Here is a 45846-nt window from a genome sequence, read left to right as displayed (position 1 = left end):
TTTTTTGTTTCTCGGAAGTCTATTGTTTCTAGCAACGGACGTCAAACTTAGGTAAACTATAAAAGAGAGCAAATGGCAAATGGCCTTGTATAAAAAACAAAATGCATAGGCGGCGTATAAAGTGTTGCAAATCTTATAAGGAAGTGGCAATGTGGCAAAGAAACAAATTTGGTATGAAGTCGAAGAATCGGAAACAATAGAAGAGTGCTTGGAGAGAATGAAAAAGGATGGCTATATGCCGATCGGCAGAAAAGAGGAGCCTCTTTTTCAAATTATCAATGGAGAGCCTGTACCGATTCGCCAAATCATAAAATTTAAGGGAATGCCCTCTGATCAAGAATAGACTGACTGTTCAAAATCGAACTTTATTTTCTTTTAGTTAAAGTAACGTTCGGATATTGCGTTGACTTACTACTTTTGCATTGATAAAATGAAATTGAAAAAGTCTTCGTTAGGAAAGTAAAAATTGCGTCGGTTACAGCGTAAAAATCAATGATAATGAGGAGGGAACCGTAGAGTCAAATATGTGACATCTAAAAAGCCTAGAGTGAATAAGCTGTGGCTTTACGGATTTTGACAGCGGGAAAACGATGATCGAACGTTATACTCGTCCGGAAATGGGCGCCATTTGGACAGATGAAAATAAGTACAATAATTGGTTGGAAGTTGAGATATTAGCTGCAGAAGCATGGGCAGAGCTTGGTGATATTCCAAAGGAAGATGTAGCAAAGATTCGTGAGCATGCTTCATTTGATATCAATCGAATTTTAGAAATTGAAAAAGAAACTCGTCATGATGTTGTGGCTTTTACTCGAGCTGTATCTGAAACACTTGGCGATGAACGCAAATGGGTGCATTATGGCCTTACTTCAACAGACGTCGTAGATACTGCATTGTCTTACCAATTAAAACAGGCAAATGCGATATTACGTGAAGATATTAAACGTTTCATCGATATTTTGGCAGTAAAAGCAAAAGAACATAAATATACGGTCATGATGGGACGTACACATGGCGTACATGCAGAACCCACGACATTTGGTCTAAAGCTTGCTTTGTGGTATGAAGAGATGAAACGTAATATGGAACGCTTTGAAGCAGCCGCTAAAACGATTGAAACAGGGAAAATTTCTGGAGCAGTAGGAACTTACGCAAATATCGATCCGTTCGTGGAAGAGTATGTTTGCAGCAAATTAGGTCTTCAAGCAGCACCTATTTCCACTCAAACATTACAACGAGATCGCCATGCTGAATATATTGCAGCATTGGCATTGATTGCTACTTCTATTGATAAATTTGCTACAGAGATTCGTGGGTTGCAAAAATCTGAAATACGAGAAGTAGAAGAATTCTTTGCGAAGGGACAAAAAGGTTCTTCTGCTATGCCACATAAGAGAAATCCAATTGGATCAGAAAATATGGTCGGCCTAGCGAGAGTAATTCGTGGCCATATGGTGACTGCTTATGAAAATGTATCACTTTGGCATGAACGTGATATTTCTCATTCGTCTGCTGAACGCATCATTTTGCCTGATACAACTATTGGTTTAAATTATATGTTGAACCGCTTCGGCAACATCGTGAAAAACTTAACGGTTTTAGAAGACAATATGAAACGCAATATGGATAGCACATTTGGACTAATCTACTCACAGCGTGTGCTTCTTGCATTGATTGACAAAGGACTATCTCGTGAAGAGGCATATGATACTGTACAACCTTTAACAGCTCAAGCATGGGACGAACAAATTCAGTTCCGCGAGCTTGTGGAAGGGAATTCAGTCATTAGCTCACATCTTTCTGAAGAAGAGATTGCTGATTGCTTCGATTACCATTATCACTTAAAAAATGTAGATTTGATTTTTGATCGTCTTGGCTTAAACTAAAAAAAACTGCCCAGTTTTGGGCAGTTTTTTTGCATCATACTGTTTCTGTCTTACTGTTTTTGTGAAGATTGATTTGAATTAGAGGACTGGTTATTTTTATTTTGTTGGTTTTTTGATGATTGATTCGATGAGTTCGATGACTGGCTCATGTTTGATTGTTGAGAATTGTTCGATTGCTGGCTATTATTCGATTGTTGGTTATTGCTTGATTGTCCACTATTATTCGATTGTTGGCCGTTTGCTTGCTTGCCTGTACCGGATAATGAAGAGAAATCTTGCATTAGTTGCTCAATATCAGGAATGACAGAAGAGTTGGATGAAGCATTGGCATTTGAGCTAGAACTGCTTGATCCACCTGAACCTCCGTTATTGCTGTTTGACTTGGATTTGCCACCTAGGCCCATAGCAGCTGAAGCTATACTGGCAAGAGATGATCCTGATCCAGAATTGCTTGAGCCACCTGAATTACCTGAGTATCCAGAGTTACTTGAGCTTCCTGATGTGCCGAAGCCTCCAGAGTTTCCTGAGCTTCCGGAATTGCCTGATTGCAATTCACTAACCATGGTGGACAGATAGTTGCTTAAGAAAGATTTAGTTGGACAGAATTTCGCGACCCCTTCACCCATCTTCATCGCACCAATCATAATCATAGCCTTCGCGCGCATACAATCAGGTTTATGGGCTAGTCTACCGACACCTAATGCAGTCATAGTAGCACCGCATGCAAAACGCATATAAGCACTTTTTACACTGATATTTCCACCTGTTGTCGTCATCAATTTAACCTCCAGTTATCATTCAAATTTTATTTCTTTGCTTTCCAGAAGCGCTATGATACGATTATTTTACCATCCAAAATATTCAAATTACTTTTGGGCGTATCCCAACCATAACATAAGCACAAACTTAGAAAGGAGATGGATGTAATGCTTGAGCCGAATTGGAAAATTACTGAACTTAGAAAGCAAGTGGCAGTAATTGATGGTAAAACAGCACCCACGATTGTTATTACAAATGCACGTTATCTACATAGCATGTACAAAAAATGGGTGGAGGGGAATATATGGATTTTAGGCGACCGAATTGTATATGCCGGCCCTAAAATGCCTGTAAATATAGAAGGAACAGAAATTGTAGATGCAAGTGGCAAGACGATTGTACCCGGCTATATTGAACCGCATGTACATCCATTTCAACTTTATAATCCCCAAACTTTAGCGGATTATGCGGCACAATTAGGGACAACTACGTTAATTTCGGACAACTTAACATTCTTTTTGCATACCGCAAATGAGAAAGCGTTTTCAATGTTAGACCAATTAAAAAAATTGCCATTTTCATTTTATTGGTGGGCTCGCTTTGATTCGCAAACCGAGTTACAAGATGAACACAAGTTCTTTACGCCAACAGCTATCCATGATTGGTTAGAAAGAAGCGATGTTCTTATGGGCGGCGAGCTAACTGGATGGCCCAAGCTAGTAGCAGGCGATGACCAAATGCTGTATTCATTGCAAGAAGCTCATATGTACGGCAAAAAAATAGAGGCACATTTACCAGGATCCTCTTCTCGGACCCTTGCAAGATTAAAATTATTTGGCGCGGACGGCGATCATGAGGCCATGACAGTAGAAGAAGTGGAAAACAGGATTCTTCACGGCTATGGTGTCACTTTACGCCATTCATCTATACGCCCGGATTTACCCGACTTATTGAAAGGTATTTTAGAAAAGGATTTGAACCTCTTTGATCATTTGATGATGACAACTGATGGAGCGACACCATCATTCTATGAAAAGGGCATCATGGATCAATGCATTCAAGTAGCGCTCGATGCAGGAGTAGATCCAATTGATGCGTATCAAATGGCCTCTTATAACATTGCTAGATATTATAATATGTCTGATGTGCATGGATTCATTGCAACGGGCCGTTTCGCTACACTTAATATATTAGAGGATGAATACCATCCTGTTCCAGAAAGCGTGTTATCAAAAGGCGTATGGTTAAAACGCGATGGGCAAAAAGTAAGAACGTTAGAAGGTGTCGACTTTTCAGCATTGCCGCCATTAAATCTGTCATTTGATTTAACAGAGGAAGATTGCCAGTTCTCCATGCCGTTTGGGATTGAGATGCTGAATGATGTAATTACCAAACCATATAAAGTATCTGTTCACCCAAATCATGGACATTTAAGCGAAGAACATGATGAATGTTTCTTAATGCTCGTAGACCGAAAAGGGCAGTGGCGCGTGAATACACTCATCAAAGGGTTTGCGAATAAGCTCCAAGGCTTCGCATCTTCTTATTCTTCTACTGGTGACATTATTTTAATTGGGAAAGATATAAAAGAAATGCTGCATGCGTTTAATGTAATGAAAGAAATGAACGGTGGCATCGTCCTAGTAGAAAATGGCGAGGTTATTGAAAGCATCCCATTGCTGCTTTGCGGTGGATTATCTGTAGAACCGGTTGAGCATTTAATCCAGCAGCAAAACGCTTTGGCTAATGCATTGGCTGAACGAGGCTATGCGCATGGCGATGCGATTTATACTCTATTATTCTTGCAATCTACACACTTGCCATATGTTCGAATTACACAGCAGGGAATTTATGAAGTCATGAAGAAAAAGGTACTATTCCCATCCCTTATGAGGTAGTAGTGCACTAAAGCGTGAAATTGATATATATCCTATAATGGTGGTAAAATAGAGTAGAAGAAAGTTGTCTTCTTGCTGTACTTTGCCCTTTAGGGTGTATGCCTTCTAAAGCCTAGTCACAAAGGCTAGTACACAAGCAAGGGAGGGGGAAAACGGTTATGCAAATTGATAAAATTAAAGGCCATCAAACAGAACAATTATTTAAAGCCGTTTTATCATTGAAAAATATAGAAGAATGCTATGAGTTTTTCGATGATTTATGTACAATCAGCGAGATTCAATCATTGGCACAGCGTTTTGAGGTCGCTCACCTTTTACGGTTGAAAAAGACATACGAAACAATCAAAAAAGAAACAGGCGCCTCTACTGCTACCATTTCAAGAGTACGCCGCTGCTTCGATTATGGCAATGACACGTACGATGAAATGCTAGGGCGTCTTTACCCAGACGAATCGCCTTATCAAGCGCCTAAATAGGGACCACAAAGAAAAGACTGGACCAAGTGTTCAGTTTTTTCTTTTTATAAAGATGTTGATCAACAAAAGAATGCATTTGTAGATTTAGCATGTGAAATAGTTTGTGTATACTAGGTATGATAGAAAGTGAATAGGGGGCTTTTGAAAAAATGATGGATTGGCGGCATGTATTTAAGCTGGACCCAGCAAAGGAGATTTCAGATGACGCATTAGAAGCAATTTGCGAATCTGGTACCGATGCGATTATAGTAGGAGGTTCAGACGATGTAACGATAGATGGAGTGCTCGACCTGCTAGCGAGAATTCGGCGCTTTACTGTGCCAGTAGCATTAGAGATTTCAAATATAGATAGTATTTCGCCGGGATATGATTATTACTTCATTCCAACGGTGTTAAATAGCAGTGATACATTATGGGTGAAGGATCTTCATCATGAAGCGATTAAGGCATTTGGCGATGTGATGATGTGGGAGGAGCTTGTAGCAGAAGGCTATTGTATCTTAAACGCTGATTGCAAAGCTGCAAAATTATCCAAAGCTAAAACGGACTGTGAGCCAGATGATGTCATGGCTTATGCAAGAATGGCAGAGAACTTTTTCCGTTTGCCGGTCTTTTATATGGAATACAGCGGCACATACGGTGACCCTGAACTTGTAAAATCCATTGGAGAAGAACTTTCAACAACTAAGCTTTTTTATGGAGGCGGTATTGCTTCAGAGGAACAAGCGGCAGAAATGGCTTCTTACGCGGATACAGTTGTCGTAGGCAATGTAGTGTATGATAATTTGAAAACAGCACTGAAGACAGTAAAGGCTGTTAAAGAGACAGTGAAAAATGTATAATAAGAACAAATGTTTGTAAAGGAGAGTGCATATGGAACAGCTGACAAGAAATTTGCTGAGTGGCATGAATAAAGAACAAGAAGAAGCAGTTAAAACAACAGAAGGCCCTCTCCTCATCATGGCGGGAGCAGGTTCAGGAAAAACGAGAGTATTAACACATCGAATTGCTTATTTGGTCATCGAAAAGCAAGTCTATCCTTCCAAAATATTAGCGATCACCTTCACTAATAAAGCGGGTCGCGAAATGAAGGAGCGGATCAACAACTTGCTTGGCCAAGGTACAAGCGAACGGATGTGGGTATCTACGTTCCACTCGATGTGCGTGCGCATATTAAGACGAGATATCGACCGTATTGGCTATAGCAAGAGCTTTACCATCCTTGATACCTCTGACCAACTGACCGTAATTAAAAATGCTCTAAAAGAGCTAAACATCGATCCAAAACGATTCGATCCGCGTTCCATGCTGAATGCGATTAGCTCAGCCAAGAACGAGTGCATTGATGCTGCCTCATATAAAGCTCAAATCAATGAGTCTAACCCATATGAACGGACTGTAGCGCAAGTATATGAGAACTATCAAAAACGCTTGAGAAAGAATCAATCATGCGACTTTGATGATTTGATTATGCTTACAATCCGTCTTTTTGAAGAAGTACCTGAAGTCTTGGAATATTATCAAAATCGTTTCCAATACATTCATGTGGACGAGTACCAAGATACCAATAAATCTCAATACCTGTTAGTCAAAATGCTTGCAAAGAGATTTAAAAATCTTTGTGTTGTAGGTGACTCAGATCAATCAATTTATCGCTGGCGCGGTGCTGATATTCAGAACATCCTATCATTTGAGAAGGATTATCCGAATGCCAAGGTTATTATGCTTGAGCAAAATTATCGTTCTACATCGCGCATCTTACAGGCGGCTAATGACGTCATAGAAAATAATACGAGCCGTTATCCTAAGAAGCTACGTACGGAAAACGAAGATGGAGAAAAAATCTATCTGTACCGCTCCTATGACGAAAAGCAGGAAGCACAGTTCGTCGTTAAGACTATTCAAGAATTGATGGAGACAGAGAATCGTTCTGCAGATGATTTTGCTATTCTTTACCGTACAAATGCCCAATCGCGGGTAATGGAAGAAATGCTTGTCAAATCCAATATGAACTATACCATTGTCGGCGGTACAAAGTTCTATGATCGAAAAGAAATTAAAGACTTGCTGGCCTATTTGCGTCTCATCGCCAATAATGATGATGATTTATCGCTCGCACGTATTATCAATGAGCCAAAACGGAGCATTGGCGCTACATCATTTGAACGCATGGCTCAATTTGCTATTGATCAAGATCGTTCCATATTCGATGCATTGGCTGAAGCTGATTTTATGGGATTATCTGCACGTGCAACAAAGGCGGCAATCGAATTCCGTGAGATGATATTGAATCTGACAAAAATGCAGGAGTTTTTGCCGGTCACAGAATTAGTGGAAGAAATCTTAACTAAATCCGGCTACCGCGATATGTTGAAGAATGAGAAAACAATTGAAGCGGAAAGCCGTTTAGAAAACATTGATGAGTTTATATCTGTTACTAAAGCATTTGAGGATCAAAGTGAGGACAAATCTTTGGTTGCCTTCTTAACTGATCTAGCGTTAATCGCTGATATTGATACATTGGATAAAGAAGATGAAACGAAAGGCTCTATCGTTTTGATGACGATGCATTCGGCGAAAGGGCTAGAGTTCCCTGTCGTGTTCATTATCGGTATGGAAGAAAATATCTTTCCGCATTCCCGGTCATTGCAGGATGATGATGAGATGGAGGAAGAAAGAAGGCTCGCTTATGTGGGTATTACAAGGGCTGAACAGCGCCTTTATTTAACATGTGCTCAATGCCGGACAATCTTTGGCCGCAGCAGCTTCAATACGCCTTCACGCTTCTTGCAGGAAATTGGCTCTGAAATACTGGAAGAAATAGCTTTGCGCGATCAAACAAATGGGCATACTAGCTTTAATGCGCCAAGACGCCGTCCATCAGGCTATGCACAGCCACGTCAAACTGTGATTACACCTACCTATAAACAAACAGGTGGCGATCAGATTGGCTGGAAGGCTGGCGACAAAGCCTCTCATAAGAAATGGGGCGTAGGCACGGTAGTAGCAGTGCGCGGAGAAGGCGAAAATACTGAATTGGATATTGCTTTTGCTAGTCCAACCGGCATTAAACGGTTACTTGCAAAATTTGCGCCAATCGAAAAAGTTTAAAAGTGTGGAGGAAACAGAATGGACCGAGTTCAATTGGAAAACAGAGTGGCGGAGTTAAACAAACTTCTTCATGAATACGGGCACGCTTACTATGTATTGGATCAGCCCATCGTACCTGATGCTATCTACGATCAATTGCTGCATGAATTGATTGCTATCGAAGAAGAAAATCCTGACCTTATTTTTCCGGATTCACCAACAAGGCGAGTGGGCGGAGAAATACTGACAGGGTTTAACAAAGTGACGCATCAATATCCGATGTTGAGTTTAGGAAATGCGTTTAATGAAGAAGATCTAAACGATTTTGACCGCCGTGTACGCCAGGTGGTTGGAGATCAGGTCACATATGTATGTGAGCTGAAAATTGACGGTCTAGCGATTTCACTCCGTTATGAAGACGGGCTTTTTGTACAAGGTGCCACGCGCGGGAATGGGACAGTTGGCGAGGACATTACAGAAAACCTGAAAACTGTTCATTCCATTCCGCTGCGTTTAAAAGAACCTGTCAGTATTGAAGCACGTGGCGAATGCTATATGCCGAAGCGTTCATTTACTAATTTGAATAAGATGAGGGCTGAAAAAGGCGATGAGCTCTTTGCTAATCCGCGAAATGCTGCAGCTGGTTCGCTTCGTCAGCTTGATCCAAAGGTGGCAGCGAGCAGAAATTTATCGACATTCATATATGCGATGGGTGGCAACGGCGAAGCATATGGCCTTGAAAGCCATAGTGAAGCACTTGATTATATGGACCATTTGGGCTTTCAAACAAATCATGAGAGAAGAAAGTTCACTAATATGAAAGAAGTAATGGCGTATATCGAGGAATGGACAGAGCAACGCCCAACACTGCCGTATGAGATTGATGGCATTGTCATCAAAGTAGACAGCTACAACCAGCAAGAAGAACTAGGGAATACCGTCAAAGTTCCTCGCTGGTCTATCGCGTATAAATTCCCAGCTGAGGAAGTTGTCACAACTGTTTTAGACATTGACTTAACTGTGGGCCGGACAGGGGTTGTGACACCGACTGCTATCTTGCAGCCTGTCCAAGTAGCAGGGACAACTGTTGGACGTGCAACGCTTCATAATGAAGATATCATCCGTGAAAAAGATGTGCGCATCGGCGATCAGGTCATCATCCGAAAAGCGGGTGATATTATTCCTGAAGTGGTATCTGTACTGTTTGATCAACGAAAAGAGGATAGCGAACCTTTCGTTATGCCGACACATTGTCCGGTATGCGACAGTGAACTTGTTCGCATTGAAGGGGAAGTAGCCTTGCGCTGCGTCAATCCGCAATGCTTTGCCCAAATATCAGAAGGAATGGCACACTTCGTCTCACGCAATGCCATGAATATCGATGGATTGGGTGAAAAAGTTGTAGAACAATTGTTAAGGTCTGGGCTGGTTAAAGATGTATCTGATTTGTACCGCCTCACTGTTGATGAATTGGTACAGCTCGAGCGCATGGGTGAGAAATCTGCAACCAATCTAGTGAACGCGATTGCAGCCTCTAAGGGGAATTCATTAGAGCGCTTATTGTTCGGCTTAGGCATCCGACATGTCGGGGCCAAAGCAGCAAGGCTGTTGGCTGAAGAATTTGAAACGATGGATCGCCTAATCGGTGCGACAGAAACTGAATTAGTGAACGTCTTTGAAATTGGCGATAAAATGGCGGATTCAGTCGTGACGTATTTCGATAATGAAGACGTGTTGGCCTTGATATCGCGTTTAAAAGAAGCTGGCGTCAACATGAATTACCTTGGCAAGAAGGTGAACGCAGCGGAAATCGACAGTCCATTTTCAGGAAAAACAATTGTCCTGACCGGTAAATTAGAACAATTGACAAGAGACGATGCAAAAGTGAAAATAGAAGAGTTAGGCGGCAAAGTCACAGGCAGCGTCAGCAAAAAGACGGACCTGGTCATTGCCGGAACAGAGGCAGGCTCTAAACTCGCAAAAGCCGAAGATTTGGGCATTGAAGTGTGGGATGAGGACCGCCTGCTTGAAGAATTAAGAGAGTAAAGGAGTTTTCACAGGCAATGAACCGACTTCGCTTTATACCCGCAATGCTTGTTGCAGCAATGCTTGCGGGCTGTAGTTTGCCTTCTTTATCGAAAGATTCATCTGTTGTTCAAACCAACACAAAAGATAAAGAAGAAACAACTATCATTCCAAGTATGCAAATCGATGACCAATACTACCGTACACTTTTACCGTATAAAGAAAGCGCAAGTAGAGGTTTGATTGTTTCCAATATCAATACAAAGTACGACGTGAAGGAAGCAGAAAGCGGGCTTTTACGTTTATCGCAACAGGCATTTGATCCGGATAAGTACTTTTTCCAAGAAGGACAATACCTAGATAAGGATACGGTTACTTCGTGGCTGGCACGGGGTAACCAAGATCCTGAGGGGTTAAACCCGAAAGAAACAAAAAATATGACGCCGGATGAACGTGCCAAAAAAGCGCCTATCTATTTGGCCCATATTGTAGAGCAGAATTATCTGCAAAAAACAGGGAAAAACAAAGTAAAGCTTGCAGGCATTTCCATCGGCCTTGCGCTCAATTCAACCTACTATTATCAAAAAGAAGAATATGGCGCTACATATGACGAAGAAATCCCAGTGTCCATGATTGAATCTCAGGGCAAAAAGATGGCATCACAAGTAGTCAAACGACTGCGCCAAATCGACGGCTTGTCAGAAGTGCCGATTACAGTCGGTTTATTTAAACAACAAAGCAAATCAGCTATTACGCCAGGCACATACTTTGCCTATACAGATGTAGATAAAGGAAGCGCCTCAATTAAAAGCTGGAAAAAAGTAAATGAAAAATATGTATTATTCCCAACAAGCGATTCAACAAACAAGTATCGGGATATCAATGAAAACTTCAATTACTTTAAGCAGGATATTGATAAGTATTTCTCAAACTACACTAATATCGTAGGTACTGGTTTCTATCAAAATAACAAAATCAAAAAGCTAGAGATCCAGATTCCTATTAAGTTTTACGGGACTTCCGAAATCATTGGGTTTACTCAATATATGGCGGGAGAAGTCATGGACCAATTCCCTAAAGGTCTAGAAATTGAAGTGAACGTAACATCCGTTAATGGCCCAGAAGCGCTTGTCGTGAAAGAAGCCAATGCGGACGAACCGTATATTCATATTTACAATGATTAATAGATGCATTAGAAAGAAGAGCTTAAAGGTTTTATCCTTTAAGCTCTTTCTGTATGCTTGTTTGGTGGGTAAGCTACATTCTTCATGCGCTTAAAAAATCTGGCAGGTAGCTTTTACATTCTGTTTGCGATAGAACAAACTGAAAAACCTTTGCCAGCAAGCGTTCAGACAGTGCTTTAGCGAAGGGAAGTGTGTTGCACATTCCTTTGGTATAATGATATTATTATCGGTATGGTTATTGAATTCGGAGGTGTAAAAAATGGCGAAACTTTCAAAGGAAGAAGTAAAGCATGTCGCGAAACTTGCGAGACTTGCAATTACAGAAGAAGAGGCAGAAAAGTTCGCGGAGCAATTGGGCGCGATTACTGATTTTGCTGTGCAACTAAATGAACTCGATACAACAAATGTTCAACCAACAACGCATGTATTGCCGCTTGTTAACGTATTCCGTGAGGACGTAGCAGTTAAAGGTTTAGACCGCGATGTGATGATGAAAAACGTGAAAGAACAACAAGATGGACTAGTTAAGGTACCACCAATTATTAAAGATTAAGGAGGGAATCCCGTGTCTCTATTCAAAAAATCAGCGAAAGAATTGCAAGAGCTATTACATAGCAAAGAAATCACCATTGCTGACTTAACAAAAGAAGCTTATGACCGCATTGATGCATTAGACGGTGAAGTAGGCGCATTTTTAGCATTAAATAAAGAACAAGCACTAAAAGAAGCGGAAGAAATGGATAAAGTACCATTTGAAGAACGCGGACCGCTATTTGGTATGCCAATCGGCGTGAAAGACAATATTGTAACAGAAGGTTTGGAAACAACATGCGCTTCTAAAATTCTAGAAGGCTTTAATCCAATCTACAATGCAACCGTTGTCAATAAATTGAAAGAAGCAGGCATGGTGAACGTCGGCAAAATCAACATGGACGAATTTGCAATGGGTTCTGCCAACGAAAACTCATCGATCAAACCTGTGCATAATCCATGGAATTTTGAACATGTACCAGGTGGTTCTTCAGGTGGTTCAGCAGCAGCAGTTGCAGCAGGAGAAGTACCATTCTCATTGGGCTCTGATACAGGCGGCTCTATCCGCCAACCAGCGGCTTATTGCGGTGTAGTTGGTATGAAACCAACATACGGCCGTGTTTCTCGTTTTGGTCTTGTAGCATTCGCTTCATCTCTTGACCAAATTGGACCGATTACACGTAATGTACGCGACAATGCGCTACTACTAGAAGCTATTGCAGGAGTGGATGCGCATGACTCTACATCTGCTAATGTAGAAGTGCCTCACTATGTAGATCAATTAACTGGCGATATTAAAGGCCTTAAAATCGCAGTGCCAAAAGAATACCTCGGCGAAGGGGTAGGCGAAGCAGCACGCAAATCTGTACTAGAAGCAATTGAAAAATTAAAAGAACTAGGTGCAACTGTTGATGAAGTATCCCTTCCTCACTCAAAATATGCTCTAGCAGCTTACTATATTCTGTCTTCATCTGAAGCATCATCTAACCTTTCTCGCTTTGACGGTATTCGTTACGGCTTTAGAGCAGAAGCAGACAACTTGGATGATTTGTATACAAAAACTCGTGCAGAAGGCTTTGGCGATGAAGTAAAACGTCGTATCATGCTTGGCACATACTCACTATCAGCGGGTACATATGATGCGTATTACAAAAAAGCGCAACAAGTCCGCACATTAATCAAACAAGACTTCGATAAAGTATTTGAAGAGTACGATGTAATCGTTGGCCCAACTTCTCCAACAGCAGCATTCAAACTAGGAGAAAACTTGGATGATCCAATGACTGTCTATGCAAATGACATTTTGACAGTGCCAATTAACTTAGCGGGCGTACCAGCCATCTCAATTCCATGTGGATTTGATAATGGTCTTCCTCTTGGTCTTCAAATCATCGGTAAATACTTTGAAGAAGGTACTGTATACCGCGTGGCTGATGCTTTTGAAAAAGCAACAGATTACCACGAAAAAACACCTCAAACTTGGGAGGTAAAATAACATGAATTACGAAACAGTCATTGGTTTAGAAGTGCATGTGGAGTTAAAGACGAATTCAAAAATCTTCTCACCATCACCAAACCAATTTGGTTCAGAACCAAATACCAATACATCTGTGATCGACCTTGGGTATCCTGGCGTGCTTCCAGTTGTGAACAAAGAAGTAGTTAACTATGCTATGCGCGCATCATTGGCGTTAAACATGGATATCAACCAACACACTAAATTCGACCGCAAAAACTACTTCTATCCAGATAATCCGAAAGCGTACCAAATTTCACAATTTGATGTGCCAATCGGCGAAAATGGTTGGATTGAAATTGAAGTAGGCGGCGAGAAAAAACGTATCGGTATCACACGTCTTCACATGGAAGAAGATGCTGGTAAATTAACGCATGGCAAAAATGCTTCACTTGTAGATTACAACCGTCAAGGAACACCATTGGTTGAAATTGTATCTGAACCAGATATCCGCACACCGGAAGAAGCATATGCATATCTAGAAAAATTAAAAGCAATCATTCAATATACAGGCGTTTCAGACGTGCGTATGGAAGAAGGCTCATTGCGCTGTGACGCCAACATCTCTATCCGTCCTTATGGCCAAGATGAGTTTGGTGTTAAAACAGAATTGAAAAACTTAAACTCATTCAGCTTTGTGAAAAAAGGGCTTGAGTATGAGGAACAACGCCAAGCAGCTGTATTAAACGCAGGCGGTGAAATCAAACAAGAGACTCGCCGATTTGATGAGAAAACAGGTAAAACAATCCTTATGCGTGTTAAAGAAGGAACAGACGATTACCGTTACTTCCCAGAACCTGATTTAGTGGATATCGTCATTGATGATGAATGGCTAGAACGTGAAAAAGCTGCTATCCCTGAATTGCCGGATGCACGTAAAGAGCGCTATGTTTCTGAATACGGCGTCCCTGCGTATGATGCGCATGTATTGACGCTATCAAAAGAGACAGCTGATTTCTTTGAAGCAACTGTTGCAACAGGCGCGGATGCAAAACTTTCATCTAACTGGTTAATGGGTGAAGTATCAGCATACTTAAATGCAGAGCAAAAAGAGCTTTCTGATACAGCTCTTACACCAGAAGGACTTGGCGGCATGATCAAACTGATCACAGCTGGCACGATCTCTTCAAAAATCGCAAAAAAAGTATTCAAAGAGCTGGTTGAAAACGGTGGCGAAGCAGAGAAAATCGTCAAAGAAAAAGGACTTGTCCAAATTTCAGACGAAGGCGCATTGCTTAAACTGGTCACTGAGGTGCTTGATCAAAACGCACAATCTATTGAAGACTTCAAAAACGGTAAAGACCGTGCAATTGGCTTCTTAGTAGGTCAAATCATGAAAGCTTCACGTGGACAAGCTAACCCTCAAATGGTGAATAAAATGCTACTTGAAGAAATTCAAAAACGCTAATTCTAATAAAAAACGCTTAGAGATGAGATGATCTCCAAGCGTTTTTTTATTTGCTTTTTTCATCCACTAATTCAAAACGTTCACATACGAGCAGCATATCTTCTGAAAACTCTAGGCCAACTTTACTTAACGCTTCTGTAAAGAATTCTACATGAACCTCTTTCCAATAACGATATGTCCGGTCTCCTTCACCTTCAGCAATAGCAAATTCTTCTGGCACTTCATTCATCGGCATAATCTTAACATCCACTGTTTTGATAATAGCCAAGGGCTCGTCTTTGCTATTTAAAATAATGCTGTAGTCATTAACAGCAGGAAGTGGCTCTTGTTCTATTTCATACAAAATATGACCAGAACAAGTAGCTGTCTTCACTCCATCGATGACCAATTGCGCCAAATAATCTGGGTCTCCGCCGAATTGCCAGGCACTGACCTTAGATGGCTTTTCTTTCTTTTGCTTATCCCAATACATATTCCAATATAGCTGTGATGCTTCATTCATACTTAACCCCAACCTTTACTTTCTTTTTCTTATTAACAAGTAAACGCCAAATAATCCTGCAAGAAACGAAATGGAACCAAGGAGATAATAAAAGAGATGCCCACCCCATTCATGGTAGATAAATCCGCCAACAGAGGATGATACGATGCCAGAAAGGCCAAAGAACAATAGCGCTAATACAGTTTGCCCTGTGGCGCGCCATTCCCGTGGAACGATTCTGTATAAATTCTGGATGGCAGCCGTATAGTAGATTGGGAATGTAAGCGCTTGGAAGAGCTGAATGATCGCTAGCAACAATGCGCTCTCCACAATACCCGATAAGAAAAAGCGAAGCGCATAAAAGAATATAGCGATCGTCATGATTAGCAGTTCTTTTCCTTGTCGCAGCCACCAAACACTGAGGGCAAAGATCACGATTTCACTTGCAGCAGAGATGAAAAACGCAATGCCGACAAGTGAGGGGTCGCCTCCAAGTGAGCGAATATGTATGCCTAAAAATGTATCATTCATCCGGGCCGGAATAGAGCTGAGGAAGACTAATAGTAAAAACAGCTGCATTTCTCTATTTTTTAATACTTTTTTCAGCCCATCAATTGTCACAGGAGCAGAGCTTGTCGGGACATCAGGCATTTTCCACATAACAGCAAAGCTAATAATCCCAATCACAACGAAAAGAATAGACACGCTGCTCATGCCGAACCATTTCATCACATAGCCTACAACCAGTGATAGGACCGCATAGCCGAGAGCCCCATATGTACGTACAGAACCATAGTTGGTGCCGATGGTTTCAGTCATGGTGAATGACAAACTTTCAGTTAAGGGATCGATTGGCATTAAGAAGAAATAAACAACCATTGCCGCTATGATCAAACCTACAAAGCTATTCATATGAAATAATAGAAATCCGCTAATCGCTGCCATAAAGATTAGAAGTAGCAACACTTTGCGCAGCGTTTTCCTGCGGTCGCTAATCATGCCCCATAGTGGCTGTGCAATAATCGTCACAAAACCACCGGCACCGATAATCAATCCAACTTCATTTGTTTCAAGCCCTTGTCCATCTAAGAAGACAGGCAAAAATGGAATAAACAATGCAAGCATACCGAAAAACAAAAAATTATGCGCCTTTAAAAGACGTTGAACACTCAAAAAATAACCTCCTTCTATACTAACCTCCTGTAACATACTACAGCGAGGTAGAAATCCCATTATAGCAGGAATTTCAATGAATGGAGAGTGTCTTTTTGCGAAAAAGAGGTAAAGTGATTACACTAAAGAGAAGGAGGGGATTTTCATGAAAACAGAAGAACAGTATTTTGCAGAAGGAACACCGATCAAAGACTATATGGATCAAATGGATACCCATCAGGAAGCAAGCATGCATGTGTACAATGAATTCGAGCTGCCAGAGGACGGTCCATTTATCTCACTGCTCAAAGAAAAGAAACCCCATATTTTAGCGATTACAGAAGACTGGTGCGGAGATGCGATGATGAACAACGCCATATTAAGACGCATTGCTGAAGAGGGCGACATCGAAGTGCGTACGGTACTCCGTGATGAAAATGAAGAGTTGATTGACCAGTATCTAACGAATGGCGGACGTGCGATTCCTATCTATATTTTCCTAAACGAAAAAGGAAATGTTATTGGTAAATGGGGACCGCGTGCACCACAGATTCAGGAGTATATGACCAAGGGTAAAAGTGAATTGCCAGATGCTGAGGATCCTGCTTTTGAGGAAAAACAAGAAGAGCTATTTGCACATATTACAAGGGAATATGCTACAAATGAGAAGTTCTGGAGTTATGTTTATGAAAGCCTAAGCCGCGCGCTCATCTTAGCCCTATCGTAATGGGGCTATTTGCAGAAGGTGCCTATTCGTTATAAAATAGAGGTTGGCTATCCAGTAAATGGGGGCTTCATGGCCCCTTTGCTGGAACTTAAGCATGAAGGATTCGTTCTCTTTATAGAGAAATTTTGTAAAGTAGGAAGGTAGAATGATGAAGCGAGCACGTATCATTTATAACCCCACATCAGGCCGCGAAGCTTTTAAAAAGCACTTGCCTGACGTATTAGCTAGACTGGAAGTGGCAGGCTATGAGACATCTTGTCACGCGACTACATGTGAGGGTGACGCTACGAACGCGGCCAAAGCTGCAGTAGAAAGAGGCTTTGATGTCATCATCGCTGTGGGAGGCGATGGCACGTTAAATGAAGTGGTTGCAGGTGTAAGTGGTTTTGAAAACAAACCATTAATTGGGCTAATCCCAATGGGCACGACCAATGACTTTGCGCGAGCAGTCCAAATCCCGCGCGACATTGATAAAGCACTTGATATTATTATTGAAGGCAACAGCATCCCAGTAGATGTTGGATGTGCCAATGATCGTCACTTTATCAATATTGCAGGACTTGGCAGAATTACTGAGCTGACATATGAAGTACCAAGTAAATTAAAGACAGTTTTAGGACAGCTAGCTTACTATCTAAAAGGCATCGAGATGCTGCCATCCATCAAAGCTACAAAAATGCGGATTGAATATGATGGAGAAGTATTTGATGACGAAGTAATGATGGTGTTAATTGCCTTGACTAATTCCGTCGGCGGCTTTGAAAAACTCGCGCCTGATGCAAGCCTAAATGATGGGCTGTTCTCTGTGTTCATTCTTAAAAAGTGCAATATAGCTGATTTCGTCAAGCTGGTTACACTTGCAAGTAGAGGCGAACATTTGCGAGATCCTCATATTATCTACACAAAGGCAAGCCACTTGAAAATCACTTCAGACGAAAAAGTGCAGCTAAACTTGGACGGAGAGTATGGCGGGGATGTGCCGGCTGAGTTCACCAACTTAAAACGCCACATAGAATTATTAGTTCCAATCGAAAAAATGAAAGAAATCGACCGACCACAAGATTAATAAAGGACTAGAGAGCAAAGATGCTTTCTAGTCTTTTTTTATGTTTTTCATCTTAGTTGACTAATGTAAGGCTACTTCAAACATTCTCCAGCATCAAAAGTTCACCTCACTTCAAATTCTCGTTTGAAACATGAATAAAAGACGCATAATGCGAGTATCATACCTAATTGGGGAGATTTAAAAATTATTTAGTTAGAATAGTGAAAAAATTATCGTAAGAGGGTATACGTCCTAGAAGGGAGGAAAGAGCATGTATAAACAGCAGGAGCGAAAGTTAATCATTGCAAGTTTCATCGTGGCGGGCATTATGCTGCTCTCGATTCTGGGCAGAATTTTTGGTCATTAGGGAGGGAAATAGATGGTAAATGAACATGCCGTCTTTTACAGCAGGTTGCTGACAGAATTTACTTTAACTTTTCATATTATTTATGCCACGATTGGCGTTGGCGTGCCGCTTCTTATCATGATTGCTCAATGGATTGGCATTCAGAAAAATGATGAGCACTACATATTGCTTGCGAGAAGGGTAGCGCGGGGTTTCGTCATAACAGTAGCAGTCGGTGTCGTGACAGGAACCGCCATTGGACTCCAGCTGTCGCTGTTATGGCCGAACTTTATGCAGCTTGCAGGGAATGTCATTGCTTTGCCGCTCTTTATGGAGACATTTGCGTTTTTCTTTGAAGCAATTTTCCTGGGCATTTATTTATACACATGGGATCGCTTTGAAAACCAAAAGAAACATTTTTTACTACTAGTGCCGGTTGCATTAGGCGCTAGTGCCTCAGCCGTATTTATCACCATTGTTAACGCATTTATGAATGCTCCTCAAGGATTCGAACTGGTAGATGGAGAGCTCGTGAATATCCAGCCACTTGTAGCTATGTTTAACCCAGCGATGCCGACAAAGGTAGGGCATGTACTGGTGACAGCTTATATGACTTCTGCCTTTATCCTAGCTTCCATTGCTGCTTTCCGTTTGTTAAAAGGGTCTAATCATATTTATTATAAAAAGTCCTTATATCTATTTATGAAGCTTGGTCTCGTTTTCTCTATTGCAACGGCCATGCTCGGTGACTTCTCCGCGAAGTATCTGGTTGAATATCAACCGGAAAAACTTGCTGCAGCAGAGTGGCATTTCAAAACAGAAAAAGGAGCGTCACTCTTGGTGTTTGGTCTGCGTGACGGGGAGGATGTAAAGTATGCTATTCGGATTCCTTATGCTCTAAGTATCCTGGCCCATTACAACCCGAATTCTGAGGTAACAGGGCTTGATCAATTCCCTGAAGATGAAATTCCGCCCCTTTATATCCACTTCCTTTTTGACTTGATGGTATCAATTGGCTTCTTTATGGTGGCTGTTTCAGCGATTTATATCATTGGCAAGCTGAGGAGCTGGCGTTGGATTCATTCGAAGTGGTTTAGATGGATTATGGTATTAGGCGGTCCACTGGCAGTCATTGCAATCGAAGCAGGCTGGTGGATGGCAGAGGTAGGTCGCCAACCGTGGATTTTAGTGAATTATATGAAAGTCGCAGAGGCCGCGACATCAAGCAATCATGTGGATCTCATGCTATTGCTGTTCTGCATTATCTATCTCATTCTTGGTATCGGCAGCGTAGTCGTTCTTCGACGAATGTTCAAACGGAATCCGATTGAGCGGGAGATTGCCGATCGGAAAGCGGAAAAAGGCGGTGATTTATCATGAGTTTAGAAATCCTCGGCATCTCTGTCCTATGGTTGTTTTTGTTTGGCTATGTAATGATTGGCTCTATTGATTTTGGAGCAGGTTTTTTCAATGCCTATAGTGTCATTACAGGGAAAAAGCATATTCTGACCAATATTATTCAGCGCTATCTGTCGCCCGTATGGGAGATCACCAATGTATTTTTAGTCTTTTTCTTCGTCGGCATCGTAGGGTTTTTCCCGAAAACGGCCTTCTACTACGGCACTACACTGCTTGTACCTGCGAGTATCGCGCTTGCTCTGTTAGCAATTCGAGGGAGCTATTACGCGTTTGAATCCTATGGTTCGAGAGGACATGTTGGCTATTCCTTTATGTACGGTGCATCAGGGCTATTGCTTCCTGCATCGCTCTCGGTAGTTCTGACCATTTCAGAGGGCGGCTTTATCCGAATGCATGGCAATAACCCTGTGCTCGATTTCCAAGCATTATTCACCAGTCCATTAACATGGAGTATCGTATTGCTCGCCATTGCCGCGGTCCTCTATATATCGGCCGTCTTCCTTACATGGTATGCGAATGCGGCAGGAGATGCAGATGCGACAAGGCTATTACGTAAATACGCGCTCATCTGGTCCGTTCCATTAGCCATCACTGTAGTTGGTATCATGGTAGAGCTGCGCAAGCATAATGAAGCTCATTACGCACGGATGTTAGATATGTGGTATTTATTCGCCATATCTGCTCTTATGTTTATCGTGACCGTTGGATGTATCTGGATGAAGCGAAACTATGGATTAGCGCTATGGCTATTGGTCGGTCAATTCGCTTTAGCATTCTTTGGCTACGGCATATCACATTATCCATATTTACTGTATCCGCATTTAACAATCTATGATTCATTCACAAACGAAGCCATGGCTATTTCTTTAGTCATCGCCTTTGTACTGGGGTTATTGCTGCTGGTCCCTTCGCTCTATCTTGTCCTCAAATTATTTTTATTTGATAAGGACTATGTTCGCGGCAAAGGAAACCATCATGCGTAGAGGAGGAAAGCCCGATGGAACATTTTCTAATATTTTATGCACCATTTATCGTCGTCATCCTATCCATACTAATCGGCTTTTTCGTTGCTTCTAAGGATGGAGCTGTCAGGGAGGAAGAGGAGAGCCAGTCTTAATAGCTATACATTATCCAAGGGTTTATATGACCCTTGGTTTTTTTTATTTATTTGGATGTTCGATAAATCAATAAGAGGTTTATGGTAAAGTAGACAAAAAGCTACTTTTAAATAAAGTTAGCTTAGGTATAAGGATAAGGTAAGGTGAATATGAAGAAAAAATCACAAGCATACTTTAAGCTTAGCGCCGATGATGTGTTAAGTATAGTAAATGATTATCTAGAAGAAAAAATTAGTTGGGGAACGTACAATTCTAAGTTAAGCTTTATTCTGGATGACGATAAAGATATTAGAGTTATAGCTGCTTATGGAGATATTAATGATCAAAGTATAGATACTATTAACCTTGAAAAGTTAGATAAAGAAATAGATTTTAATGGGGAAGTGTCGACTTTACCAGACAGCTCTTTATTGAAGCCACAGGATTTTCAAACAAGAGAAAAAGTAAGAAAAAGAATCAAAGAGTTAAAAAAGGATATAGGAGATTTTTAAGATCTCACTACTTTGAGGGGGAAATGATGGAAATATATCCGGATGAATTAGATTTCATTTCTTTATTTTGTGTTGATGCAAAAACAACTAACAATCATCTACCTTATCATTATAGAGAAAGCTTTTACGAGTTTACTATTCATGAATTACAGTATAAGGTAACTCTTTTTCCAAGTGTTGATGAGTTTTCTATGAAAGTTAAGAATGTATCAATAGGCGCCACAATATTTGAGTCTTCTTACAAAACGGTAAGTAAAATTGAGATTCTGAAGGATACAAAACATGAAGCAGCCTTTAGATTGTTTTTACATGAGGATAGCGATCGTTTCTGTATGATTATTGACATTGCCATTAAACCATACTTTTCTGTAATGATAAAAGAAGACTTTACATAGCAGGAGGAAATTTCATTTGAAAAAATTCCGAGGGAAGAGACGTTACTTTCGTAATTTATGGAGAGAGACAAAAGTTAATAATTATGATTTGAAGATTGAGAAGGATAGTTGGTTCGACTTATGGCATACTCACCTCGACTTTTACGGGTATGGAAATAATAGTTTGAGGATAAGAAAAGAACATATGAAAGCAAACATAGCGCTATATAAGGACTTTCAAGAAACACTTCAAGAACTTGAAATGCCTTATCAACTATGGATTGAAATAGTGGAAGAAGATGCAAGCTTAGATGCTATTTATCTACATACCTCAAACCCTAATGAAAACAATTTCCCCTTTAAAATAGATAACGTAAACAGAAACTGCACGATTCCAACATATTTAAAAGAGGTAATAAACCTGAATGAATTTAATGTGGGACAATATAAAAGTGAATCGAGTACCATCTATCTAATTCAGAAAAAGCTATTAGAAAAGAGAGAAGAAAGTATTTGTTAAAGAGTAAACTACTTAATTTATTTAGAAGAACTTTATTGAACAATGATAATAATGGATTATTCACCAAATGAAAATAATTTGATTTTATCGACACATAGAGCATTATGCGAGGCTATTCCACATAATGTACGAGGTATTATTTGTAGGTATGATAAAGGAATACTCTCTTGGAAAGTATATTTTGACGGCCCCTATACTGAGGATGAGAAGGATATATTGAGCACTGCATGTACGGAAGTGTTTTCAGACTTTGTTGATTATATAGAACAACATGTGAATGAGCAATATATAGAGCTGCCTTATCCATCGAAAATGGAATATGCGCCTATAAAAGAATGGGCTTTTAAGAGATTTGAAGGACTTAGTGAATAAAATTAAGAAGGAGGGATTATGATGGAAGTTTCATCTTCAAGTTGGGTGGATTGGCTTCTTTTAGGTCCTGTAATTATATATTTAGTGCTAATTATAGTCGGAGTTTATATTGTAGTGAAAGTCATTAAGTTTATGAATGCCAAAATAAAATTGGACAAAGAGAGAAATGATAAACTCGATAAACTAATTAGAGCAATGAATCAAGATAAAGAGGAGTAACTTATATCTGCTAGACCTAATCTTTAAAGATTAAGCTCTTTTTTTATAGAGGCTCTCCCTTTCAGGGGATTAATTGAAATAAAAAGGAAAATAACCTAACATAAGGATAATAACTAATTATCTGAAAACGAGGGACAAGCATGTTCTATATCCTTGGAATAGCCGTATGTATCCTATTGCTGCCTTACTTTAAATACACCAGATCGGTGGAAACGAAAAAGAGAGTGGAAGTGGAATGGGAAGAGAAACGATTTTTACCGCCAACAGAGCCTTTGGAGTCTGTGATGTCATACTGGGAGTCAACCCCCAAGCAGCCAAACGTTTATCATATCGACTCGATTACCTGGAATGATCTTTCCATGAATGAGGTTTTTCAAAAACTTAATTATACACAGACCTCAATTGGCTCTGAATATTTATATAATCAGTTGCACACCATCCAGCTTGAAAATCAAGATGCCAATGAGCCCTTATATGAGTTAATGGAACAAGACCATGAGCTTCGGAACAAGCTGATTTATATTCTGAGAAAGCTAGGGAAAGAAAATTACTCTAATTCGTCCTCTTTTTTTTATAAAAACTACGGGAACATTACGCATATTTGGTTTTATATCCTCTGTGGCTTTTTACCAGTAGCAAGCATTATTACAGCTTTTTTTAGTCTAAAGGTGGGTATCGGGGCTCTTGTTCTATCCATGGTCTTGAATATACTGATTTACTATAATAAAAAGCTACATTTAGACAGTAGCTTATACGAGACTTCTTATATTGCAGGTATTATCCGTGCAGGTAAGCGTCTTGCCAAGGTGAAAGATGTCTCCTTTCAGCCCTACGCTACAGGTATTCGTAAATGCATTAAGCCCATTCGCAATCTATTACATTTCGAGAAGGTTATTTCACTCGGCAAGGGTAAAGGCGAACTAGATGGTCTGTTTGAATACATACGAATCATTTTTTTGCTGGATTATATTTCGTATTATTTTATGATCAGCATGATCTCAAAATATAAGGAAGAATACGAAATGCTATGGAAAACGATAGGGGAGATAGATGCAGGTATTGCTGTGGCTTTCTATCGCAATTCTACAGAGGGCTATTGCACCCCTGATTTTACTGAGAAAGAAGAAGTCACGTTTACTGATTTGTATCATCCACTTATTAATAAACCTGTAAAAAATTCATCCGAGATTCTTAAACAGACGTTGATTACAGGTTCCAATGCTTCAGGAAAATCCACCTTTATGAAGGCTGTCGCAATCAACTCTATATTGGCTCAAACCATTCATACAGTCCATGCTAAATCTTGGAGCATGAAGCCTAGCTATGTCCTTTCCTCCATGGCTATTCAGGATAATGTCATTGACGGAGACAGTTATTTCAAAGCGGAAATCAAATCGTTAAAACGAATCATCAAAAAAATCGAATCAAGTGTTCCTTGCTTAGTATTTATCGATGAAATTCTTCGTGGGACGAATACAGTGGAACGAATTGCCGCATCTGCCTCTATGATGGACTGGCTGACAAAGCATCCGGGCATGATTATGATCGCATCACATGATATCGAATTGACAACCATCGCTGGATTCGATAACTATCATTTCCGAGAAACAGTCCAAGATGATGGTGTCTATTTCGACTATCAAATTCATAAGGGTCCATCCACCACGAAAAATGCGATTAAGCTGCTAGAGGTTATGGACTATCCTTCTTCTGTTACAGCTTTGGCAAACTCATTAGCAGAGGAGTTTGATGAGAAGGGAGAATGGCGTTTTCCTGCAGAAACCACGAGATAACGATTTAAGAAAAAGAGGTAACATTCTAGTGGCTTTTGCCACTCGAGTTATATATCATATTTTTCTTTGAAAACCGGACTTAGTTCACTCCAAATATCAAATTTATTGCCATCCAAATCATAAAACACAAAATTTCTTCCGGCATGTCCTCTGTTTTCAATCTCTCCTACATGTACTTCTTTTTCAATAAATTCACCATGAATGGTTTCTAATGCATGCATCCCGTTGACTTCAAATGTCAGAGAAAAGCATTCATTGCCATGTGAATCATGAAAGTTGAGGCTTTCGTCTGCTGAAGATCGAACGAGGAAAACACTTTGATTAGCTAAGTCGAGAATCGCCTTTTCTTCGTCTTTATAATTTAATATTGTACCAAGTTTATTTACATACCATTCACTTGAGAGTCCAACATCTGAAACTGGTATATAAATAGTGCCAACTCTTTGTAATTTTTCCGCCATCTGATTTTCTCCTTTTTCGGCCAATTTTATGTTATATATTGTTCTATCGATACCCAGCTAATTCCTTTTATCTTCAGGAGTTTGTAGGGATTCTTTTTCTAAGCTCTTGGATTTTTTCTTTTCCACTCCCGTGATACAATAGAGGAACTGAAACGGAGGATGCAGAATGACAGCACCAGTTAAAAAAAATGATCGTTTAACGGTTGATATAGAGGATTTAACACATGATGGAGCAGGCGTCGCAAAGATAAACGGTTATCCGCTCTTTGTTCAAGGCGCGTTGCCCGATGAGCGAGTAGAAATCCATGTTTTAAAAACATTGAAAAACTATGGCTTTGCCAAAATTATAAATATAGAAATTCCTTCACCTGACCGGGTCGATGCAACATGCCCAGTGTATGATCAATGTGGCGGATGCCAGTTACAACACCTATCCTATGCGGGGCAACTGAAATGGAAGGAAAAAATGGTGCGCGATGTGATGGAACGTATCGGCAAAATTGATGTGCCTGTCCTTCCAGTGAAAGGCATGGAAAACCCATGGAATTACCGTAACAAAGCGCAGATTCCATTTGGCGTAAATGGGGAAGCGCCGATCGCTGGATTTTATAAAACTAAATCCCACGCCATCGTCGACACAGAACGCTGCTTGATTCAAACACCGGAAGCGGACGCCATTTTAGAAGGGTTAAAACCGCAGCTTTGGAAGCTCGGCATCAAACCTTATAACGAAGAAACGAAACAAGGCATGCTGCGACACGTGGTAGTTCGAAAAGCGCGCGCGACAGAGGAAGTCATGGTTGTCCTTGTCACAAAGAAACGTAAATTCCCGCAGGCAGAAGAAGCAGTGGCACTTATCCGTAAGCTTATTCCGAATGTCAAATCGATTATGCAAAACATCAATGGGGAAAACACTAATGTCATCTTTGGCAACGAAACCATCAACCTATGGGGTCAAGACACGATTGAGGACCATATCGGTGACGTACGCTTTGAAATCTCAGCACGTTCCTTCTACCAAGTGAACCCAATCCAAACTGAAGTACTGTACAAGCAAGCGTTAGATTATGCAAATCTAACAGGCGAAGAAACAGTCATCGACGCATACTGTGGTATTGGAACGATCTCCTTATTTATGGCTAAAAAAGCTAAATTTGTGATGGGGGTTGAAATTGTTCCTCAAGCGATTGAAGACGCCAAACGCAATGCCAAACTAAACGGCTTGGACAACACTTACTTTGAAGCTGGCCCAGCTGAAGAAGTCATTCCTCGCTGGTACAAAGAAGGCAAAACGGCCGACGTTCTAATGGTAGACCCACCAAGAAAAGGCTGCGATGAAGCATTGCTTAAAACCATCCTAGAGCAACGTCCAAAACGCGTTGTCTATGTCTCATGCAATCCATCTACATTGGCAAGGGATTTAAGAATTCTAGAAGACGGCGGCTACAAAACAAAAGAAGTGCAGCCAGTGGACATGTTCCCGCATACGGGACATTGCGAAGCGGTTGCTTGGTTGGAGTTAGTGTAATAATAAAATAAAAAGCAGACGTTTTAGAAGTGCATTATGCACCTCTAATTGGCCGTCTGCTTTTATTATTATCTTATGAATGAACTGAGCCAAAATTTCGGGTGTCAGTTCAGTTAATAACTTTTTAGGATTACATACAGGTGCATCAGTTCGTATGCAGGAATCTGGTATTTTTAGGAGAAATCACCCATTATTATTGTTTAATAGTTTAAATCTTTCGCTAAAAATACGTTTTGCATAGAAATTAAACTGACATCTACATAGGTGAAGATTCAAGTGATTTTAATACTTTAATTACTTCTTTGGCAACTGCGCCACCTGAAGCGGGGTTTTGTCCTGTGACGATACGATTATCAGTTACAGTGAAAACTGACCAATCAGCACCTTTTACATAATTAGCCCCTTTATGAATAAGTTCATCTTCAGTTAAAAATGGAACTGCTTTATCTAGCCCCACAGCAATTTCTTCTGTGTTAGTAAAACCAGTCACTTTAGTATTTTTAATTAAATATTCTCCGTCACCATTTTTAATGTTTAATAATCCAACAACTCCGTGACAAACAGCAGAAACAACGCCACCGTTAGCGTAAATAGTACTTGCAATGTTTTGTAGGCTTTCATCTTCTGCGAAATCCCACATAACTCCATGACCACCTGCATAATAGATAGCATCATAATCATTCGGGTTAATAGAGTCAGCCGATAAAGTAGTGCTTAGTTTATTTAAGAAATCAGGATTTGCGTAATATTTCCAATCTAATTCGGTCATTTGATCAGCTTGTAAACTGTGTGGGTCAAGTGGCGTATAACCACCTTTAGGGCTCACGTAATCAATTTGATATCCTTCTTTTTCAATTTCATCTGCAAAGTGAACAGCTTCCCCTAACCATAATCCTGTTGCACGTTCTAAATTGGGATACTTAGATATATTCGTTACGACTAATAAGATCTTTTTCATTATACAAGCTCCTTTATGTTTGATACTATCAAGCTTAAAGGTTAAACCATACTTTAAGTCAAGGAGGACACTTCGTGTATACAATTCAACAAGCGAGCCTCTTAATTGAAATTCCTGCAAGTTCAATTCGATACTACGAAAAGATAGATTTAATTCCACCAATTAAAAGAAATGAACAAGGGCATCGAATATTTGACGAACAAGATATTGAACTTTTAAAACTAATTAAGTGTTTTCGAAGTCTAGGGATGTCAATTGAGGGTATAAAAGAAAATATTTCAACGTTGAGATTAGAACATGAAGAGATTAATACGCAAGCTATACTAATCCAGCATAAGAAAAAACTAGAAGAGCAAATTGGTGTTTTAAATTCATTTATAAGTGAAATTGATCAGAAAATCATTAAATTACCAGATACAGAATAAAAATAATCTATAACGATTAAGCTGCGTGCTTCTATTTTATTGACCACAGTCCGAACGCCCTACATGTTGAATGTGTGGCGGTTTTAGAGTTAGTTTAATACTACTTCACTGGGAAAATGTGTTTTGAAAGGGTTAGTAAAGATCATAAATGTTTGGGATGAACTTCTCTAGATGATAGCTTTGCAAATTGTTTTTTTCTACACTTTTAAGAGCAAAATCATAGTTAGAATTATTAATACTCCATGTTGCTACAGACAAGAAGTAATGTGAAGTGTTTGCGTGATTGGAAATAGTATAAGTTATTAAATAAAGAACGAATTCTGTAAAAGGAATTCGTTCTTTTTTTATTGAACTAACGACGTAACTCAATTTAATAATCATATTAGACTTCTTCAACAATAGGGCCATATTGTGGAATAAGACTTCTAAGTTGAATAGTAATATTTAGGAAATTATACAAATACTATAATGTTTATATTATAATTCTATAAATACTTAAAAGGGGGATAATTCAAATGAATGACTGTTTTATTTGTAATAAACACGCTGGGAATATTGAAACTTCTGGAGTTATGATTTATGAAGATGAATATGTGTATGTGGGACACATTGATAGAAATGGTAAAGCCAACCATTTAGGTTATATTATGATTGACCTAAAAAGACACATACCGACACTTGCTGAAATGACAGTAGAAGAAGCAAAAGCATTCGGTGTTATTATGGCTAGAGTTAGTAAAGCAATAAAAGATTCAGAAAACGCTGAGCATATCTACTCGCTTGTTTCGGGGAATTCTGTTCCGCACCTTCATATGCACCTAGTTGCTCGTTATCCTAATACACCAAAAGAACATTGGGGACCAATGGAGGTTTACGATTGGGAAGATGCACCTATGGGTGAAAATAATGAGGTTATTGAACTTTGTAATCGTCTTAAAACATATTTAGAGAATAATCAATATGAATAATAATTTCAAAGATTTTAGTTGGGTTGGAAGTCAAGAAAACTTCGTGGATAAAGTAAAAATCCAGTATTTAAATCATATAATTGTGGGACGATATGGTGGAAATTCGAATGCAGGGCAATATAAGAATGAAGATGGATGTCTTGTATGGTTTAACGAAAAAGAAGATTGGGAGTTCGTTATTGCTTTAGATGCACATAACACAGCTGAGAGTGCCGAAAGAGTATTAGGATTGTTTGAAAATGAAAAGGCTCAAATAAAGCATTTATTATCAATGGAGACAACTCAAAAAACTTTTAAGATGCTAGATGAAAAGATATTAAGTATGTTTCAATCTAGGGAATTCTTATCTACTTGCAGAAATATAAAAGGAGAAACTGCTTGTTTAATTGTTGTCAGAAAAGATAAATATATTTGGTGGTTTTCTGTTGGGGACTGCGTTCTTTTTTTATTTCACCCAGAATTATCTGCGTTAGGTCAATACCAAATAAATCAAAGACAATTCTATGAATGGATTGGACAAGTCAATACTTTTGAGCAAGAAGTACCTTGTTACAGTGTGGGTATAAAAGAATTAAGACAAGGAGAAAATCGCCTTTTTCTAACCACAGATGGTCTAATTGAATGTCCTAATGAACCATATTCAAAACCAAAAAACATTTATAATTCATTCGTTAATTCTAAGGATGAGGAAAGCATTAAAACAATGTTTCAAAACATCCGAGAAAACAATGTACGAGATAGCACTACCATAATTTCCTGGAAAGTAAATATTATAAAGGAAGTTACTATACCAAGTAATCAATAAGATTAACTACTGATTGGTATGCTAAATGTGAGGTTAAATACTTAAGATCTTCAACAATCGGGCGCTATCCTTGAAAAAGGATAAGCGCTTCTTTTCATTAAAGAGCCTTATAATTGAACAACACCTTTAAAGAAATAAGGATGTTTATGTTAAAATTCAGGTGAGATTGTAAAGATATACTGAAGCTATTAAGGCCGGTTAAATTCCCATATGCCCCACAAGCGATAATGAAGAGTGGGTTAAAAAGATATTAGATTTCAAGACCGGGGCAAATGCAACATCTGTTGCTTTTAATTACAGGTTTCGGGGATCAATCAAAAAAATATTTTTTTAATAATACTTATCAAGCTCTTAATAAATTAGCTCTTAATAAATTTGAATAAACACTTTTAGTTTTAGAGGAGAAAGAAAAATGGGATTTTATGCATTAAAAGATAATTTTGATGAAGGATTTACAACAGCTTATTGGAACAACAAGAATATTACTAACTATACATGTGAAGTTTGTGAAGGAATTAATAGCGAAAATAATGGTCCGCTTGTTATCTCTTTTGATGGAAAAGGGGATATGGCTGACTATTATCGAATTGTAAAATGGCATACTATAAGTCCAAAACTCATGCAAGTTCTTGTAGATAACAAGATAACAGGTATTCGATTTAAAGATATTTTAATAGATGATGAAAAGGGAAATTTACTAACTACAGATTTAAAACAATTAGATGTTTATGGAAGAAGTGGACTTCTAACAGATTTAAATGGAGATGAAATACCTAATTGTCCAGTCTGTCATAGAGTCACTCCCGAAAACCTTGAAGGACAAAAAGGATTATCAATCAACTTAGACAAATGGGATAAATGGGATGGTTCAGACATGTTTTACTATGATAATTGGGTAGGAAATATCATTGTGACAGAAAAAGTGAAGGAAATCATTGAAAGAAATAACATTACGAATATTTATTTCGTTAATATACATTCATATGATTTATGAATCAGTTTTGAGGATAGTAATCTTCAATAATCGGGTGCGATTGCGAAATAAGAGTTTGTTTCCTTCTGCAACTATAGATTATTTCAGTTGCAAAAGTATAAGGGGAAATAGGCTAAATCCCACTAAAACAAGAACCGAGTCTATATAATTCCCATTAGCATCAATGTATTTCCACATGTATCTCGCACATTGTGAAGCAGCCGCTTGATTGGAGTTAGTATAATAATTTACGAAGAACGAATTCTGATTTGGAATCCGTTTTTTGTTTCTTAGAAAAGGACTAGAGATTTGTTTGTTGAATTTATTGAACTAACAGAATTGCTCAGTTTTATAGCGGTATTTAGACTTGATCAACAATCGGTCCATAATATGGAGTACGCTTCTTTTATGAAAAGTTACCAAACGTGAACTGAGCCACAATTGTAAAATGCAAATAACAAGAAGATGAATTTTGCTTTCAATCAGTCTGAAATTTATTTACAGTTTTAAGTGTTTTTTTATTTTAGTACCTTGCATTATACAGTAGTGTGTAGTAAATTACATTACAAGAGTTATTATTTTTTGTTCAGTACTGTTTAATGTGTAGTAGTACTTACATATACCATAAAGGAGCTGCGGTTTATTGAATGTACAATTTAAGAAAGGCATCTTGGAACTATGCGTGCTTGTGTTGCTTGATAAGAAAGACCGGTATGGCTACGAGCTTGTTCAAGAAATTTCTGATCAGATTGAAATATCGGAAGGGTCCGTTTATCCGCTGTTACGAAGATTGACGAAGGAGGAATACTTTACGACATATTTACAAGAGTCATCAGAAGGGCCACCACGTAAGTATTATAAACTAACCGATAAAGGGCGGGAATATCTTTACGAATTGCTGACAGATTGGAAAGAGTTTTCTAATGGCGTAAATCAATTAATTGAGGAAGGGGTACGCAAATGAACAAAGAGCATTTTTTAAAGCAGTTAGAAAGTTCTCTAAAAAAGCTTTCTTTAGAAGAAAAACAGGATATACTGCAAGATTATGAGGAGTACTTCTCAATAGGAATCGAAAAGGGGAAATCGGAGCAAGAAATCGCAACATCCCTTGGCCAACCAAAAAAAATTGCGAAGGAGCTGCTGGCTTCCTATCATCTTGATATGGTCGAACAAAAGACTTCTGCAAGAAATATTACAAGCGCAGTTTGGGCGGTGATTGGATTGGGATTCTTCAATTTCCTTATTGTCTTCGCACCATTTTTAACTTTGGTATGCCTTGTAATTTCAGGGTGGTTAGTTTCTGCAGCATTTATTCTTTCACCACTCGGAATCTTAATTAATCTATTTATTGCTCAATTTAGAATAGCTGATATGTTCTTATCGCTTTGTCTTTGTGGGATTGGAATATTCATAGCGATGGGGATGTTTGTTGCGACTAAAGCTATAACTAATGGATTTATTCGTTACTTGAAATATAACATTACTTTTGTGAAAAGAGGGATAAAGTATGAATAAAAAGTTATCAATCCTTGCCCTGCTTCTATTATTAATTGGTGGTGTAGGCAGTTACTTTACATTGTCACAATCTTATCAGGAAGAAATTACGTCAGAGAAAAAGGTAAGTACTGATATGGTAGAGGAAATCCAAATTTCCACTGATAATGCAAGTGCAGAAGTTCTCCCAACTTCGGATACAGAGACTAAAGTACAGCTTGTAACAAAAGGTGTGGACGTTTCTAAGTTGGATTTTACTGCCAAAGTAGAAGGAAAGAAATTGATTATTAGGTTAAAAGATAAAAGGACCTTCTATATTGGATTTAACATACAATCATCTCATTTATACGTATATGTCCCACAAAAATTGTATCACTCCATTGTGATTGATAATGATAATGGAAAAGTAAAAATGTCGGAGCTGAATGTAAAGAATCTGAATGTGCAAACAGATAATGGCCGCATCGAATTAAATAAAATTGTATCAGAAAACGTTGATGTGAGAAGTGCAAATGGCAAGATAAATCTTAATGAAGTGGAAGGAAATATTAAGGGCTCAGCAAATAATGGTAAAATAGTGCTCATTACAAAGGATTTAGATCGGAATATACAATTAGAAAGCGACAATGGAAAAATTTCAATTAAAACGGAGAAGGAACCGACTAATACCACTTTTAAAGTATCCTCCGACAATGGGAGTATCAATATCCTCGATAAATATGAGGGGAATACAGTCATTGGAAAGGGCGAAAATCATGTTGATTTAAAATCTAATAACGGGAAAATCGAAGTGGTAAAATAGAATTTTTAATTACGATAAAGAAGAACTGTTATATGTACTACCAAGGATGAAAAATGAAAACAGAATGAGTAACGCAGAAATTTATATTATTTACACTTTACTTAGGGAGGACTTATGAGATCTCACTATTATTTAGGATGGTTTAACGACTTTTTTCCAGAGAATCTGGTCAGGGTGTTGTGTGAGGATATTACTGATAGAAAATCGGTTGTTATGATTAGCTCAAATCCAGACTTTTTTGAAGAAAATGGCACTGCTGAACGCTCCTGGCTTGACCAGGCGGGCATTATGTTCAATGAATATCATTTAATTAATTATCATGTACAGAAGGAAGATGCCCAAACCTTAATTCAAAATGCTTCAGTCATTTTCTTGTTGGGTGGAGATACTCTTAAACAAAATGCTTTTTTGAAGGAATATGAATTGTTGGATGAGGTTAAAAAAAGCAGTGCCGTTGTGATGGGGGCAAGTGCTGGTGCAATCAACATGTCCGCTAAATGGTTATGCTCGAAAAACTTTGGCTATGAAGTAGAAACAAGTTTTGTTTATGATGGAATCGGTCTTGACAAATTTCTCTGTTCTATCCCATTTTGATCTTGAAAATAACATTACATTGGTAAAAGACGAACTGTCTCCCTTATCGGAGAAAATAAATATTTATGCGACAAACAAAGATTGTGCTGTACGTGTAAAAGGAGATAAAATAGACATTTTAGGCAACGTATTTTTAATTTCCCACTCTAAGATTCAGAAATTGGATGAGACTCTCTAATGGATATTGCTTGGAAATTGGAGAATTTATTAAAGAACTAATTAGTAGATCATTTACAACTAACAAAGTGATTTAGTTGAATAAGCAACAGTAGAAGACGAATAAGAAAATAGACTCTATCTCACTACAAAAGGAACCGAGCCAAGATATATTAAACCTAATAGCATCAATGTGTTTTCATATGCACTTCGCACATGTTGAGTGTTAGCGCAACTTATTTTTAAAAAAGGCAACTAACCCTTATGGATGTTGCCCTTTTTAAGGTATTGTATAAGTACAGTTTCACAATAATTCTTTTAGAAGTTATCCATGTCGAAACAATAAAACGACAGCTTATTGGCTGAGTGTGCATCCTGTCCCTTTTGAGGGCTTATCCCATTAATTGAGATTTTTTTAGGGTAACAATTAAAATAATGAAATAAAAATACCATCATGAACTAATTAGAAAAAGAGTAATTTCCATAAAAGAGGGCGTTCATAATAGAAAAGAAAATAGCTAAGACTTTAAAACGAATAGAAGAGGATATTAAAAATGATGACTTGGGGAAAGCAAGGGATAGATTACATGGATTAATTTCAACCTTTCCGAATGAATTAGATCTACGTAAAAAGTTAGGAGACATTTATTTTAAATTAAAGTATCCTGCAATGGCTGGCCGATACTGGTATTTAGAGAAGAATAAGACTCCAGGAATGATAAAAGCGTGTATTGTATTCGAAAACTCCATGGGGAATGACGTTAATAAAATAGCCAGAGCCTTGAAGTATAAAGGTGACATTGAAATTTTAAAAGGACTGGAATTAGACCCAGAACTATTATCAATACAACATAAAGTAAAAGAAAAAATAATAGAAGAATCAGATGAATCAAAAGAAGATAACCATAAACCGGTGATTTTCGGTTGCCTATCCATAATGATTTTAATAATTACTTTTACATTAGTTGGAGTCTATACAGTTTTTAATTGGATATTTTAATATGTTTTTTTGTATTTTTTTATGTTACCCATCTATCTTATATTTGTTAAACGCTTTAGTGGGCTGTTTACGCTTTTCAAAGATTTCGGTGTCATGGTAAGGAGCTTCTAAGTTCTCCCAATTGAATTGATCATCAACGCATGCTACATATAAATCATAGCCTTCACCATCATTTGGGAAAAACACATCTTTTTTCTCTCCGTATTGAAGCGCTTGAGTAATTTGATCTTGTAGTCTTTGAAGAGCAGCTCGATTACCAACGATATATGCGTTATCATGCCACATTTGTTGACCATAAATGTGTAAAGTTTCTTCTTCTTCAAAATATTTTATTGATGCTTCGATTTGCGCAATCATTTTGATAGGTTCATCGTCCGTAATAAACATGTCTTGGTGAAACGAAGAAAAGCCCTTTGACTGTAGTTTATCTATAAACCGATTCTTTAAAGAACATTCCTGTACGAATAAATATATTTCTTGATGTATTTCACTCTCATACAAGATAACCTGAATAAACTCTGAATTTCTTTTGAATATAAACTGTTTAAAGTTCGGCAGTAAAACTTTTTCTTCCGCTAAGAAAAAGCCTTTTGATGAAATAACGATTCTCGAAAAATGGAAATGCTGTTTGTAGCTAGAAGTGTACCAATATAAGTTACTCATATAAGACTCCTTTTTTAGTTGGTTTTATAATTCAATGAGAAAAAAAGATTGAAGGTCGAATAACATGAAGAAATTTCTTCATTGGATAGGTTTAGCAATCATTAATTTGTTTGGAATAATTATAAGTTTATTCACTTCAATGGATTTGATTAGTTCGTCTAATAGCAGCTTAAATACAAGGGAAATCGATAGAAACATAGAAAAGCTAGAGAATTAGCATGGTTTAATGAGTTATAAACGTCATCTCAAAAGTTTTTATGTAAATTTAAAAGTAAGAAAATATCTTCAAAGTCATATTCTCGTTTCACGTCTACAAAATAGTGAAAAATCGAAGAAAAAATTTATTCATTTGTTAGAAGAGGTAGCGCAATTACGCGAGAGAAATATAATTTAAAAACCGCAGTTACTCACATTGATAAACCGTTATAAAAGTAAGTGCGGTTTTAAAGGTTTTCCTTATTCTCAGAGATACGCATAGTGGTAGCATCGAAAATCAATTTTATAGGCTGTCCTTCAAGAAATGTTTCAGCGCTTATGTGAAGTAAATGACCTTCCCAATCATTAAATTGAATATAACCTACAGGTATAGGGTTCTCTATAAGTTTAGAATTCTCTCGTTGAACTAATTCTTCTATTGATTTAATGATTGTAAAAATTGTATAGTAGTCTGAAAATAGCGGCCTTCCCTCTGGGGAAAAGATTACATTTCTAATTGAAAGACCCCTTTCGCAGAAGTCAAGTACTTGATAATTTGATAGGGTTTCACAATCTATCTCATATAAAAATGTATCGGTAAGAACATAACAAAATTTGTTTTTAGGAGAGAGGGCGACAGTGTTAGGTTTGCCTTGAAATTGACCATAAAACTCATTGTAATTTTCATCTTCGAATTTCACCCAAGTCCACTCTGCAGTCGAGAATGGAGCAACAAAAATTTGTTCTGGATATTTTCCTGAAATGGGCTGTTTAGTAATTTTTGCGGATAATAGCATTTGAATGTCACCTTCTTAATTATTCAATCTGTTTATATGGTTTATTATATAGTATTTCTATAGTTATTTATTTTTTGTTGGCAACTAGTTAAAAGAGGGTGAGGGTTCCTTCTTTTAGTATACTGTTAATCTCAATCATTCATGTGCCTATAAACTTTTTACGATTGCCATACCTAAGCCAGTTACCTTCAAGTTCTGGTAATATTAAAATTGAGCTACTATGATAAGAAAACTCATATTATTGGTGATGGCACTAATATACTTTTAACTGAAATGGAAGATGGTAGTATTGTGATTAATAGAAACATGGAATATTAATATAAGATAAAAGTAAATTAAGGAATCTCCACTTCTAAGGTAAATATCATATCATCATTAGAATGTATAAAAAGAGCATAGCTATTTCAGCTGTGCTCTTTTTTAGCTTAGATATATATTAATCTCTCAATATATTATTTTTCGCCACTCATCGCAACTAGGATTTTAGATTGAGTTTTGTCGTTCGTTAACGTTACGAATCCGTTATCAACAATTTCATCTAGTTCAATTTGACTTGTGATGATACCTTGTGGATTTAGTTGGCCAGTGCTCATTGCATCAATTGTTCTTTGGAAAATTGATGGTGTGTAGACAATGGAAGATAAGATATTTACACCTGTGTTTGTAAGTTGAATTGGATTCCATTCGATAGGTCTTGCAAAAATTGAGACTATCATCATGTTACCACGTGGTTTAGTTACATCAATTGCTTGTTTAAAAGTAGGAGCAACGCCCGCCACTTCAAAGGATACATCCACCCCGTTTGCAGCAATTGTACGAACCGCTTCTACAGGGTCTTCTTTGCCTGAGTTAATAACATGTGTTGCACCTAATTCTTTTGCTTTTTCTAATCGACTATCAGATAAATCCAATACGATAATTTTGCTTGCACCTGAAGCTTTAGCAGCAATTACTGTAAATAACCCAATTGGTCCAGCACCGAACACTGCAACTGAATCTCCTAAAGTAACGCCTGCATCTTTCACAGCTTGTACTGCAACAGCCATTGGTTCTACTAACGCGCCATCTTGTAATGTTAGGTTTCCTGGTAAACGATGTAACGATGTGACAGGAACATTGGCATATTCCGCAAATCCACCGTCTCCATGCAATCCAATGAAATTAAACCCATCATAACGATCGACATCTTCATGTTTTTTTCTATATGTTAATGTAGGGTTAATTACTACACGGTCTCCAGATTTAAAGTTAGTCACTTTAGAGCCGACTTCTTCAATAATACCAGCAAATTCATGACCCATTGTGATTGGAGCCAATTCACCTGTTAAATCAGCTTTCGCATCAACAGGAATGAAGACAGGTCCTTCTTGATACTCATGTAAGTCACTTCCACAAATGCCTGCCCATGCTACTTTTACTTTCACTTCATCTTCTCTTAAAGCTCTTAATTCAACCTCTTCAACTCTAATATCTTTTACACCGTGCCAAACTGCCGCTTTCATATATATTACCCCCATAAATTAATTAAAATGGTGCCATAATATAACATCTTTAATAGCCATTCGGGCCTTTTCGAAATCCGACAATTCTATACACTTAATAAAGGTATAAATGGATTCATGATAGGATTCAAGTAGATTCATTTTCCATTTTGTTTGAGCTGCTACATTTGTAACAAATATAGTTTCTTTAAAGAACCGCAGCATCGCAATATTTCCTGAAACCTCAAAAAACACTTCTAACAAGTGAGCAAATGAAACAACATATTCATAAATATTCTCAGCTGACTTTTTTTGCTTCATCGATTCAAAACGAAGCATTAATTCATTTTGCAAATCGGAATTCCATTTCGGTTTACAACTGGTAAGAGCAAAATTCAAAAGGGAATAAAGGGCTTCCAAATAATCCTTCAATTCCTGATCTGAAATAGTCTTTACTCTTACTCCTTTATGTTGTACTTTTTCAACCACACCATCTTTTTGCAAAAGATAAAGAGCCTCTCGGACAGGCGCATGACTTACTTGCAGCTCTTTTGCTATTTCTGCTTCTATCAATCGCTGACCTTGCTCATAATAGCCTGAAAATATGCGGAATAATAATTGTTCAGCTATTTGTTCTGAAATTGTTTTTTTTGAAATTGGATTTTCATTGAACCCCATCAAACCACTCCAATAAATTTAATCCTTATATTTTAACATAGTTTAATGTATAGAGTAGCTAACTAAGAGTGTTATTGATTATGGATTATAAATTATAGATTATCGATAATCTATGTGTAATACTTTAATATAAAAATTCATTCGTTACAATAAAAATGTTTTGAGACTATTTTTTGTTAATTTCATAATTAATGAGGGACTGTAAATAATGGTATGAATTCAATATAAATTTTCATTTATAGTATTTTAAATCTATCGTCATGTGTTTATAAGCTATAGAAGTTCACCTTAATAGCATTTGGTTATAGAATTGATATATCTAATGAAAAGAATATAAGCTGTTTGAGGTTGTGTTAAGAAGAGCAATAAAATTCAGTGAGGGGTGTTGGAATGAGTAAAAGAAATATTGAAATTCCTGTATGCTGTAAGGGGATTGCAGTGGTTTTTTTGAAGAAGTTTGGTGAGGAATATAAAGTGCTTTTGCTAAAACGAGCGACTCCTATTTTGAAAGATGCATGGTGTTATATTGGCGGGAGTATTGAAGAAGGAGAGAGTGCATGGCAATCTGCTTTTAGGGAAATTGAAGAGGAGACTGGAATCACAGAGATTTCACTATATACTTCGAATAAATTCGATCAATTTTACTCACCTCATGAAGACTATATTTATATGGCACCGGTGTTTGTAGGGTATGTGAATGACGACCAGAATGTAAACTTAAACTATGAACATAGTGAGTATAAATGGCTAAGTTTTAATAAAGCAATTGAACAAGTCACCTTGCCAGGAAACGATGAAGTACTTACTTTTATTGAAAAGCATTTTGTGAAAAATACTCCCTCTAAGTTATTGCGTGTAAGAAATTATAAGTAGACTCAGAGCGAGATAAGAGAAATTAATTAGTTACTCAGCTCATGTTATGGCTGAACAAACGGGTCTATTGTTGGTTAGAAATTTTGAGTGATTTCGCCAATACATTTGAAGGACGATAAGATTATTTCAATATATTTTAGAAAATTCATAACTTTATTGAAGAGTTACTCAAGAAATGGTAGAATTCAAAGACTTCTAGTTTAACACATAACAAACGAACAAAAGGGGTGTTATCCATGATTAACAATGTAGGTCAAATCATGTTGTATGTAGACGACCAAGACAAGGCAAAGGAGTTTTGGACAGAAAAAGTAGGGTTTAGTGTGATTTCGGAGGAAGATAATGGACAAGGTATGAAATGGATTGAGATTGCTCCAACCAAAGAAGCTGAAACAAGTATTATCCTCCATAACAAGGAGCTTATTGCGAAAATGTCGCCTGAGTTAAACCTTGGAACACCTTCTTTGATGTTCTTTTCAAACAACTTCGAAGGACTATATAGCGATTTATCAAACAAACATGTGACAGTCGGAGAAATCGTAAATATGCCATCAGGTAGAGTATTTAATTTCGCAGATAGTGAAAATAATTACTTTGCTGTAATGGAAAAAAGATAAAAATAAAAGAGCTAGTACGAATGAAGAGTCTGATGGATAACTCTTTGGTACTAGCTCTTTGTTTAACCTTCTAGAGAGTGTTAGTCAATATAAGGACCATATATAGAAATTTCAATTAAACTGTTCGCCATTTCTTCAGGGCTTGTTTCATAATTTTCTTTGATCCAAAAGACGATGCTTTCAACATAAGCGCCGGTTACATAAGAGATAATTAAGTCTATCTTTACACGCAGCTTTTTATCCTGTAGCGCGTAATAAATACCCTCTGTTATATATTGCTTCATAATTTCTTTTACGCCATTGATAAAGATCGCATCGGGTTGATAAACAAAGAATGTCTCATATGCAATATGCTTCGCTTGAATATGTTGAAACAACAGCATTAGGTTTTCGGGAATTTCTTTCTTAGGAATCTCAGATAAACGCCTCGGATTTTTAATTGTTAATGCTTTTTTTAATTCAGCTAAAACACTTTCATGGATATCCAAGCGAAGTTCTTGGATATCTTTGTATAATTTATAAAAGGTAGGCCTAGTTACTTCAGCTGTATCACATAGTTGCTGAATCGTAAACTGGCCTTGTCCTTTTAATTGCAATGTTAAATACGCTTCATGCAATTTTTCTTTTGATTTCAATTGTCTTGGATCTATACGTTTCATTTATTTATCACCCAATACAATTGTATCACGATTTAATTTGGACTAACCACCTATACATTAAAGAGCAGTCCAACCACCATCAATCACAAGCTCTGCACCTGTCATAAAGCGTGATTCGTCACTCGCTAAGAATACTACCCCATGTGCCACATCTTCTGGATTACCAAAGTAAGGTAATTGTGTATGCATTTTATAATATGGCATTGCATCTTCCATTGATGGAGCAGTCATTGGTGTAACAATAATTCCTGGATGTACAGAGTTTACACGGATTTTGTCTTTACCGTATTCAACAGCAGCGGATTTTGATAAAGAGCGTAATGCACCTTTTGCTGCTGTGTATGGGCTTGAGCCTGCCATCCCTACAATGCCTCCGATAGAAGAGATGTTAATGACAGAACCGCCACCAACTTTTTGCATTTCAGGAATAGCATATTTCATGCCCAATACACAACCGTTTAAGTTAATGTCCATTACCCAGTTCCACTCGTCCATTTCCATAGTTGCGAAGTTTTTGCTCATCGCAACGCCTGCATTATTAACAAGTACGTCTACTTTACCATATAGCTCAACTGTTTTAGCTACAACGGCTTTCCATTCTTCTTCAGATGCTACATTTTGTTTAATACCAGTGATTTCTCCACCAGCTGCTTTCACATCAGCCACTACTTCATTTAATTTTTCTTCATTTAAGTCAGTCGCTACTACTTTTGCGCCTTCCTTCGCAAATAAACGAGCTTCTGCTGCACCCATACCATTTGCTGCCCCTGTAATAATCGCTACTTTTCCTTGTAATCTCATTGTCCATACCCTCTTTATTGATAATTTTTTGGATTGTAATAAAGCTAAAGCTTAATACTTTCCTTTCAAAACTAATTTACATATTGTAAATTAGTTTTGATTTATGAGATACATTTTAGTGTATCAAGTACAAAAAGTAAATGGTAAATATAAACAACTGTTTATTATATAAAATAGTTGTCGATTGAAACATTATTACAAGAATGCATAATAGTTAGCGTTTGCTAAATAGAATGCTTTCTTTGTTTTGTTTACAACATGTAAATGAGTTTTATTTATGATTAGATGAACGAAGGAGAAAAGCTATTTTCTAAGACTCGGTTAGTTTGTTCTTTTTTAGAAGGAGTAAAGGTATTTTTGAAGAATTATTATAGTAGGTTGGTTTATGAAATTTATCTATGGAAATGAAGGGGGGAATGGACGTTTATGATACTATGGTTTCGCCACTTGCCAAGATTAAATATAGATTTAGCAGAGTGGAATCCTTTTATAAAAAATAATTGGTTTCGAGAACACTTTATGAAGTTTGTTTATTTACTCCAAATCATTATTCTGCTGATGCCTAACTTTTTTTATATAGGTTTCGGTTCTCTTAATATATTCACTCTTTTCTTATTAGGTATATTAATCTTGATCCCTCATGAATTGCTCCACATCATCGTCATAAACAAAAAAGGTAATATAAGCTTAACATTTCGGGGTGTATTTTTCTGGCTACATACAGATGCCATTTTATCTAAAACTAGATTTTGGATTTTTATGAGTTTCCCCTTGATTGTATTATCAGTAGTGCCTGCTTTATTCTCATTCCTTGCATCCGGGAATATCAAATCAACTTTATTAATTATCAGCTGGATCAATTTATTGATTTCTGCCGCTGATATTATTAATTCCTTTTTAATTGCCATTAAGCCAAAGAACTCTATATTTTATAGAGGCTATTACCGCGTGGAAAAGAATTAAATACATAACTCTAGCAGGAGGGTGAAGATGCTAAGAAGAAGCCCTTCAGAATGGTACGATTAACGAGGAATTATATAACTTGGCGTGGGAAGAAAGAAAAAAGCTAGCAAGTATAATAAAGGATAAAGAATTTGGATTAATAGAATGACAGAGACTCATAAAGAGTATCTATTAAAGAATGCTAAATTGGATTGTTGAAAGTAGTTTGAAACTCTAAAAAGGCAGGGTTGGAGGTTACTCTTACTCTGCCTTTACAAGTATATATATGTTTTTACTGTACCAAGCTATCAATCTCTGGTTGCAGCTTATTTCGTAAAACATATAGCATAATAGCGCCAACAAGGAATGCGACGGCTTCTGCAATAACTAATGACCAGATTACCCCATGGAAGCCGTTTGTTTTATTTGCGATAAATAATACTGGAATCAGTGTAATTCCTTGAATTATAGACATGATGAAAGCAGCTGTACCTTGAGCTGTTGCTTGGAAAATCCCCGTAAACAAGGTCGTAATGCCTGTAATGAACAAGGATAAAAATGTCACATGCAAAATATAGCTGCCCATATCAATTAATTGCGGGTCATTTGTAAATAGGCCAACTAAGTGATCGGAAATCAAATAGACAACAATGCCGAACAGGACTGCTAACGCAACAATTGTTTTAATAGTAAAACCAATCGTTTGCTTCATGCGTAATTTATTCGCTGTAAAAGAGAAAGCAATCAACGGTACAACACCCTCGCATAACCCCATCAGAATAAACTCTGGAAATTGTAATAAGCGCGATGATATACCATAAGCCGCTACTGCCTGGTCGCCATATTCAACAAGAAAATGGTTCAGAATGAGTGACATGGCACCTAAAAAGATACTCATTATAAAGACGGGAATCCCAATTTTTAATACATTACTCAGAATCTCTTTGTTCGCCTTAAACCATTTTATAGAGATAGTTAAAAATTGGCTTTTATTACTCAGATGGAAGGCGTAAAATGCACTCGTAACTATATTTGAAATGACAGTAGCAGAAGCGACGCCTATTACACCCCAGTGCAACACGAAGATGACGACCGCATCGAGAATAATATTTACAACAACACTGAGAATCATACCGACCATCGAGGTGATAGCCGCACCCTCTGAGCGCACGATATTTTCTAATGTGAAGAATAAAATGACAATGGGTGAACCAAGAATCATGATCATGACATAGTCCTTTGTGAATTGGAATGATTCAGATGTTGCCCCAAGACCGTGCACAATAGAATTAATGAACGGGAGACCCGCCATGATTACAATAACTCCCAGAACTAAACTGCTGTAAAAAGCGAAAGATGATACATGCTTTACAGAGTCATATTTTTTCTCTCCGAGTAAGCGGGAGATGAATGTGCCGCTACCCATGCCAATTAAGTTGCCTAGCGCCATAATGAATGCAAATAATGGCAAAGTTAATGCGAGTGCCGTCAACATGGTCGTATCGTGAAGTGTACCTAGGAAGTAGGCATTTAAGATGGAATAGATCACACTCATCGAAGTGCCAAGCATCATCGGCACTGCAAAATGAGCTACAGCTTTTGCGACTGGTGATTCTTCAAAATAATAGATATTATCTTTATCCATAGTGGATCACTGCTTTCTGTAAGTATTTTGATATCTTAATCTAACGGTGTAAGGTTGAGCCTTACAGTGTTAGATGTTATCATGGGTTTAATAATCTGTAAAGAAAAAACTTACACTGTTAGATAAAAGGGTGGATGATGATGAAAAAACAGCAGCCTCAAATTTCAGAAGATAAAATTTTAGAAACTTCATGGGAGCTTCTAGGGGAAAACGGCATTGAAAAATTCAGCATGAGACGATTGGCCGATCGCTTAGGAATACAGGCGCCTTCTCTATACTGGTATTTCAAGAGCAAACAGAATCTCTACCAGCGTTTAGCGAATCAGATATCCAAAATCATTTTAGAAGAGTTCCATTCAGAAGGGGATTGGAAGGAGCAGCTAACAGAGCTTGCGGTAACTGTGCGAAGTGTGCTGAGCCGATATCCTTGTTCTACGCAGCTCATGATGATGACACTGCCTCACGAGCCAGACATCATTCGATTTACGAACCGTATGCTACTTTGCGTGGAATCTACTCCGCTTAAGCAAGAGCAAAAAATGCAGGTAGTGACTACGCTTGTAAACTTTGTTTTCTACTTCGTGCTAGATGATTATCAACATGAGCGCAATATTTCCGTTATGCTGAAGGAACAGAGTGAGCTTCCGGGAGAGCAGATGATTAATCTTCTTAATTCAATGAGCGATAGCGATGCAGGACTGTTTCGGAGAATGTTCACGAATGGCTTGTTTGAGCTGATGGGGACAGATGAGGCCTTTGATTTTGGCTTAAAGCTCATTCTATATGGTGTAGAACGGGTGATAGAGGAGCAAGTGAAGTAATCAAATTACTCTTTTCAAGCGACAAACTAAACTAATAATGCAGTTCCTACAGAGTGTGAAGGAACTGCATTCATCCTTAAGGAAAATGTACATGGCTAAAGGGGGATGGAGATGAAGAATAAATTCTCAATAGGTGAAATGGCGAAGCTTCATAATACGACCATCAAAACCTTGAGATACTATGATGATATTGGGTTGTTGAAGCCGATTCAAACTGATTCGCACAACGGGTATAGATATTATTCAACCGAACAATTTGAGCAACTCAACACCATCCATTATTTAAAGCAGTTAGGTTTTTCCTTAAAAGAAATCAGTAAACATTTGGAGCATCGGGATATTGATGGATTCCTGGAATTGCTGCAGAAACAGAAACAACTAACGGAAATGAAAATAAAAGAGTTAGAACGGATAAACCGTAGATTTGAAACACGAATAAAAGAGATCTATTCTGCAAGAGAAATAAGGGAATTGGAAGTTGTCTCGATAAAGCATATAAAAGAGAGAAAAGTCGTAAGGTTAATGGAGAAGATTCAGTCGGAGCCAGAATTAGAAGTATCCTTACGCCAATTAGAGAACATAGCCAATATGAATTCTTCTATATTTATTGGTGGTGTAGGGCTCACAGTGAGTCTCGAACATATTAAAAATAACAAATTCGATGTATATAACTCCATATT

At 37.9% G+C, this 45846-nt stretch carries 48 protein-coding genes and 1 pseudogene (1 of these 49 cut by a window edge); 37 read left to right on the top strand and 12 right to left on the bottom strand.

The features are described 5' to 3' along the window. The first annotated feature begins 151 nt into the window (after positions 1 to 151). Entirely contained in the window at positions 152 to 343 is a 192-nt protein-coding gene (locus AC6CHJ_RS13425) for an NETI motif-containing protein (RefSeq protein WP_392996975.1), read from the top strand. A 247-nt stretch (positions 344 to 590) separates the two neighbouring features. Next, a complete protein-coding gene (gene purB, locus AC6CHJ_RS13420) occupies positions 591 to 1886 on the top strand; it encodes an adenylosuccinate lyase (protein ID WP_147197648.1) in 1296 nt (431 codons plus the stop codon). Between the two features lie 50 nt (positions 1887 to 1936). On the opposite strand, the gene AC6CHJ_RS13415 is transcribed toward purB, so the two are convergent. After that, positions 1937 to 2662, bottom strand: a complete 726-nt coding sequence (locus AC6CHJ_RS13415; protein WP_498288965.1) for a hypothetical protein — start codon at positions 2660 to 2662, stop codon at positions 1937 to 1939. Positions 2663 to 2812: 150 nt separating this feature from the next. Between AC6CHJ_RS13415 and AC6CHJ_RS13410 the strand changes: the two genes are divergently transcribed. From AC6CHJ_RS13410 to gatB, 9 genes are all read left to right on the top strand, one after another. Next, the gene (locus AC6CHJ_RS13410) at positions 2813 to 4543 is read left to right on the top strand and encodes an adenine deaminase C-terminal domain-containing protein (RefSeq protein WP_498288963.1); all 1731 of its coding nucleotides are present in this window, start codon (positions 2813 to 2815) and stop codon (positions 4541 to 4543) included. A gap of 158 nt (positions 4544 to 4701) precedes the next feature. Continuing rightward, a complete protein-coding gene (locus AC6CHJ_RS13405) occupies positions 4702 to 5019 on the top strand; it encodes a YerC/YecD family TrpR-related protein (RefSeq protein ID WP_147197654.1) in 318 nt (105 codons plus the stop codon). A gap of 149 nt (positions 5020 to 5168) precedes the next feature. Beyond that, positions 5169 to 5861, top strand: coding sequence for a heptaprenylglyceryl phosphate synthase (pcrB, locus tag AC6CHJ_RS13400; protein WP_147197655.1), 693 nt, complete (start codon positions 5169 to 5171; stop codon positions 5859 to 5861). Between the two features lie 31 nt (positions 5862 to 5892). Next, positions 5893 to 8130 carry a DNA helicase PcrA gene (gene pcrA, locus AC6CHJ_RS13395; RefSeq protein WP_150285275.1) on the top strand — a complete coding sequence of 746 codons (2238 nt, stop codon included), beginning with the start codon at positions 5893 to 5895 and terminating at the stop codon, positions 8128 to 8130. Positions 8131 to 8148: 18 nt separating this feature from the next. Continuing rightward, positions 8149 to 10155, top strand: a complete 2007-nt coding sequence (gene ligA / locus AC6CHJ_RS13390; protein WP_498288961.1) for an NAD-dependent DNA ligase LigA — start codon at positions 8149 to 8151, stop codon at positions 10153 to 10155. A 17-nt stretch (positions 10156 to 10172) separates the two neighbouring features. Next, positions 10173 to 11318: a CamS family sex pheromone protein gene (locus tag AC6CHJ_RS13385; protein WP_147197661.1), complete on the top strand. Its 1146-nt coding sequence runs from the start codon at positions 10173 to 10175 to the stop codon at positions 11316 to 11318. A gap of 259 nt (positions 11319 to 11577) precedes the next feature. Next, entirely contained in the window at positions 11578 to 11871 is a 294-nt protein-coding gene (gene gatC, locus AC6CHJ_RS13380) for an Asp-tRNA(Asn)/Glu-tRNA(Gln) amidotransferase subunit GatC (protein WP_066790065.1), read from the top strand. Between the two features lie 12 nt (positions 11872 to 11883). Beyond that, positions 11884 to 13344: an Asp-tRNA(Asn)/Glu-tRNA(Gln) amidotransferase subunit GatA gene (gene gatA / locus AC6CHJ_RS13375; RefSeq protein WP_147197663.1), complete on the top strand. Its 1461-nt coding sequence runs from the start codon at positions 11884 to 11886 to the stop codon at positions 13342 to 13344. 1 nt (position 13345) lies between these two features. Then, the gene (gene gatB / locus AC6CHJ_RS13370) at positions 13346 to 14773 is read left to right on the top strand and encodes an Asp-tRNA(Asn)/Glu-tRNA(Gln) amidotransferase subunit GatB (protein ID WP_498288959.1); all 1428 of its coding nucleotides are present in this window, start codon (positions 13346 to 13348) and stop codon (positions 14771 to 14773) included. Positions 14774 to 14819: 46 nt separating this feature from the next. Here the strand turns inward: gatB and AC6CHJ_RS13365 are convergent, their stop codons facing one another. Next, entirely contained in the window at positions 14820 to 15275 is a 456-nt protein-coding gene (locus tag AC6CHJ_RS13365; protein ID WP_147197666.1) for an ASCH domain-containing protein, read from the bottom strand. A gap of 15 nt (positions 15276 to 15290) precedes the next feature. Further along, on the bottom strand, positions 15291 to 16427 hold the full coding sequence (locus AC6CHJ_RS13360; protein WP_223823611.1) for an MFS transporter: 1137 nt from the start codon (positions 16425 to 16427) through the stop codon (positions 15291 to 15293). 145 nt (positions 16428 to 16572) lie between these two features. Here AC6CHJ_RS13360 and AC6CHJ_RS13355 point away from each other — a divergent pair, with 145 nt between their 5' ends. From AC6CHJ_RS13355 to AC6CHJ_RS13305, 11 genes are all read left to right on the top strand, one after another. Beyond that, positions 16573 to 17133 carry a thioredoxin family protein gene (locus tag AC6CHJ_RS13355; RefSeq protein ID WP_498288957.1) on the top strand — a complete coding sequence of 187 codons (561 nt, stop codon included), beginning with the start codon at positions 16573 to 16575 and terminating at the stop codon, positions 17131 to 17133. A gap of 148 nt (positions 17134 to 17281) precedes the next feature. Next, positions 17282 to 18199, top strand: coding sequence for a diacylglycerol kinase (locus AC6CHJ_RS13350; RefSeq protein WP_150285268.1), 918 nt, complete (start codon positions 17282 to 17284; stop codon positions 18197 to 18199). 358 nt (positions 18200 to 18557) lie between these two features. Then, positions 18558 to 19904: a cytochrome ubiquinol oxidase subunit I gene (locus AC6CHJ_RS13345; protein ID WP_498288955.1), complete on the top strand. Its 1347-nt coding sequence runs from the start codon at positions 18558 to 18560 to the stop codon at positions 19902 to 19904. Continuing rightward, complete coding sequence (locus AC6CHJ_RS13340; RefSeq protein WP_392996964.1) at positions 19901 to 20926, top strand: cytochrome d ubiquinol oxidase subunit II; 1026 nt, start codon at positions 19901 to 19903, stop codon at positions 20924 to 20926. The genes AC6CHJ_RS13345 and AC6CHJ_RS13340 overlap by 4 nt, the downstream gene beginning before the upstream one ends. A gap of 14 nt (positions 20927 to 20940) precedes the next feature. After that, positions 20941 to 21060, top strand: a complete 120-nt coding sequence (gene cydS / locus AC6CHJ_RS13335; RefSeq protein WP_371859453.1) for a cytochrome bd oxidase small subunit CydS family protein — start codon at positions 20941 to 20943, stop codon at positions 21058 to 21060. 150 nt (positions 21061 to 21210) lie between these two features. Then, positions 21211 to 21552, top strand: coding sequence for a hypothetical protein (locus tag AC6CHJ_RS13330; RefSeq protein ID WP_249774882.1), 342 nt, complete (start codon positions 21211 to 21213; stop codon positions 21550 to 21552). A gap of 26 nt (positions 21553 to 21578) precedes the next feature. Next, positions 21579 to 21947, top strand: a complete 369-nt coding sequence (locus AC6CHJ_RS13325; protein ID WP_147197677.1) for a hypothetical protein — start codon at positions 21579 to 21581, stop codon at positions 21945 to 21947. Positions 21948 to 21963: 16 nt separating this feature from the next. Next, positions 21964 to 22446, top strand: a complete 483-nt coding sequence (locus tag AC6CHJ_RS13320) for a hypothetical protein (protein ID WP_249774881.1) — start codon at positions 21964 to 21966, stop codon at positions 22444 to 22446. 42 nt (positions 22447 to 22488) lie between these two features. Then, the gene (locus AC6CHJ_RS13315) at positions 22489 to 22818 is read left to right on the top strand and encodes a MafI2 family immunity protein (RefSeq protein ID WP_498288953.1); all 330 of its coding nucleotides are present in this window, start codon (positions 22489 to 22491) and stop codon (positions 22816 to 22818) included. A 21-nt stretch (positions 22819 to 22839) separates the two neighbouring features. Then, positions 22840 to 23037: a hypothetical protein gene (locus AC6CHJ_RS13310; protein WP_498288951.1), complete on the top strand. Its 198-nt coding sequence runs from the start codon at positions 22840 to 22842 to the stop codon at positions 23035 to 23037. A 140-nt stretch (positions 23038 to 23177) separates the two neighbouring features. Further along, positions 23178 to 24830: a MutS-related protein gene (locus AC6CHJ_RS13305; protein ID WP_498288949.1), complete on the top strand. Its 1653-nt coding sequence runs from the start codon at positions 23178 to 23180 to the stop codon at positions 24828 to 24830. A gap of 47 nt (positions 24831 to 24877) precedes the next feature. On the opposite strand, the gene AC6CHJ_RS13300 is transcribed toward AC6CHJ_RS13305, so the two are convergent. Beyond that, positions 24878 to 25291 (bottom strand): VOC family protein, encoded by a 414-nt coding sequence (locus AC6CHJ_RS13300; RefSeq protein ID WP_498288947.1) that lies wholly within the window; start codon positions 25289 to 25291, stop codon positions 24878 to 24880. A gap of 166 nt (positions 25292 to 25457) precedes the next feature. On the opposite strand from AC6CHJ_RS13300, the gene rlmD reads away from it, so the two are divergent. Beyond that, a complete protein-coding gene (gene rlmD, locus AC6CHJ_RS13295; protein ID WP_498288945.1) occupies positions 25458 to 26819 on the top strand; it encodes a 23S rRNA (uracil(1939)-C(5))-methyltransferase RlmD in 1362 nt (453 codons plus the stop codon). Between the two features lie 256 nt (positions 26820 to 27075). Here rlmD and AC6CHJ_RS13290 read toward each other — a convergent pair whose 3' ends face one another. Beyond that, entirely contained in the window at positions 27076 to 27777 is a 702-nt protein-coding gene (locus AC6CHJ_RS13290) for a type 1 glutamine amidotransferase domain-containing protein (protein WP_498288944.1), read from the bottom strand. Between the two features lie 74 nt (positions 27778 to 27851). On the opposite strand from AC6CHJ_RS13290, the gene AC6CHJ_RS13285 reads away from it, so the two are divergent. From AC6CHJ_RS13285 to AC6CHJ_RS13245, 9 genes and pseudogenes are all read left to right on the top strand, one after another. Further along, positions 27852 to 28202: a MerR family transcriptional regulator gene (locus AC6CHJ_RS13285; protein WP_498288942.1), complete on the top strand. Its 351-nt coding sequence runs from the start codon at positions 27852 to 27854 to the stop codon at positions 28200 to 28202. Between the two features lie 515 nt (positions 28203 to 28717). Beyond that, positions 28718 to 29170, top strand: coding sequence for an HIT family protein (locus AC6CHJ_RS13280; RefSeq protein WP_498288940.1), 453 nt, complete (start codon positions 28718 to 28720; stop codon positions 29168 to 29170). Continuing rightward, complete coding sequence (locus AC6CHJ_RS13275) at positions 29163 to 29975, top strand: PP2C family serine/threonine-protein phosphatase (protein WP_498288938.1); 813 nt, start codon at positions 29163 to 29165, stop codon at positions 29973 to 29975. Before AC6CHJ_RS13280 ends, AC6CHJ_RS13275 begins: the two co-directional genes overlap by 8 nt. 412 nt (positions 29976 to 30387) lie before the next feature. Continuing rightward, complete coding sequence (locus AC6CHJ_RS13270) at positions 30388 to 30969, top strand: hypothetical protein (protein ID WP_498288937.1); 582 nt, start codon at positions 30388 to 30390, stop codon at positions 30967 to 30969. A gap of 622 nt (positions 30970 to 31591) precedes the next feature. Further along, positions 31592 to 31912 (top strand): PadR family transcriptional regulator, encoded by a 321-nt coding sequence (locus AC6CHJ_RS13265; protein WP_066790021.1) that lies wholly within the window; start codon positions 31592 to 31594, stop codon positions 31910 to 31912. Further along, a complete protein-coding gene (locus AC6CHJ_RS13260; RefSeq protein WP_498288935.1) occupies positions 31909 to 32463 on the top strand; it encodes a DUF1700 domain-containing protein in 555 nt (184 codons plus the stop codon). The genes AC6CHJ_RS13265 and AC6CHJ_RS13260 overlap by 4 nt, the downstream gene beginning before the upstream one ends. Continuing rightward, positions 32456 to 33244 carry a DUF4097 family beta strand repeat-containing protein gene (locus tag AC6CHJ_RS13255; RefSeq protein WP_498288934.1) on the top strand — a complete coding sequence of 263 codons (789 nt, stop codon included), beginning with the start codon at positions 32456 to 32458 and terminating at the stop codon, positions 33242 to 33244. The genes AC6CHJ_RS13260 and AC6CHJ_RS13255 overlap by 8 nt, the downstream gene beginning before the upstream one ends. A gap of 114 nt (positions 33245 to 33358) precedes the next feature. Then, a pseudogene (locus tag AC6CHJ_RS13250) lies at positions 33359 to 34016 on the top strand (Type 1 glutamine amidotransferase-like domain-containing protein). Between the two features lie 477 nt (positions 34017 to 34493). Beyond that, positions 34494 to 34994, top strand: a complete 501-nt coding sequence (locus tag AC6CHJ_RS13245) for a DUF6584 family protein (RefSeq protein WP_147197718.1) — start codon at positions 34494 to 34496, stop codon at positions 34992 to 34994. Between the two features lie 24 nt (positions 34995 to 35018). Here the strand turns inward: AC6CHJ_RS13245 and AC6CHJ_RS13240 are convergent, their stop codons facing one another. The 4 genes from AC6CHJ_RS13240 to AC6CHJ_RS13225 all read right to left on the bottom strand — a co-directional run bounded on the left by AC6CHJ_RS13240 (position 35019) and on the right by AC6CHJ_RS13225 (position 38808). Further along, on the bottom strand, positions 35019 to 35657 hold the full coding sequence (locus AC6CHJ_RS13240; protein WP_498288932.1) for a hypothetical protein: 639 nt from the start codon (positions 35655 to 35657) through the stop codon (positions 35019 to 35021). 443 nt (positions 35658 to 36100) lie between these two features. Then, entirely contained in the window at positions 36101 to 36649 is a 549-nt protein-coding gene (locus AC6CHJ_RS13235) for a hypothetical protein (protein WP_498288931.1), read from the bottom strand. Positions 36650 to 37101: 452 nt separating this feature from the next. After that, positions 37102 to 38151, bottom strand: coding sequence for a 2,3-butanediol dehydrogenase (locus tag AC6CHJ_RS13230; protein ID WP_498288929.1), 1050 nt, complete (start codon positions 38149 to 38151; stop codon positions 37102 to 37104). 18 nt (positions 38152 to 38169) lie between these two features. After that, positions 38170 to 38808 (bottom strand): GntR family transcriptional regulator, encoded by a 639-nt coding sequence (locus tag AC6CHJ_RS13225; RefSeq protein ID WP_392996927.1) that lies wholly within the window; start codon positions 38806 to 38808, stop codon positions 38170 to 38172. A gap of 390 nt (positions 38809 to 39198) precedes the next feature. Between AC6CHJ_RS13225 and AC6CHJ_RS13220 the strand changes: the two genes are divergently transcribed. Then, complete coding sequence (locus tag AC6CHJ_RS13220) at positions 39199 to 39681, top strand: NUDIX domain-containing protein (protein ID WP_498288927.1); 483 nt, start codon at positions 39199 to 39201, stop codon at positions 39679 to 39681. Between the two features lie 236 nt (positions 39682 to 39917). Next, complete coding sequence (locus tag AC6CHJ_RS13215) at positions 39918 to 40298, top strand: VOC family protein (protein WP_446739176.1); 381 nt, start codon at positions 39918 to 39920, stop codon at positions 40296 to 40298. Positions 40299 to 40378: 80 nt separating this feature from the next. On the opposite strand, the gene AC6CHJ_RS13210 is transcribed toward AC6CHJ_RS13215, so the two are convergent. Both AC6CHJ_RS13210 and AC6CHJ_RS13205 read right to left on the bottom strand, forming a co-directional pair. Further along, the gene (locus tag AC6CHJ_RS13210; RefSeq protein WP_150285247.1) at positions 40379 to 40957 is read right to left on the bottom strand and encodes a TetR/AcrR family transcriptional regulator; all 579 of its coding nucleotides are present in this window, start codon (positions 40955 to 40957) and stop codon (positions 40379 to 40381) included. Positions 40958 to 41014: 57 nt separating this feature from the next. Further along, positions 41015 to 41758, bottom strand: coding sequence for an SDR family NAD(P)-dependent oxidoreductase (locus tag AC6CHJ_RS13205; RefSeq protein ID WP_498288925.1), 744 nt, complete (start codon positions 41756 to 41758; stop codon positions 41015 to 41017). 426 nt (positions 41759 to 42184) lie between these two features. On the opposite strand from AC6CHJ_RS13205, the gene AC6CHJ_RS13200 reads away from it, so the two are divergent. Further along, the gene (locus AC6CHJ_RS13200; protein ID WP_147197733.1) at positions 42185 to 42721 is read left to right on the top strand and encodes a DUF3267 domain-containing protein; all 537 of its coding nucleotides are present in this window, start codon (positions 42185 to 42187) and stop codon (positions 42719 to 42721) included. 271 nt (positions 42722 to 42992) lie between these two features. On the opposite strand, the gene AC6CHJ_RS13195 is transcribed toward AC6CHJ_RS13200, so the two are convergent. Further along, a complete protein-coding gene (locus AC6CHJ_RS13195) occupies positions 42993 to 44345 on the bottom strand; it encodes an MATE family efflux transporter (RefSeq protein ID WP_498288923.1) in 1353 nt (450 codons plus the stop codon). Between the two features lie 140 nt (positions 44346 to 44485). Here AC6CHJ_RS13195 and AC6CHJ_RS13190 point away from each other — a divergent pair, with 140 nt between their 5' ends. Together AC6CHJ_RS13190 and AC6CHJ_RS13185 are read left to right on the top strand one after the other, a co-directional pair. After that, positions 44486 to 45166, top strand: coding sequence for a TetR/AcrR family transcriptional regulator (locus AC6CHJ_RS13190; RefSeq protein WP_147197737.1), 681 nt, complete (start codon positions 44486 to 44488; stop codon positions 45164 to 45166). Positions 45167 to 45277: 111 nt separating this feature from the next. After that, on the top strand, positions 45278 to 45846 hold the 5' portion of the coding sequence (locus AC6CHJ_RS13185; RefSeq protein ID WP_498288921.1) for a MerR family transcriptional regulator. The gene runs 247 nt beyond the window's last position; 569 of the gene's 816 nt are visible here — the first part of the coding sequence; its start codon is at positions 45278 to 45280; the stop codon falls past the right edge of the window.

This window comes from Rummeliibacillus sp. GQ308, assembly GCF_059759115.1.
Note: the sequence above shows the minus strand (reverse complement) of the source record. Positions and strands in the feature narration are given on the sequence as shown.

Coding starts and splice junctions, on each gene's coding strand:
- purB (WP_147197648.1), top strand. CDS start 591: ATGATCGAACGTTATACTCGTCCGGAAATGGGCGCCATTTGGACAGAT.
- AC6CHJ_RS13415 (WP_498288965.1), bottom strand. CDS start 2,662: ATGACGACAACAGGTGGAAATATCAGTGTAAAAAGTGCTTATATGCGT.
- AC6CHJ_RS13410 (WP_498288963.1), top strand. CDS start 2,813: ATGCTTGAGCCGAATTGGAAAATTACTGAACTTAGAAAGCAAGTGGCA.
- AC6CHJ_RS13405 (WP_147197654.1), top strand. CDS start 4,702: ATGCAAATTGATAAAATTAAAGGCCATCAAACAGAACAATTATTTAAA.
- pcrB (WP_147197655.1), top strand. CDS start 5,169: ATGATGGATTGGCGGCATGTATTTAAGCTGGACCCAGCAAAGGAGATT.
- pcrA (WP_150285275.1), top strand. CDS start 5,893: ATGGAACAGCTGACAAGAAATTTGCTGAGTGGCATGAATAAAGAACAA.
- ligA (WP_498288961.1), top strand. CDS start 8,149: ATGGACCGAGTTCAATTGGAAAACAGAGTGGCGGAGTTAAACAAACTT.
- AC6CHJ_RS13385 (WP_147197661.1), top strand. CDS start 10,173: ATGAACCGACTTCGCTTTATACCCGCAATGCTTGTTGCAGCAATGCTT.
- gatC (WP_066790065.1), top strand. CDS start 11,578: ATGGCGAAACTTTCAAAGGAAGAAGTAAAGCATGTCGCGAAACTTGCG.
- gatB (WP_498288959.1), top strand. CDS start 13,346: ATGAATTACGAAACAGTCATTGGTTTAGAAGTGCATGTGGAGTTAAAG.
- AC6CHJ_RS13365 (WP_147197666.1), bottom strand. CDS start 15,275: ATGAATGAAGCATCACAGCTATATTGGAATATGTATTGGGATAAGCAA.
- AC6CHJ_RS13355 (WP_498288957.1), top strand. CDS start 16,573: ATGAAAACAGAAGAACAGTATTTTGCAGAAGGAACACCGATCAAAGAC.
- AC6CHJ_RS13350 (WP_150285268.1), top strand. CDS start 17,282: ATGAAGCGAGCACGTATCATTTATAACCCCACATCAGGCCGCGAAGCT.
- AC6CHJ_RS13345 (WP_498288955.1), top strand. CDS start 18,558: ATGGTAAATGAACATGCCGTCTTTTACAGCAGGTTGCTGACAGAATTT.
- AC6CHJ_RS13340 (WP_392996964.1), top strand. CDS start 19,901: ATGAGTTTAGAAATCCTCGGCATCTCTGTCCTATGGTTGTTTTTGTTT.
- cydS (WP_371859453.1), top strand. CDS start 20,941: ATGGAACATTTTCTAATATTTTATGCACCATTTATCGTCGTCATCCTA.
- AC6CHJ_RS13330 (WP_249774882.1), top strand. CDS start 21,211: ATGAAGAAAAAATCACAAGCATACTTTAAGCTTAGCGCCGATGATGTG.
- AC6CHJ_RS13325 (WP_147197677.1), top strand. CDS start 21,579: ATGGAAATATATCCGGATGAATTAGATTTCATTTCTTTATTTTGTGTT.
- AC6CHJ_RS13315 (WP_498288953.1), top strand. CDS start 22,489: ATGATAATAATGGATTATTCACCAAATGAAAATAATTTGATTTTATCG.
- AC6CHJ_RS13310 (WP_498288951.1), top strand. CDS start 22,840: ATGGAAGTTTCATCTTCAAGTTGGGTGGATTGGCTTCTTTTAGGTCCT.
- AC6CHJ_RS13305 (WP_498288949.1), top strand. CDS start 23,178: ATGTTCTATATCCTTGGAATAGCCGTATGTATCCTATTGCTGCCTTAC.
- AC6CHJ_RS13300 (WP_498288947.1), bottom strand. CDS start 25,291: ATGGCGGAAAAATTACAAAGAGTTGGCACTATTTATATACCAGTTTCA.
- rlmD (WP_498288945.1), top strand. CDS start 25,458: ATGACAGCACCAGTTAAAAAAAATGATCGTTTAACGGTTGATATAGAG.
- AC6CHJ_RS13290 (WP_498288944.1), bottom strand. CDS start 27,777: ATGAAAAAGATCTTATTAGTCGTAACGAATATATCTAAGTATCCCAAT.
- AC6CHJ_RS13280 (WP_498288940.1), top strand. CDS start 28,718: ATGAATGACTGTTTTATTTGTAATAAACACGCTGGGAATATTGAAACT.
- AC6CHJ_RS13275 (WP_498288938.1), top strand. CDS start 29,163: ATGAATAATAATTTCAAAGATTTTAGTTGGGTTGGAAGTCAAGAAAAC.
- AC6CHJ_RS13270 (WP_498288937.1), top strand. CDS start 30,388: ATGGGATTTTATGCATTAAAAGATAATTTTGATGAAGGATTTACAACA.
- AC6CHJ_RS13260 (WP_498288935.1), top strand. CDS start 31,909: ATGAACAAAGAGCATTTTTTAAAGCAGTTAGAAAGTTCTCTAAAAAAG.
- AC6CHJ_RS13255 (WP_498288934.1), top strand. CDS start 32,456: ATGAATAAAAAGTTATCAATCCTTGCCCTGCTTCTATTATTAATTGGT.
- AC6CHJ_RS13240 (WP_498288932.1), bottom strand. CDS start 35,657: ATGAGTAACTTATATTGGTACACTTCTAGCTACAAACAGCATTTCCAT.
- AC6CHJ_RS13235 (WP_498288931.1), bottom strand. CDS start 36,649: ATGCTATTATCCGCAAAAATTACTAAACAGCCCATTTCAGGAAAATAT.
- AC6CHJ_RS13230 (WP_498288929.1), bottom strand. CDS start 38,151: ATGAAAGCGGCAGTTTGGCACGGTGTAAAAGATATTAGAGTTGAAGAG.
- AC6CHJ_RS13225 (WP_392996927.1), bottom strand. CDS start 38,808: ATGGGGTTCAATGAAAATCCAATTTCAAAAAAAACAATTTCAGAACAA.
- AC6CHJ_RS13220 (WP_498288927.1), top strand. CDS start 39,199: ATGAGTAAAAGAAATATTGAAATTCCTGTATGCTGTAAGGGGATTGCA.
- AC6CHJ_RS13215 (WP_446739176.1), top strand. CDS start 39,918: ATGATTAACAATGTAGGTCAAATCATGTTGTATGTAGACGACCAAGAC.
- AC6CHJ_RS13210 (WP_150285247.1), bottom strand. CDS start 40,957: ATGAAACGTATAGATCCAAGACAATTGAAATCAAAAGAAAAATTGCAT.
- AC6CHJ_RS13205 (WP_498288925.1), bottom strand. CDS start 41,758: ATGAGATTACAAGGAAAAGTAGCGATTATTACAGGGGCAGCAAATGGT.
- AC6CHJ_RS13200 (WP_147197733.1), top strand. CDS start 42,185: ATGATACTATGGTTTCGCCACTTGCCAAGATTAAATATAGATTTAGCA.
- AC6CHJ_RS13195 (WP_498288923.1), bottom strand. CDS start 44,345: ATGGATAAAGATAATATCTATTATTTTGAAGAATCACCAGTCGCAAAA.
- AC6CHJ_RS13190 (WP_147197737.1), top strand. CDS start 44,486: ATGAAAAAACAGCAGCCTCAAATTTCAGAAGATAAAATTTTAGAAACT.